Annotated in this window: 60 protein-coding genes (2 of these 60 cut by a window edge); 48 read left to right on the top strand and 12 right to left on the bottom strand. The window is 53.9% G+C overall.

All coding sequences use genetic code 11. The features are described 5' to 3' along the window. The 7 genes from dxs to spo0A form a co-directional block, all read left to right on the top strand. Window positions 1–1,671 carry the 3' portion of a 1-deoxy-D-xylulose-5-phosphate synthase gene (gene dxs / locus C162_RS23580; protein WP_036698377.1) on the top strand. Its footprint begins 234 nt before the window's first position, so the window shows 1,671 of its 1,905 coding nt (coding positions 235–1,905); its start codon lies beyond the left edge, outside the window; the stop codon is at window positions 1,669–1,671. Between the two features lie 42 nt (window positions 1,672–1,713). Further along, window positions 1,714–2,604, top strand: coding sequence for a TlyA family RNA methyltransferase (locus C162_RS23575; protein ID WP_036698375.1), 891 nt, complete (start codon window positions 1,714–1,716; stop codon window positions 2,602–2,604). A gap of 123 nt (window positions 2,605–2,727) precedes the next feature. After that, window positions 2,728–3,198, top strand: a complete 471-nt coding sequence (locus tag C162_RS23570; protein ID WP_235218507.1) for a hypothetical protein — start codon at window positions 2,728–2,730, stop codon at window positions 3,196–3,198. A gap of 26 nt (window positions 3,199–3,224) precedes the next feature. Next, entirely contained in the window at window positions 3,225–3,674 is a 450-nt protein-coding gene (gene ahrC / locus C162_RS23565; RefSeq protein WP_036698370.1) for a transcriptional regulator AhrC/ArgR, read from the top strand. A gap of 49 nt (window positions 3,675–3,723) precedes the next feature. Then, window positions 3,724–5,451: a DNA repair protein RecN gene (recN, locus tag C162_RS23560; protein ID WP_036698368.1), complete on the top strand. Its 1,728-nt coding sequence runs from the start codon at window positions 3,724–3,726 to the stop codon at window positions 5,449–5,451. A gap of 114 nt (window positions 5,452–5,565) precedes the next feature. After that, window positions 5,566–6,699 carry a SpoIVB peptidase gene (gene spoIVB / locus C162_RS23555; RefSeq protein WP_036698366.1) on the top strand — a complete coding sequence of 378 codons (1,134 nt, stop codon included), beginning with the start codon at window positions 5,566–5,568 and terminating at the stop codon, window positions 6,697–6,699. A gap of 197 nt (window positions 6,700–6,896) precedes the next feature. Continuing rightward, the gene (gene spo0A / locus C162_RS23550) at window positions 6,897–7,715 is read left to right on the top strand and encodes a sporulation transcription factor Spo0A (protein ID WP_036698363.1); all 819 of its coding nucleotides are present in this window, start codon (window positions 6,897–6,899) and stop codon (window positions 7,713–7,715) included. A gap of 738 nt (window positions 7,716–8,453) precedes the next feature. Here the strand turns inward: spo0A and C162_RS23540 are convergent. Next, window positions 8,454–9,281 carry a FlxA-like family protein gene (locus C162_RS23540; protein WP_036698359.1) on the bottom strand — a complete coding sequence of 276 codons (828 nt, stop codon included), beginning with the start codon at window positions 9,279–9,281 and terminating at the stop codon, window positions 8,454–8,456. A gap of 18 nt (window positions 9,282–9,299) precedes the next feature. Further along, window positions 9,300–9,671 carry a hypothetical protein gene (locus tag C162_RS23535; protein ID WP_036698357.1) on the bottom strand — a complete coding sequence of 124 codons (372 nt, stop codon included), beginning with the start codon at window positions 9,669–9,671 and terminating at the stop codon, window positions 9,300–9,302. Window positions 9,672–9,908: 237 nt separating this feature from the next. Between C162_RS23535 and C162_RS23530 the strand changes: the two genes are divergently transcribed. Together C162_RS23530 and C162_RS23525 are read left to right on the top strand one after the other, a co-directional pair. Next, on the top strand, window positions 9,909–10,568 hold the full coding sequence (locus C162_RS23530) for a helix-turn-helix domain-containing protein (RefSeq protein WP_036698355.1): 660 nt from the start codon (window positions 9,909–9,911) through the stop codon (window positions 10,566–10,568). Between the two features lie 119 nt (window positions 10,569–10,687). After that, a complete protein-coding gene (locus C162_RS23525) occupies window positions 10,688–10,996 on the top strand; it encodes a hypothetical protein (protein ID WP_036698353.1) in 309 nt (102 codons plus the stop codon). 102 nt (window positions 10,997–11,098) lie between these two features. Here the strand turns inward: C162_RS23525 and C162_RS35575 are convergent, their stop codons facing one another. The 4 genes from C162_RS35575 to C162_RS23515 all read right to left on the bottom strand — a co-directional run bounded on the left by C162_RS35575 (window position 11,099) and on the right by C162_RS23515 (window position 13,139). After that, window positions 11,099–11,272 carry a sporulation histidine kinase inhibitor Sda gene (locus C162_RS35575; RefSeq protein WP_083677725.1) on the bottom strand — a complete coding sequence of 58 codons (174 nt, stop codon included), beginning with the start codon at window positions 11,270–11,272 and terminating at the stop codon, window positions 11,099–11,101. 221 nt (window positions 11,273–11,493) lie between these two features. Continuing rightward, window positions 11,494–11,829 carry a LytTR family DNA-binding domain-containing protein gene (locus C162_RS23520; RefSeq protein ID WP_036698352.1) on the bottom strand — a complete coding sequence of 112 codons (336 nt, stop codon included), beginning with the start codon at window positions 11,827–11,829 and terminating at the stop codon, window positions 11,494–11,496. 142 nt (window positions 11,830–11,971) lie between these two features. Then, a complete protein-coding gene (locus C162_RS35570; protein WP_084649023.1) occupies window positions 11,972–12,493 on the bottom strand; it encodes an accessory gene regulator ArgB-like protein in 522 nt (173 codons plus the stop codon). Then, the gene (locus C162_RS23515) at window positions 12,474–13,139 is read right to left on the bottom strand and encodes a hypothetical protein (RefSeq protein ID WP_036698350.1); all 666 of its coding nucleotides are present in this window, start codon (window positions 13,137–13,139) and stop codon (window positions 12,474–12,476) included. The genes C162_RS35570 and C162_RS23515 overlap by 20 nt, the downstream gene beginning before the upstream one ends. Before the next feature lie 137 nt (window positions 13,140–13,276). Here C162_RS23515 and C162_RS23510 point away from each other — a divergent pair, with 137 nt between their 5' ends. Together C162_RS23510 and C162_RS23505 are read left to right on the top strand one after the other, a co-directional pair. Next, window positions 13,277–13,795 (top strand): DinB family protein, encoded by a 519-nt coding sequence (locus C162_RS23510; protein WP_036698347.1) that lies wholly within the window; start codon window positions 13,277–13,279, stop codon window positions 13,793–13,795. Window positions 13,796–13,810: 15 nt separating this feature from the next. Then, window positions 13,811–14,065, top strand: a complete 255-nt coding sequence (locus C162_RS23505; RefSeq protein WP_036698345.1) for a hypothetical protein — start codon at window positions 13,811–13,813, stop codon at window positions 14,063–14,065. Between the two features lie 72 nt (window positions 14,066–14,137). Here C162_RS23505 and C162_RS23500 read toward each other — a convergent pair whose 3' ends face one another. After that, entirely contained in the window at window positions 14,138–14,707 is a 570-nt protein-coding gene (locus tag C162_RS23500) for a thymidine kinase (RefSeq protein ID WP_036698342.1), read from the bottom strand. A 182-nt stretch (window positions 14,708–14,889) separates the two neighbouring features. On the opposite strand from C162_RS23500, the gene C162_RS23495 reads away from it, so the two are divergent. The 3 genes from C162_RS23495 to C162_RS23485 are packed head-to-tail and all read left to right on the top strand — an operon-like array spanning window position 14,890 to window position 18,688. Then, the gene (locus tag C162_RS23495) at window positions 14,890–15,099 is read left to right on the top strand and encodes a hypothetical protein (protein ID WP_076154406.1); all 210 of its coding nucleotides are present in this window, start codon (window positions 14,890–14,892) and stop codon (window positions 15,097–15,099) included. An 18-nt stretch (window positions 15,100–15,117) separates the two neighbouring features. Then, the gene (locus tag C162_RS23490; RefSeq protein ID WP_036698337.1) at window positions 15,118–16,860 is read left to right on the top strand and encodes an ABC transporter ATP-binding protein; all 1,743 of its coding nucleotides are present in this window, start codon (window positions 15,118–15,120) and stop codon (window positions 16,858–16,860) included. Continuing rightward, complete coding sequence (locus C162_RS23485; RefSeq protein WP_036698334.1) at window positions 16,841–18,688, top strand: ABC transporter ATP-binding protein; 1,848 nt, start codon at window positions 16,841–16,843, stop codon at window positions 18,686–18,688. Before C162_RS23490 ends, C162_RS23485 begins: the two co-directional genes overlap by 20 nt. A gap of 306 nt (window positions 18,689–18,994) precedes the next feature. Here the strand turns inward: C162_RS23485 and C162_RS23480 are convergent, their stop codons facing one another. Beyond that, window positions 18,995–19,300 (bottom strand): DUF2627 domain-containing protein, encoded by a 306-nt coding sequence (locus C162_RS23480; RefSeq protein ID WP_036698330.1) that lies wholly within the window; start codon window positions 19,298–19,300, stop codon window positions 18,995–18,997. Between the two features lie 167 nt (window positions 19,301–19,467). On the opposite strand from C162_RS23480, the gene lpdA reads away from it, so the two are divergent. The 5 genes from lpdA to lipB all read left to right on the top strand — a co-directional run bounded on the left by lpdA (window position 19,468) and on the right by lipB (window position 25,887). Then, entirely contained in the window at window positions 19,468–20,889 is a 1,422-nt protein-coding gene (gene lpdA, locus C162_RS23475) for a dihydrolipoyl dehydrogenase (protein WP_036698327.1), read from the top strand. A gap of 294 nt (window positions 20,890–21,183) precedes the next feature. Beyond that, window positions 21,184–22,215: a thiamine pyrophosphate-dependent dehydrogenase E1 component subunit alpha gene (locus C162_RS23470; RefSeq protein ID WP_036698323.1), complete on the top strand. Its 1,032-nt coding sequence runs from the start codon at window positions 21,184–21,186 to the stop codon at window positions 22,213–22,215. Window positions 22,216–22,218: 3 nt separating this feature from the next. After that, window positions 22,219–23,205, top strand: coding sequence for an alpha-ketoacid dehydrogenase subunit beta (locus tag C162_RS23465; RefSeq protein ID WP_036698320.1), 987 nt, complete (start codon window positions 22,219–22,221; stop codon window positions 23,203–23,205). Between the two features lie 438 nt (window positions 23,206–23,643). Beyond that, window positions 23,644–25,095 carry a dihydrolipoamide acetyltransferase family protein gene (locus C162_RS23460; RefSeq protein WP_036698317.1) on the top strand — a complete coding sequence of 484 codons (1,452 nt, stop codon included), beginning with the start codon at window positions 23,644–23,646 and terminating at the stop codon, window positions 25,093–25,095. A gap of 60 nt (window positions 25,096–25,155) precedes the next feature. Beyond that, window positions 25,156–25,887 carry a lipoyl(octanoyl) transferase LipB gene (gene lipB / locus C162_RS23455; protein WP_156949695.1) on the top strand — a complete coding sequence of 244 codons (732 nt, stop codon included), beginning with the start codon at window positions 25,156–25,158 and terminating at the stop codon, window positions 25,885–25,887. On the opposite strand, the gene prli42 is transcribed toward lipB, so the two are convergent. Further along, on the bottom strand, window positions 25,884–25,985 hold the full coding sequence (gene prli42 / locus C162_RS36130; RefSeq protein ID WP_143803916.1) for a stressosome-associated protein Prli42: 102 nt from the start codon (window positions 25,983–25,985) through the stop codon (window positions 25,884–25,886). The two genes, lipB and prli42, sit on opposite strands and share 4 nt — an antisense overlap. 99 nt (window positions 25,986–26,084) lie before the next feature. Here prli42 and C162_RS23450 point away from each other — a divergent pair, with 99 nt between their 5' ends. Continuing rightward, window positions 26,085–27,212: a M20/M25/M40 family metallo-hydrolase gene (locus tag C162_RS23450; protein ID WP_036698315.1), complete on the top strand. Its 1,128-nt coding sequence runs from the start codon at window positions 26,085–26,087 to the stop codon at window positions 27,210–27,212. A gap of 266 nt (window positions 27,213–27,478) precedes the next feature. On the opposite strand, the gene C162_RS36125 is transcribed toward C162_RS23450, so the two are convergent. Further along, the gene (locus C162_RS36125; protein WP_156949694.1) at window positions 27,479–27,652 is read right to left on the bottom strand and encodes a hypothetical protein; all 174 of its coding nucleotides are present in this window, start codon (window positions 27,650–27,652) and stop codon (window positions 27,479–27,481) included. Between the two features lie 77 nt (window positions 27,653–27,729). On the opposite strand from C162_RS36125, the gene C162_RS23445 reads away from it, so the two are divergent. From C162_RS23445 to C162_RS23395, 11 genes are all read left to right on the top strand, one after another. Continuing rightward, entirely contained in the window at window positions 27,730–28,302 is a 573-nt protein-coding gene (locus C162_RS23445; protein ID WP_051493868.1) for an NUDIX domain-containing protein, read from the top strand. After that, window positions 28,293–29,486 carry an endonuclease Q family protein gene (locus C162_RS23440; protein ID WP_036698312.1) on the top strand — a complete coding sequence of 398 codons (1,194 nt, stop codon included), beginning with the start codon at window positions 28,293–28,295 and terminating at the stop codon, window positions 29,484–29,486. Before C162_RS23445 ends, C162_RS23440 begins: the two co-directional genes overlap by 10 nt. Before the next feature lie 67 nt (window positions 29,487–29,553). Further along, entirely contained in the window at window positions 29,554–30,189 is a 636-nt protein-coding gene (spoIIM, locus tag C162_RS23435) for a stage II sporulation protein M (protein ID WP_036698310.1), read from the top strand. 204 nt (window positions 30,190–30,393) lie between these two features. Further along, on the top strand, window positions 30,394–30,861 hold the full coding sequence (gene fur, locus C162_RS23430) for a ferric iron uptake transcriptional regulator (protein ID WP_036698309.1): 468 nt from the start codon (window positions 30,394–30,396) through the stop codon (window positions 30,859–30,861). 118 nt (window positions 30,862–30,979) lie between these two features. Next, a complete protein-coding gene (locus tag C162_RS23425) occupies window positions 30,980–31,258 on the top strand; it encodes a hypothetical protein (RefSeq protein ID WP_036698306.1) in 279 nt (92 codons plus the stop codon). Window positions 31,259–31,675: 417 nt separating this feature from the next. Continuing rightward, window positions 31,676–31,909 carry a DUF4227 family protein gene (locus tag C162_RS23420; protein ID WP_036698304.1) on the top strand — a complete coding sequence of 78 codons (234 nt, stop codon included), beginning with the start codon at window positions 31,676–31,678 and terminating at the stop codon, window positions 31,907–31,909. A 139-nt stretch (window positions 31,910–32,048) separates the two neighbouring features. Then, window positions 32,049–32,942 carry a site-specific tyrosine recombinase XerD gene (gene xerD / locus C162_RS23415; protein WP_036698301.1) on the top strand — a complete coding sequence of 298 codons (894 nt, stop codon included), beginning with the start codon at window positions 32,049–32,051 and terminating at the stop codon, window positions 32,940–32,942. 200 nt (window positions 32,943–33,142) lie between these two features. Further along, window positions 33,143–34,321 (top strand): phosphopentomutase, encoded by a 1,179-nt coding sequence (gene deoB / locus C162_RS23410; protein WP_036698293.1) that lies wholly within the window; start codon window positions 33,143–33,145, stop codon window positions 34,319–34,321. A gap of 19 nt (window positions 34,322–34,340) precedes the next feature. Beyond that, a complete protein-coding gene (locus C162_RS23405; RefSeq protein WP_036698291.1) occupies window positions 34,341–35,165 on the top strand; it encodes a purine-nucleoside phosphorylase in 825 nt (274 codons plus the stop codon). A gap of 57 nt (window positions 35,166–35,222) precedes the next feature. Next, window positions 35,223–36,086 carry a purine-nucleoside phosphorylase gene (locus tag C162_RS23400; protein WP_051493867.1) on the top strand — a complete coding sequence of 288 codons (864 nt, stop codon included), beginning with the start codon at window positions 35,223–35,225 and terminating at the stop codon, window positions 36,084–36,086. Then, window positions 36,086–37,417, top strand: a complete 1,332-nt coding sequence (locus tag C162_RS23395) for a pyrimidine-nucleoside phosphorylase (RefSeq protein ID WP_036698289.1) — start codon at window positions 36,086–36,088, stop codon at window positions 37,415–37,417. Before C162_RS23400 ends, C162_RS23395 begins: the two co-directional genes overlap by 1 nt. Window positions 37,418–37,538: 121 nt before the next feature. Here C162_RS23395 and C162_RS23390 read toward each other — a convergent pair whose 3' ends face one another. Beyond that, window positions 37,539–38,588 carry a serine hydrolase domain-containing protein gene (locus C162_RS23390; RefSeq protein WP_036698288.1) on the bottom strand — a complete coding sequence of 350 codons (1,050 nt, stop codon included), beginning with the start codon at window positions 38,586–38,588 and terminating at the stop codon, window positions 37,539–37,541. 244 nt (window positions 38,589–38,832) lie between these two features. Between C162_RS23390 and C162_RS23385 the strand changes: the two genes are divergently transcribed. The 11 genes from C162_RS23385 to C162_RS23335 all read left to right on the top strand — a co-directional run bounded on the left by C162_RS23385 (window position 38,833) and on the right by C162_RS23335 (window position 51,797). After that, window positions 38,833–39,783 carry a DUF1177 domain-containing protein gene (locus C162_RS23385; protein WP_036698286.1) on the top strand — a complete coding sequence of 317 codons (951 nt, stop codon included), beginning with the start codon at window positions 38,833–38,835 and terminating at the stop codon, window positions 39,781–39,783. Window positions 39,784–39,895: 112 nt separating this feature from the next. Then, a complete protein-coding gene (locus tag C162_RS23380) occupies window positions 39,896–40,564 on the top strand; it encodes an AroM family protein (protein ID WP_036698285.1) in 669 nt (222 codons plus the stop codon). Between the two features lie 17 nt (window positions 40,565–40,581). Then, window positions 40,582–41,526 (top strand): aminopeptidase, encoded by a 945-nt coding sequence (locus C162_RS23375; protein ID WP_036698283.1) that lies wholly within the window; start codon window positions 40,582–40,584, stop codon window positions 41,524–41,526. 57 nt (window positions 41,527–41,583) lie between these two features. Next, window positions 41,584–42,255 carry an aspartate/glutamate racemase family protein gene (locus C162_RS23370; RefSeq protein ID WP_036698282.1) on the top strand — a complete coding sequence of 224 codons (672 nt, stop codon included), beginning with the start codon at window positions 41,584–41,586 and terminating at the stop codon, window positions 42,253–42,255. A 708-nt stretch (window positions 42,256–42,963) separates the two neighbouring features. Beyond that, entirely contained in the window at window positions 42,964–44,490 is a 1,527-nt protein-coding gene (locus C162_RS23365; protein ID WP_036698780.1) for a PucR family transcriptional regulator, read from the top strand. A gap of 253 nt (window positions 44,491–44,743) precedes the next feature. Continuing rightward, window positions 44,744–45,754, top strand: coding sequence for an ABC transporter permease (locus C162_RS23360; protein WP_200869233.1), 1,011 nt, complete (start codon window positions 44,744–44,746; stop codon window positions 45,752–45,754). A 30-nt stretch (window positions 45,755–45,784) separates the two neighbouring features. Continuing rightward, window positions 45,785–46,681 (top strand): ABC transporter permease, encoded by an 897-nt coding sequence (locus C162_RS23355; RefSeq protein ID WP_036698280.1) that lies wholly within the window; start codon window positions 45,785–45,787, stop codon window positions 46,679–46,681. Between the two features lie 147 nt (window positions 46,682–46,828). After that, on the top strand, window positions 46,829–48,433 hold the full coding sequence (locus tag C162_RS23350; RefSeq protein ID WP_036698278.1) for an ABC transporter substrate-binding protein: 1,605 nt from the start codon (window positions 46,829–46,831) through the stop codon (window positions 48,431–48,433). Window positions 48,434–48,540: 107 nt separating this feature from the next. Next, window positions 48,541–49,821, top strand: coding sequence for a M20 family metallopeptidase (locus tag C162_RS23345; RefSeq protein ID WP_036698276.1), 1,281 nt, complete (start codon window positions 48,541–48,543; stop codon window positions 49,819–49,821). A 39-nt stretch (window positions 49,822–49,860) separates the two neighbouring features. Then, window positions 49,861–50,838 (top strand): ABC transporter ATP-binding protein, encoded by a 978-nt coding sequence (locus C162_RS23340; protein ID WP_036698274.1) that lies wholly within the window; start codon window positions 49,861–49,863, stop codon window positions 50,836–50,838. Next, the gene (locus C162_RS23335; RefSeq protein WP_036698272.1) at window positions 50,835–51,797 is read left to right on the top strand and encodes an ABC transporter ATP-binding protein; all 963 of its coding nucleotides are present in this window, start codon (window positions 50,835–50,837) and stop codon (window positions 51,795–51,797) included. Before C162_RS23340 ends, C162_RS23335 begins: the two co-directional genes overlap by 4 nt. 219 nt (window positions 51,798–52,016) lie before the next feature. On the opposite strand, the gene C162_RS36120 is transcribed toward C162_RS23335, so the two are convergent. Beyond that, entirely contained in the window at window positions 52,017–52,316 is a 300-nt protein-coding gene (locus C162_RS36120) for a hypothetical protein (RefSeq protein WP_156949693.1), read from the bottom strand. Between the two features lie 273 nt (window positions 52,317–52,589). Here C162_RS36120 and C162_RS23330 point away from each other — a divergent pair, with 273 nt between their 5' ends. The 6 genes from C162_RS23330 to sigF all read left to right on the top strand — a co-directional run. Continuing rightward, window positions 52,590–53,600, top strand: a complete 1,011-nt coding sequence (locus tag C162_RS23330) for an acyltransferase family protein (RefSeq protein WP_036698270.1) — start codon at window positions 52,590–52,592, stop codon at window positions 53,598–53,600. 75 nt (window positions 53,601–53,675) lie between these two features. Further along, complete coding sequence (locus C162_RS23325) at window positions 53,676–54,101, top strand: hypothetical protein (protein ID WP_051493866.1); 426 nt, start codon at window positions 53,676–53,678, stop codon at window positions 54,099–54,101. 399 nt (window positions 54,102–54,500) lie between these two features. Continuing rightward, window positions 54,501–55,739: a D-alanyl-D-alanine carboxypeptidase family protein gene (locus C162_RS23320; protein ID WP_084649022.1), complete on the top strand. Its 1,239-nt coding sequence runs from the start codon at window positions 54,501–54,503 to the stop codon at window positions 55,737–55,739. A 235-nt stretch (window positions 55,740–55,974) separates the two neighbouring features. Next, window positions 55,975–56,328: an anti-sigma F factor antagonist gene (gene spoIIAA / locus C162_RS23315; protein ID WP_036698267.1), complete on the top strand. Its 354-nt coding sequence runs from the start codon at window positions 55,975–55,977 to the stop codon at window positions 56,326–56,328. Next, window positions 56,325–56,780, top strand: a complete 456-nt coding sequence (gene spoIIAB, locus C162_RS23310) for an anti-sigma F factor (protein WP_036698265.1) — start codon at window positions 56,325–56,327, stop codon at window positions 56,778–56,780. The genes spoIIAA and spoIIAB overlap by 4 nt, the downstream gene beginning before the upstream one ends. 11 nt (window positions 56,781–56,791) lie before the next feature. Continuing rightward, a protein-coding gene (gene sigF / locus C162_RS23305; protein WP_036698262.1) for an RNA polymerase sporulation sigma factor SigF crosses the window boundary here: on the top strand, window positions 56,792–57,496 show its 5' portion. The gene runs 51 nt beyond the window's last position; only the first 705 of its 756 coding nucleotides appear in the window; it begins with the start codon at window positions 56,792–56,794; its stop codon lies off the right edge, out of view.

The raw sequence follows: 57,496 nt of genomic DNA, 5'->3' as shown, positions 1-57,496 counted from the left end.
ATATTGACCGGCCGTCAGGACCGGTTCGATTCCCTGCGCAAGCAGGGCGGACTCTGCGGCTTCGTCAAACGTTCGGAGAGTGAGCATGATGTCTGGGAAGCCGGACACAGCAGCACTTCTCTGTCTGCGGCAATGGGCATGGCGATGGCCCGTGACCTCAAGGGTGAAGACAATAAGGTAATTGCCGTTATCGGCGATGGCGCCCTCACCGGCGGAATGGCCTTTGAAGCGCTGAACCATATCGGGCATGAGCGCCGCAAGCTCATGGTGATCCTGAACGACAATGAAATGTCCATTGCACCGAATGTAGGAGCGATGCATAACTATCTGAGCAAGATCCGTTCGGACCGTCATTATCTGCGGGCTAAGGACGAGGTCGAAGGCCTGCTGAAGAAAATTCCGGCCATTGGCGGCCGGCTGGCGAAGACTGCGCAGAATGTGAAGGACGGCCTGAAGAACATGCTGGTACCCGGTGTTCTGTTCGAAGAACTCGGATTTACCTATCTTGGACCCGTGGACGGTCATGATCTGGAGAAGATGATCGACACCTTCCATCAGGCGGATAATGTATCCGGGCCTGTCCTGGTGCATGTCCTTACCACCAAAGGCAAGGGCTACAAACCGGCGGAAGTCGATTCCTATAAATGGCACGGAATTTCCCCTTACAAAATCGAATCCGGTCAGGTTCTTAAAGCAGTCGGCAATCCGATGTACACGGAAGTCTTCGGACAGACGTTAATCGAGCTGGGGCATCAGGATAAGCGGCTGGTTGCCGTAACACCGGCGATGCCGGGCGGCTCTGGACTATTCCCGTTCGCCAAGGAATTTCCGGACCGGATGATTGATGTCGGGATTGCGGAGCAGCATGCCGCCACCTTATGTGCGGCCTTGGCTATGGAAGGCATGAAGCCGGTATTTGCCGTCTACTCCACCTTCATGCAGCGCGCTTATGATCAGATCGTTCACGACATTTGCCGCCATAATGCTAATGTTATGTTCGCCATTGACCGTGCGGGCTTTGTCGGCGCAGACGGGGAGACCCATCAGGGCGTGTACGATATCGCGTTTATGCGTCATATCCCGAACATGGTGCTTATGATGCCGAAGGATGAGAATGAGCTGCGCCACATGATGAAGACGGCGCTGGACTATAATGAAGGACCGATTGCTTACCGTTATCCGCGGATTAACGGCACGGGTGTGGCTCTGGATGCTGAGCTGCACAGTCTGCCTATCGGCACCTGGGAACGTCTGCGTCCCGGAGAAGATTATGCCGTGCTTGCCTGCGGCCCGATGGTTCAGGTGGCCGAAGAGGCGGCGGAAGTGCTGAAGCGTGAAGGTATTCAGATCGGTGTAGTCAATGCGCGCTTCCTGAAGCCGCTGGATAATACCATGCTGCTTGATCTGGCACATGCCGGAACGGGTATGGTGGTGCTGGAAGAAGCGAGCCAGGCCGGCGGCCTTGGCAGTGCGGTGCTGGAGTTCTTTGCAGAGCATGAAATATATGATGCACATGTTCACCTGATGGGAGTGCCGGATATTTTCGTCGAGCATGGGTCCATCAAGGAGCAGCGGCAGGAGACCGGGCTTACCGTTGAAGCCGTATGCGCACGTATTAAGTCAATGAAGGGGCTCAGCACTTATACCTATAAGTCAACCTCTACCTCGTAAGGGCAGGGGCGGAGGGCTGACCGAAGTGATCGGGAGATGAACATGGAACACCCTAAGGAACGAATTGATGTGCTGTTGGTGGAGCAAGGCTTCTACGACAGCCGTGAGAAGGCCAAGGCTGCCATCATGGCGGGCCTGGTGCTTGCGAACGAAGAACGGATTGAAAAGCCGGGGATGAAGGTGCTCCGCAGCTCTGTCCTCAGAGTCAAGGGAGCACTACACCCCTATGTCAGCCGCGGCGGCTTGAAGCTGGAGAAGGCCTTACGGCAGTTCGGCATCGGGCTGACCGGCCGCAACATGCTGGATATCGGCTCCTCAACAGGAGGCTTCACCGATTGTGCGCTTCAGAACGGCGTGGCCCATGTGTACGCGATCGATGTGGGACATAACCAGCTCGACTGGAGCCTGCGTAATGATGATCGGGTAACCGTAATGGAGCAGACCAACTTCCGTTACATGACCCCGCCAGATTTGAAGGGACCGGTACCTGACTTTGCAAGTATCGATGTCTCCTTCATTTCACTGAGAATCATCCTGCCGCCGCTTATGGCGCTGCTGAACCGTCCTGCTGATATCGCTGCGCTGATTAAGCCGCAGTTCGAAGCCGGCCGCGAGAAGGTGGGCAAGTCTGGAGTCGTGCGCGAACCGGCTGTTCACCGGGAGGTGCTGGTAAACGTACTGACCATGGCAGCCGAACTGGGCTACACGCTTGCAGGACTGACGTATTCCCCTATTACCGGGGGGGAAGGTAATATCGAATTTCTGGCACACTGGAAGCTGCTGCCTGCTGAGGCTGCGGAGCAGCCTTCAGCGCAGGAGACTTCTGCGGCTGAAGCACAGCCGAATAATTTCGCCGCGCTTGCCGACTCCGTCATTAAGGAAGCGAATGCAACCTTCAGCGCTGCGGGCCATGGAAACTCATCGAAGAGATGAGTTTCTTTTGCTGCAAAGATAACAATTTTATAGGTCTCCCCGAACCGGAATTAGCGGCAGATTGTCGGCCAGAAGCAGGATTTTACCCGCCGGCACGCGAATAGATTCACCGAGGTGATGGGAGTGGCGAGCTCGGACAAGGCTGTAGTGGCACTTATAGGACTGGCGGCGGCAATCTTTATCCTTTATAGAATCTATATCTGGCTGCAGGGGTCTCCGGGGTCCTTCATGAAGGACCGGGTGCCGATCAACAAGGTCATTCAGTCCCATCCATCCATCGCTCTGCTGGAGGATGCAGGGTATGAGGTCATCGGCGGGAAGCTGAAGATTCCGCTGTCTTTTCAGGTGAATGGGGCACCGATGTACAGCAGGCTGTTCATTGATTACGTAGCCACCAGGAATGAGGAGCATTACTATCTGGTCATCCTGTCCCGCCCCCGCAAGGAGCTTGAATTCACCGGCAGCGGACTCCGGGACTACATCCTCCCCTATCTGCTGATCTACCCGGATTGCAGCGGGGTACTCTATGTGGATACGGTGACTTCCAACATTCATGTAATTAATTTCGGCAAGGACGACGGAGAATCCAGTTAAGCACTATATAAATACGGGAGGCAACAATGAAGGGACACAGGCATATCAAGATTAGAGAAATTATCTCGCAAAAGGAAATCGAAACCCAGGATGATCTGGTGGAGGCGCTGCGGGAATCGGGTTTTCAAGTCACCCAGGCTACCGTATCCCGAGATATCAAAGAATTGCTGCTGATTAAGGTACCGATGGATGACGGACGTTACAAGTATTCCCTGCCCACCGACCAGCGTTACAACCCCACCCAGAAGCTGAAGCGGGTGCTGGTGGACAACTTTGTACAAATCGACTATTCCGCGAATCTTGTGGTCATGAAATGTCTGCCGGGAACGGCCAATTCTGTGGCTGCGCTGATTGACAATATCGACTGGCCGCAAATTATGGGTACGATCTCCGGAGACGACACCATCCTGATTATCTGCCGCCAGCCGGAGGACAGCAAGGACGTCATTTCACAAATTATGGGCTATATATCGTAGTTCTGCCTGCGGGCAGACAGGCAATCATCTTGTCGGAGGTGCTGTATTCGTGTTAGAGACATTGTCTATACGCAATCTGGCCGTGGTTGAGGCGGTGGATGTGCATTTTTATCCGGGGTTCCATGTCCTTACAGGGGAGACCGGTGCCGGGAAATCAATTATCATCGATGCGCTCGCACTTATTGCCGGGGGACGCGGTTCTGCTGACTCCATCCGGTACGGGTGTGAGAAGGCCGAAATGGAAGCGCTTTTCAGTCTGCCGGGAAGCCATCCGGTCTGGGATACGCTGGAGCGGCTGGGCATTGGGGCAGAACGTGAGGAGCATCTGGTGATCCGCCGGGAGATTACCTCCCAGGGCAAGAGTACTTCGCGCGTGAACGGTCAGATGGTCAATCTGAGCATGCTGCGCGAAATCGGGGAGCAACTGGTCAATATTCATGGACAGCATGAGCATCAGAACCTGTTGAAGGCTGAACGTCACCTGGGCCTGCTGGATACCTATGGGGAAGCGGTGATCGGACCGCTCAAGGCAGATTATCAGGAGAAATATACAGCCTTCGCCAAAGTGGAAAAAGAACTTCGGGAACTTCAGGAATCCAGCCAAAAGGCGTATCAGATGCTGGATTTGTACCGTTTTCAGCTGGAGGAAATTTCTGCTGCGGGACTAAAACCGGGAGAAGATGAATTACTTGCCGAAGAACGGGTAAAACTATCCCACAGCGAGAAAATGATGGATTCAGTATCCGGCGCATACGAGCTGCTGTATGACAGGCAAGGGCTGGAGTCCATTGGTAATGTAATCTCCAGGCTTGAAGATGCGGTGCGGTATGACGAAAAAGGTCTGCGGGCAGTCTTCGAGCAATTGCAGTCGGCGTATTACCAGCTGGAGGATGCGGCGTTTCAGCTGCGCGACTACCGTGAAGAGATCGAATTCAATCCGGCGCGGCTGGATGATATTGAGAACCGTCTGGACCAGATTACTGGCTTGCGTCGTAAATACGGGGATAGCGTAGAGCAGATTCTGGAGTATTATCAGCAGATTGAGCGGGAGACGGATCTTCTGGAGAATAAAGACGAATATATCCTGAAATTAACGGCCAAACGCGATGGTCTGCTTCATATCTTAATGGAGTCAGCCGAAGCTCTGAGCGGAGCGCGGCGGCAGTGTGCGACGGATCTTGCTTCACAGGTCGAGGGAGAGCTGAAGGATCTGCAGATGGAACGGACCTCACTCCAGGTGAAGATGGAGACGCTCGAAGATCCGCGCGGCATGGAGTATCAGGGACGGCGGTACCGTCTGACCCGGCAGGGGATCGACAGCGCTGAATTCATGATCTCCCCGAATCCCGGCGAGCCGCTGCGTCCGCTAGGCAAGATCGCCTCCGGTGGAGAGCTATCGCGGATTATGCTGGCAATGAAGAGTATTTTTGCGCGGCATGATGCGATTCCAGTCCTTATCTTCGATGAGGTGGATACCGGGGTCAGCGGACGTGCGGCCCAGTCCATCGCGGACAAGCTGTATAAGCTGTCCTCCACCTGCCAGGTGTTCTCCATTACCCACCTGCCGCAGGTGGCCTGTATGGCGGATCATCAATACCTGATTGCCAAAAAAGTCGAAGACGGACGCACGATGACTGAGGTGGACTCCCTCTCGGCCGAAGGCCGCGTAATGGAGCTGGCCCGGATGCTGGGCGGTGTGGAAATTACCGAAAAAACATTGCATCACGCACAGGAGATGCTGGGTCTGGCCGAGGCCAGCAAGGCAGCTGCAAGCTAAGCGGGACAATGATTGACAGTAATAAAAGCCTGGGGGCAAGGTTATCTTATAGGTACGCAATTGGCGACCACCTTTTTCGTCAAGCGAAAGAAGCAAAAGGGAGTGTGACAGCCATTGAAGCCTAACCTCAGGAAGTTAATGCCCGGCCTTTTATTTGCCTTCTTTCTCAGTTTATCAGGCATAACGGGACCCTCACAGATCCACGCAGCACCGCTTGAACATCAGCCGCTTACGGCGGTACAGGGAACCGAGAATGAACTTAAGGTCATCCCCGGAGGTCAGACGATTGGCGTGAAGGTGAAGTCGGCAGGCGTGCTGGTTGTAGGTCATCATCTGATTGAAGTATCGGAGCAGTCCAAGATTTCACCCGGCGAGAATAGCGGCATCCTGCCCGGCGATCTCATGATCTCCATCAACGGGGTGAAGCTGGACGAGGTATCGAAGGTAGCAAGGCTGGTCGAAGAGGCCGGCAAAAGCAATGATTCCTTAAGCATCATCTACAAACGCGGCGGTAAAGAGCACACAGCTCAGCTGAAGCCCGCGTATGACCGCACAGACAAGGTATGGCGGCTCGGGCTCTACATCCGTGATTCCGCAGCAGGTGTAGGGACACTCACTTTCTATGCCCCGAAGCAGGGTGTGTACGGGGCCCTTGGGCATGTCATCACTGACATGAACACAGGTACGCCGATTGTGGTCGGCAGCGGGCATATCGTGCAGTCCAGCGTCACTTCGATCTCCAAGAGCCAGGATGGCGATCCGGGGGAGAAACGGGCTCGTTTTCTGAAAGAAAGCCAGGTTCTCGGGAATGTGGAGAGTAACACGGATTTCGGAATATTCGGTAAAATGACCCGTAATCCTGAGCACAGCCTGTATCAGGAGCCGATTCCGGTGGCCATGAGCACTGAAGTGAAGGAAGGTCCCGCACAGATTCTTACTGTCGTCGATGGTCAACAGGTCGAACGCTTCAACGTAGAGATCATCCATGTCGCCCGTCAGCAGACCCCTGCTACGAAGGGCATGGTGCTGCGCATCACCGACCCCCGTCTGCTCGATAAGACCGGAGGGATTGTCCAGGGGATGAGCGGTAGCCCGATTGTCCAGAACGGCCGTCTGATCGGTGCAGTGACCCATGTATTCGTCAATGATCCCAAGTCAGGGTATGGCTGCTTCATTGAGTGGATGCTTAGGGACTCCGGTGTGGTTCAACAGGATCAGGAGCTTCAATACAATCTTAAGGCGGTTTAGCCTTAAGATTTTTTTGTCGAAGGGCAGCGATTATCCTCGAAACCTGAAATAAAATATTCAATTATAAATCAACACCGAAAAAAAATAAAGAAAAATAATTTTCGACAGAAGGATATTCAAATCTGATGTCGAAAGTTATAGGGAGAGAAGATGATCATTATTTTCTGAATAGCAGATATATAAGGAGGAAGCAGCCAGTGCAGAATATTGAAGTGTTGTTGGCCGATGATAACAGGGAGTTCACGAACTTGCTCGCAGAGTACATTACTGAACAAGAAGATATGACCGTGACAGGCATTGCCTATAATGGGGAAGAGGTACTACAGATGCTCAGCGGAGCACGCAAGATCCCTGATGTCCTTATTCTTGATATCATTATGCCGCATCTGGACGGCCTCGGCGTACTTGAACGCCTGCGTGATATGGATCTGAACCCGCAGCCCAAGATCATTATGCTGACCGCTTTCGGCCAGGAGAATATTACGCAGAGAGCCGTTCAGCTTGGAGCCTCTTATTATATTCTGAAACCGTTTGACATGGAGGTTCTGGCGAACCGTGTGCGCCAGCTGGTCGGTACGCAGGGCAGCATGAGCACTTCCGGTAACATGTCCGGCTATTCTTCTTCCAGATCTTCCAGTAATGTGGTTCCGCTGTCCAAGGGCAAGAACCTGGATGCGAATATTACGTCAATCATTCATGAAATCGGCGTCCCTGCACATATCAAAGGCTACCAGTACCTGCGTGAAGCCATCACCATGGTCTATAACAACATTGAGATCCTTGGTGCCATCACCAAGACGCTGTATCCGGCTATAGCCGAGAAGTTCAAGACCACGCCTTCCCGCGTAGAACGCGCCATCCGCCACGCGATTGAAGTCGCCTGGACCCGTGGCAATATCGACAGCATCTCCCACCTGTTCGGCTATACCATTAATATCTCCAAATCCAAGCCAACTAACTCGGAATTTATTGCCATGGTCGCCGACAAGCTGCGGATTGAGCATAAGGTGTCTTGAAAGGGTTAGGGGCAGGAATAGCATAATAATAAATACCACTTGCTAATGGGAAATTATATTCCCCAATAGCAAGTGGTATTTTGTTTCACTGAACCCAGGTCGGATGTATGTGAATAAATGGGAATGTAATCGAAAACAGACAATCTCTAATTGACGACAGATAGGCGGGAGCACCCGTCTTGAAATGAATAAAAACTTCAGAACGTATGCGAAAAACGGCTACAAATATGTGGCTAAAAAGCGGATGATGCTGAGACAGTCCTCATTGAGTAGAAGCATCATGATGATAAATAATATGCAACGTTCAAGCCACTCCTTCATTCGAGTGGCTTTTTTAGTTTATAATAAAGGGATAAGCAAAGGAGGTGGGAGAAATCATAGCGCAGATTTTTTTAGGGATCTGGATGCTCACACAAGCGGCTTGTCATTTTTTCGGACTAGATGTGTTCCTTCGGCAATATGTTAGGGATAGTTTGAGTAAGGAGGAGCGGGCGTCTTTCCAAAGAGGGATGGTCCTGCCTTATCTCATATTAGGGATGACTTTTATTGGAATGGGAATTGTTGAGCGTAAGGGATTCCTGTCCATGCCGGTTTTCCTGGGACTCTATATTATATTGTGTGCGGCATCCTTGGCCGGGGTATTAAGGAATAACAAAAAACACCTGGGTCATTATATGTGGTGAATTCGTAAACAAAGTAAAAACCGTTCCGGTAAGGAACGGTTTTGTACATGTGCAGTCACACCATAATATCCAGCGAAGGTGAAGCTGGGGTGGCGCTGGTTACCGGGTTGGCGGCTCCAGGAGCGTCCTTGTCTGCGGGGCTGTTGGATTGTTTACTTTTGGCAGAAGGGTTGGAGGAATTGATCTCATCGCTGTCATCTGTAATCCGGGAGAGTGAGCTTGGAACATTATTGTTCTGTGCAGCCGCACTGCTGTCTTCCCGCAATTCTGAAGCTAACTCCGAAATCTTGCTGTTGATCCTGTGGATGGTGGACTTCATATCCAGGATCTTCTCCCGCTTGGTCTGTAGCACTACACGTTCGGCATTCTCCAGCATGTAGGGCCGTCCGATATCATGTGTGGGATTGTTGGCCAGACGGTCTCTCTCCAGCTTGATCTCACTCTGTATAGGCTTGGTCTGGTTGTCCAGCTGCTTCCCAAGGTTAACCAGCTTCCCCATACGGTCATATGTGATACTGCTTGAGATAATCGCATGCATCGAATCCGAATTAGGGTTAGTTGAATATGAAGCCGTCTCGGTGGATTGGGTCTTGGTAGTTTTGGCTTTGCTGTTCTCCATCTTTTCCTGCATTTCCTCAGCTTTGATCTGTGTGATCTGCGAATCTACCTCCTGGATAGAGGCTTTCAGTGCTTGTACGCGCTCTTGTTTCAGTTTTTTGTCCAAGTTCTCATTGGAGTTAATGGCCGCAACCTGTTCGTTCAGATTGGCCTTTTGTTTGATCAGGCTTTGAATTTCTTTGTCGCGGGATCTGGCTTGGGACTGATTGCTGGTACCCGTAACGGAGATAGCGCCCGGTGAAGAAGTTGAAGAGATGGGTAACAAGAGAATTCCTCCTCCAAACTAATTAACGGACTGGTTGCCCAGGCTGCTAAGGTAAGCATCGGCTTCTTGATATGTAGGGTAATGCACGGCGAATTTGCCGAACAGTCTTTTCATTTGCATTTTCCAGACCGGGGAGTCTGCGACGTATACCCAGCCGCCTACCCCTGCTTCTATCGCTCGGTCACCGGTCGGGGCGAGCATTGCGGCTACTTCAGGCGCTAGCACAGTTGGGGAACCTGTCACATCGGTTACTCCGGTAAAGCCCGGCTTCAGCTGCTTCAGAGCATTTTCAAAATCTGCTATGTAGGCGGGTACATCACTCTCAGTCAGGCCGTAGGCTTTGACGATTACCTGGTTTTTTGCAATATTGACTTCCATTGTGTAAGACATGAACATTCCTCCAATTGTGGTATTAAGTTTACATTAGTTAATATCGGATAAGATCGGGGTGTATTTGAGAGAATAAGGAAAACGGATCGGAACGGCTCTCATTTATGGGAATTAACTCCAGAAATTAAGGGGATGTGGAGGTTTTTACGATTCTGATCCAAAGAATTTACACAAACAATTGTTATTATGAAACACAAATTGTTGTCTTGTGTTATGATATAGGTAGAGGTGGCTCTTATGAACGATTTCGATAATTACCCCGATGAGCTGGGGAATTTCATCCGGCACTTCAGGAAGGCCCGCGGGTTAACCCTCAGGGGGCTGGAAGAGAAGAGCGGCATCAGCTATTCACAGCTCAGCAAGATTGAACGGGGAGAGAGTATCCCGCTTAAGGATAACCTGGATAAGATCATTGAAGCACTCGGAGGGGATCTCAAGAACCGGATGTATCATTTGGCCGACTATATGCCTGATATTGAGTACATCAAGACCCTGAAACAGGGCTACAAGCTACCTAAGCATAATCAGTCCCAAGACTACATTTACGAGACGGCGTTCAACAAGCTGAAGGAATTCCGGGCGAAGGAAGACAAAGAAACGTCATATGTTTCCTTTGATTCTGAAGAGGTAATCGTTTATGAGACGGAATATGGGGCAGGAATGGTTATAGAGAAGATCGAGAAGTACAACCTGACCGATGTGCTGAACGATATATTCGAGGGAAGTCTGGATAGCCTCCGCAGGCAGCCGCGCCAGGGGCGTCAGGCTTACTTATTCGGAGAATGGCTGCGTGAAGGTATTTATGAGCTGAAGGAAGAGGAACAAGACCAGGTTATTCAGGCCTTGAAGGAATTCACCCAGTTCAAAGTACAACAGATCAAGGGCGTGTACAAGTAAAGAAGGGCCCGGCATAACGTGCTTCCAAAATGAATAATGTTGCCCTTTCTTGCAGCCATCTATTCATCTTGATCCATAAACAAACTACAAATGGTTAGACAGAAAAGGGGATAAGAAACATGAGAATCAATATGAAGTTTACCAGCAAAGGAAAAGCTGCGATCGAGAATTTCAACAACGAAGAGCTGTTGGAGATTTTTGCACGATACATCAAGACACTGACCAAAAAATACGATATCGAAGTAGATGTGCCGCTAGAAGTGAATCAGAATATCGTTGCCGATGGAACCGTCATTGCCATGGCTCAGAACGTTAAATGTGACGCAGAGACCTTCTTCAAAGAGCTGGGACGCGACATCAAGGTTCCCCTGAAAAAGCGCCTCGGCGGTAAGCTGGAGAACGTGTTCAAGACCGAAATTATCGAGTAGACAAAAGTTTGTTACACACCAAAAACCATCCCCGCACTGTCTGTGGAGGATGGTTTTTTGGCGTCTGTGCAAGTATATCTTATGGAAGGAGAGCTTCGCATGCTAATGATGTTGGGTTTTTGAAATATTCCGCGTAGTGAGGACGTTCCTGATTATCTGGATAAAATCTGGCGAAGCCTTGGCTTCCAGCGCCAATTCGTAGATGTTCATTAATTGTTCGTCAGACAATTGCTCAAGTGATGAGGGGCGCGGAGAAGGATGAAAGTAAGTTTCCATTGTATTCCTCCATCATGGTTGAGAGTGTTGGGAAAGATAATTAAGATATTAATGAAATGCTTCTATGTAAATGGTACCATCTGGAATATAATCCGTCTGCTGGTATTCGCCCTGTGAATTTTACTTTACATATGTTGGATAATATGTGATAATGATTGAATTTGTAGCCGTATATGATTATAAAAAAGCAGCGACCCTCTTTTTGGAGGATCGCTGCTAGTCTATGACGGTGATTCGTTTTTCCTTGAAGCTAGAAATCTGCGGATACGTGTTTCATTGGACTCTGATACAGTAGCAAATTGTTCCCCTTGATTGAACAGAACAATCTTCCGTTCCGGATCATAACCGTCAATATTGCCAATGTTGACTACATTGCTGCGGTCAAGACGTTCAAAGCCCATGCCTCCGTAAGCTGCATACAAATCGGAAAGAGTGGTAGGGAGAACAAATTCGCCTTCTTTCGTATGGACGAATATCGTATTCTTGTGGTTAGAGAAATACAATATCTCCTCCTCCCGGATACTGCGGGAAGAGCCGTCGTTTAGTAAGACACGCATGTACTCCCCATCCTTGTGTAATTACTTGCGTAATTCTTTTGGTGCTTCCGGGCTGTGAATCCAAGATTTTAGTACTGAAGCAAATACATGGGCTGATGATGTCAGGGCTTTGGATGCAATGCGTGCTAGTTTCTGTTTCAATTCAGACCCTCCTTTTAGGTAAAGATATTACTGTTAAGGATTGAGCAAAGAAAGCCAATCCGAGGACAGACGAACAAATGAAGAAATTTGATGTTACCATCATTAAGGAAATCACCTTCAAGAATGGATAAATGCGTAGAGGGATTCTTACATTGGCATCAGGATTAGGTGCAAAAATAAGCATAATAATAAATGAGGATAAATTAATTATCCACAATTGATTCTCGATTAAAAAAGAAAGGTGTGGTAGGGATGAACATAATGTGATAGATATGGCATTACAGGCTGTTGCAGTCTTAAGATGCTTACCGCCAGACATAAATCTTAGAAAGGCAAAGCCAAAAAGAACAATTGCGGTTTCTCCAACACTTCCTGTAAACCATCCAATGAGCAAGGATGATATGATAATGACCAAGCTGTTTAAAATTATATTAAGGGAATATTGCATAATTTCAATAGAGCTAGTCTCCTGAGGATTCGTTTGTTTAATAATTGAAGCAATTTTATTGCTTAATATATTCATGACCGCTTCTGTCCTTCGTATAAGATAAGTAAATATAACAAAACATAAGGGTGAAATATATAACTGGTAGAGCCAGAAAGTAACCAGAATCAAATAGATGCATAATAGAAATTACAACTGCTACAGTTGGTAAATTTAGAATGAAAAGTATTTTTTCGCGTTTGCTAATTATGACAATCCCATTGGGTTTATCTGGAACATAATCAAATCCTTTACGCTTATATCCAACATAATAACCTGTTATTATAGCAGTCAAAGCTGTGAGGAATTGCAAAAAATACGTAGTAATATCTAAGCCGTAGAATGTTTGACTTGATAATAAACCGAATTTATTAAATATTAGTGCGTAAATTAACTGAATAAATGTGTAAGCTTGGTAGGTCATGCCTGTAAGTATTGCTGAATAAAATATATGAATTCTAAAAAGTAGCCATAAGAAACAAAAAATTAAGAGATATTGTACAATTATGTCTAACTCTACCCAAGAATAGTTCACACGAATTACAAATGAAAGGAATGCCATTATAAAACTTGCAAATATCATTTCTATATGGAAAACATCAATTTTAAAAACTTTGAAAGCTAAATAAAACATTGCGTACGTTTCCAATATTGAAAATATCATAAATAGCACAAAATCCAGCATGCTTACACTCCCGGGAAATAGATTAACAAATCTGTAATCCTGGTGATATTATACATAATAGGCTAGGATACAACAACAGGTTTTGACACATTCCGGCAAATATTTCTTAAAAATTGGATTGGAGAGGGGTTTTTACCATGAATCAGCGTCCTGCGCAAGGAGAGTACACCGAATTTCAGTCCAGATATATTACATTGGTGCCGCCCGAAGGAGAGCTGAGCGTCATTCTAAGAGAGCAGACTCAGCAGGTGCTGACTTTGCTTGGCGGGCTGACAGAAGAGCAAGGAGCCTACCGCTATGCCCCCGGGAAGTGGAGTATCAAGGAAATGCTAGGGCATCTGACGGATAATGACCGCATCATGTCTTACCGGTTGCTTTGTTTTGCGAGGGGGGAACAGGCGCCGTTGCCTGGTTATGAGGAGAATGATTATGCGGCTGCCGGGGCGTTCGACCGCTTCACGCTGCAGGAGATGATTGCGCACTACCGGATCGTCCGGGAGTCCACCTTGGCGCTGGCAGATAGTCTTGCGGAGGACGTCTATGCCCGTACAGGGAATTTTGGCGGGATTGCCATGTCTGTGCGTGCGCAGCTCTGTCTGATCATCGGACATGAACAGCACCATCTGCGGATTCTACTTGAACGTTATCTGAACTAAAGGGAGGTGACGCATGTGGGCTTACTTAGAGGCATCTGGCATTTCTTCGTCCCGCGGGAGCGCACATTAGTGTACACTACTTTCGATCAGGGACAATATTTCCGGGTCAAAAGCCGCCTTGCGGCAGCAGGCATCCCTCACCGTTCCAGGATTAACGGCGGCATGAGAGAGACCACACGGCGTGCTAACTTCGGAGGGAAGAGTACGATGCAGCATGATTTGTTCGTCCGCAAGGAGGATGAGCACAAGGCGTTTCAAGTGGTTCAATAGACTGGAGAACAAAAAACGCATTCCAGCCGGATCAGGGCTGGAGTGCGTTTTAATGTTGTATATTAGGGTACTTTACAATGGGGGATTCTTGTGGCATTTACGGCAGACCGGGTAATAGGCTTCATTGCCGCCGATCTGGATCTGTTTGCCGCTGTATACCGGCTTGCCGTTCTCAACCCGCAGTGCCATGGTGGCTTTCCGTGCGCAGAACCAGCAGATGGTCTTCATTTCTTCAATCTTGTCGGCGTAGATCAGCATATATTTGCTGCCTTCGAACAGATTGTTCTGGAAATCGTTTTTGAGGCCGAAGGCCATCACCGGAATGTCCAGCTCATCCACAATGCGCACCAGCTGCAGGATGCAGTCCTTGCTCAGGAACTGGCACTCGTCGATCAGCACACAGTGGGGCTTCGGCAGACTATTTTTGACGATGCTGTACATATCTGTATGCTCATCAATCGGAATGGCCTGCTTGCGCAGTCCGATCCGGGAGGAGATGTATCCCACTTCATCCCGGTTATCAATGGAAGGTGTGAAGAGGAGCACCGACTTGCCCTGCTCTTCATAATTATGTGCAACCTTGAGAATCTCAATGGATTTGCCGCTGTTCATAGCTCCATACCTGAAAAATAATTGTGCCACGTCCATCTATCCTTTCACTGTTCAGCTAATCTGCTACACGACCAAAAAATCGACCTTACTAGAGTATCATACTCGGGGCCGGAGTAGCCAGTGCAAACATTGTTTCCGCCCGGGATGTGCTATAATGAACGCAATTGTGTCTTCAGCAGGAGAATATAGTGAACAGAAGGGAAGTTAGTCAGGTGACAGAGAAATTGGAGCAATACAAGGAACGGATCCATGCACTGCGGGAGAAGGGGGAGCTTATCCCGGGTACGGAGAATTTACTGGAAGACATGCTGGCCGAGCTCACTGAGCTGAACCGCAGCAACAAGGCACTGCGCCGGGTCATTTTGAAGTCGGGACAGGGCTCTGCCATGTCTACCCGCCTGCGGGATGCGCTCTACGAATAAGCAAATGGGGTATCTTCGATGAAGCTAATGTTGACTTTTCTTAAAAAATACCGGGTCGCCGCCATTGCCGCGCTGGTCATGATGCTGATTGAGCTGGCCGTGGAGCTGTCGCAGCCGCTGCTGATCTCCAAAATCATTGATGACGGTATCCGGCAACAGGACACGGCTGTCGTCTGGCTGTGGGGCGGTGTGCTGGTCGGGAGTGCCGCTGTGGCATTTGTGGCGGGAATACTCAGCTCCTTTTTTGCATCGCATACCAGTCAGGGGTTCGCGTTCGACCTGCGTGACAAACTGTATGAAAAGGTACAGTCGTTCTCTTACGATATTTTTAGCCGCTTCCCTACCTCATCCCTGATCACCCGCCTTACTGGGGATGTAACACAAATACAGGATACGATATTCATGGGGCTGCGGTTCATGACCCGTATTCCGCTGGTTGTGATCGGAAGCGTGATTATGGCGCTTGTTGTACATATCAAGCTGGGATTGCTGCTGACCGTGACCCTGCCGTTCTTGGTGATATTTATGATCTGGCTGATGCGCAGGGCGTCCGAGCTGTTCCGCAATGTGCAGACGAGGCTTGACGGCGTGAATGGGGTTATTCAGGAGAATCTGACCGGAATCCGGCTGATCCGTGTATTTGTGCGGATGGGCCATGAGATCGGGCGGTTCGCAACGTTCAGCGGAGAGCTGATGAGATCGACTGTTGCTGCGCTGAGGCTCACCGAGACCTCAACACCGTTCATTATGATCATCGTCAATGCCGGGATTCTGGCCGTGCTGTGGTTTGGGCGTATTGAGATCTCTACAGGGGATGCTACGCTGGGGCAGACGGTTGCCGTCATTAACTACTCGCTGCGTACGATGGGAGCGCTGTCAGCACTATCCTGGATCATGGTAAGCTTCTCCCGCGCACGGGCATCATCCGGACGGATCGCTGAAGTGATGGCGGCAAGCGAAGGTCCGGGCGAGCTGGGCATGACTTCAGGAGAAGGTCTAACGTCGGCTGCCCAAGGCAAGGTTGAATTCCAGCAGGTCAGCTTCAGCTATCCCGGCAGTGACATTAAGGTTCTGGAGGACATCTCCTTCTCGGTGCAGCCGGGTGAACGTGTGGCAATTATGGGCGCGACCGGCTCCGGCAAAACCTCTCTGGTAACGCTGATTCCCCGGCTGTATGAATGCGGCAGCGGCAGCATCCTGGTGGACGGACAGAAGCATACGGAGATGGATATGCAGACCTTACGGGGCTCTATTGGCTATGTACCGCAGGAGGTGCTCCTGTTCACCGGCTCAATCCGGGAGAATATAGCCTGGGGAAATGCAGCGGCGAGTCAGGCAGAGATTGAGCAGGCAGCGGCGGCAGCCCAGATTCATGACACGGTTGCAGCGCTGCCGCAAGGCTACGATACTGCCCTCGGGCAACGCGGAGTCAATCTGTCGGGCGGGCAGAAGCAGCGTCTGAGCATTGCGCGGGCGCTGGTGCGCAGACCGGCGATTCTGATTCTGGATGACAGTACCAGTGCGCTTGATGCGGTGACGGAGGGACTTTTGCTGGCAGAATTGAAGAAGTTGTCCTGCACGACCTTCCTGATCACACAGAAAATCAGCTCAACCGCCTCAGCGGATCTGATTCTGCTGCTGGACGAAGGCCGGCTGATTGCGCAAGGGACCCATTCCGAGCTAATGGATGAGTCCGCACTGTACCGCAAAATCTATCAATCGCAGACAGGGGAGGCGCAGCATGTTCAAAGCACTCATTGAGCCGTTCCGCTATCCGAAGCTGGAGGTAGGCCACGGCGAAGCCAAAATCTTCGGGGCGATGGGCAGCCGGAAGCCGAAGGCGAAGGCCAAGAACTGGTCGGGCACACTAGGCCGCATATGGACGTATCTCGCCGAACGCCGGACAAAGCTGATCTTAGTGCTGTTCATGGTTCTGCTAAGCTCAGCCTTGTCACTCCTTGGACCTTACCTGATCAGCCGGGCAGTGGACGATTATCTCGGCGGGGAGGGTGGCAGAACGTGGGCTGTCTTCCTGCTGGTTCTGGCGCTCGTCTACCTGCTGAATTCTTTGGTCTCCTGGCTGCAAAATGTCTGGATGATCGAGGTGGCCCAGGAGACGGTCTACCGGATGCGGACCGATCTGTTCTCGCACCTGCACCGTCTGCCGATCTCCTTCTTCAACCGCAGGCAGCAGGGGGAGATTATGAGCCGTCTGACCAATGATATTGAGAATATCAGCTCGACGCTGAACAGCTCGGCCATTCAGATCTTTTCCAGTATTCTGACGCTGGTGGGAACGGTAGGCGTGATGCTGTGGCTCAGCCCGTTGCTAACGCTGCTGACCTTCATTGTGGTACCGCTGATGATGCTGGGCATGCGCTGGATTACCCGGCGGACCGGACCGCTGTTCAAAGAGCGGCAGCGCAATATGGGTGAGCTGAACGGGTTCATCGAAGAGACCTTGTCCGGGCAACGGATTATCAAAGCCTTCTCGCAGGAGGAGCGGGTGATCACCGGCTTCAGAGAGCGTAATACACGGATTATGCTGTCGGGGTATTGGGCACAATCGATTTCGGGCTTTATTCCTAAGCTGATGAATGGTCTGAACAATCTGAGCTTTGCCATCGTGGCCGGAGTCGGGGGGCTGCTTGCCATCCGCGGGCTCGTGACGGTGGGGATTATTATTGCTTTTGCCGAATATGCGCGTCAGTTCACCCGGCCGCTGAATGATCTGGCGAACCAGTGGAACACTTTGCTGTCGGCTATCGCCGGGGCGGAGCGTGTTTTCGAGGTGCTGGATGAGGAGACGGAGGCCCGGGATGAAGGCGAGGCGGTGAAGCTGGAACATGTGGAGGGAGCCGTAAAGTTCACGGATGTGTCCTTCTCTTATGAAGGTGGAGCCGATACGCTCCAGGTAATTACGTTCGAGGCGAAGCCAGGGGAGATGATTGCGCTGGTCGGACCTACCGGTGCTGGCAAAACGACACTAATCGGCCTGCTGTCCCGCTTCTACGATCCGAGCCGGGGCAGCATTACGCTGGACGGGCGGGAGCTGTCAACGGTCACCCGTGAAAGTCTGCGCAGTCATATGGCCTTCGTCCTGCAGGACTCCTTCCTGTTCAAAGGTACGATCCGCGATAATATCCGCTACGGCAGGCTGGATGCAACCGATGAAGAGGTGGAGGAGGCCGCGAAGCTGGCCAATGCCCATGCCTTCATTATGCGACTCCAGGACGGCTACGACCGGATGCTGTCTGTAGATGGCAGCGGTATCAGCCAGGGGCAGAAGCAACTCTTGGCTATTGCCCGGGCAATTTTGGCGAATCCGTCCATGCTGGTACTGGATGAGGCGACGAGCAGCATCGATACGGTGACTGAGATCAAGATTCAGGAAGGGCTCCAGGCGCTGATGCGCGGCCGGACCAGCTTCGTGATCGCCCACCGGCTGGGCACGATCCGCGCTGCTGACCGCATTCTGGTGCTTGAGGGCGGACGTCTGCTTCAGCAGGGCTCGCATGAGGAGCTGCTGAAGCAGGGCGGTCTTTACAGCGAGCTGGTGCGGGGGAGCAAGGAAGCGGCTGGGGAGTGAGCGGAGCACGGGCTTTTGATAGGACGGGTGTGAGGGTGATTTTGAGGAATAGGATGAACGAAGGCTGTGCTGAGGCTAATGCGTACAGACTAATGAAGTAAAGGCTACTGCGGCTAATTAGCTAAGGTAACTGTATATTGTGCAATAGAAATCCGATTTTTGAGTGGTAAATGGCATTCTGCTGTATTTGGTACATTAGATTTTGCCAGTTTGGGGCTAATAGCGGGTGTGATCAATAACCAACAGGGGATGTCTCAGCAGCCGATTCGTTCATGGCTTGAGACATCCCCTGTTTCAGTTATAGGATTAGGAGCGGGCTTCGGAAGACGGGGGCTGCTGTGCTTGCTGCTTCTCCCGGAAGCGGGGGCCTACGTAGTTCTTTTTGCGGTCACGGGTCAGAATCCAGCCGCCCAGGAAGGTCATGCCCGCCAGGAACAAGAGCAGTCCGCCGCCGAAATGCAGCCACGCAAATTTGGGAATAGCAGTCTCATCGCCATGCATGGCAAAATAATTGAACAGATCATCTTTCATCATCAGGAAGCCCGTCATCGCCAGGAGGCCGGGAATCACCAGAATAAGGATGGCAATGAAGCGTGAAATCAGCAGTTTCATCACAGTCGCTCCTCTTCGCAGCCGTTTGAATTCACCCATATGATAACGCTTTAACCTGCAAAAGTCCATGAATACATGACGTTTGTAAGTTTTGTATTACTCTCGAAAGAGAGTACAATATAAGAGATTGAATTGAATTCAAGAGGAATGACTGGAGGATACATATCATGACAATGACCTGTGATGTAGCGATACTTGGCGGAGGCACCGGCGGTTATGTGGCAGCGATTCGCGCTGCGCAGCTGGGCAAATCTGTTGTCGTTATTGAAATGGACAAGCTGGGCGGAACCTGCCTGCACCGCGGCTGTATTCCCAGCAAATCACTGCTGCGCAGTGCAGAGGTATTGGCTGAAATCAACGAGAGCGAAAGCTACGGTATAGAGACTACGGGCACCAAGCTGGTGTTCCCCAAAGTGCAGCAGCGCAAGGAAGCGGTAGTGGAGCAGCTTCATCAGGGGGTACAGTATCTGATGCGCAAGCACAAGATTCAGGTGCTGAAGGGCAAAGGCCGGATCATCGGCCCTTCGATCTTCTCTCCGCGAAGCGGCGCAGTGGCTGTAGAGCTGGAGAATGGCGAGATGGAGACCGTGGTCTCTACTAATCTAATTATCGCTACCGGCTCGCGTCCGCGCATTCTGCCGGGCCTGGTGCCTGACGGCAAGGTGATTCTGAGCAGTGAAGAAGCGCTGACGCTTGAGGAGCTGCCGGCCTCAATAATAATTGTGGGCGGCGGGGTAATCGGAGTGGAGTGGGCGTCCATGCTGGCTGATTTCGGAGTGCAGGTGACTGTTGTAGAGACAGCCGGACAGCTTTTGCCGCAGGAGGATGAAGAGGTGGCACGGGAGCTGCTGCGCCTGCTGAAGAAACGAGGAGTCCGGGTACTCACTGGAACAACGGTAGATGCAGAGACCTGCACGGTGTCAGAGACAGGGATTACGATTGAAGCCCGCAAGGGAGAGCAGAGCCAGAGTCTGTCGGCTGACAAACTGCTCGTATCTGTGGGGCGCGTCGCGAATATTGAGAATCTCGGACTTGAAAATACAGATATCCGCTTCGATACAGGTGTCATTGCGGTAAATGCCAATATGCAGACGGGTGAACCGCATATCTATGCGATTGGCGATTGTATCGGCGGACTGCAGCTGGCTCATGCTGCCAGCCATGAGGGCATCCGTGCCGTCAATCATCTGGCCGGTGAAGCGCTCCATCCGTATGAAGCCCATCTAGTTCCGCGCTGTGTCTATACACGGCCGGAAGTGGCTAGTGTCGGCTACACGGAGAAGGAAGCGAAGCAGCTCGGCCGCGAGACGGTGACCGGGAAGTTCCCGTTCTCGGCCATCGGCAAAGCCATTGTCTACGGAATGAAGGATGGCTTCGTGAAGGTAGTGGCTGACGCGAAGAACGGGGATATCCTCGGCGTGCAGATGATCGGCCCGCATGTGACCGACCTGATCGGCGAAGCGGCGCTGGCACAGATCTTGGATGCCACACCTTGGGAGGTCGGGGAGGCAGTACATGCCCATCCGACACTATCGGAGGTACTGGGCGAGGCCATGCTGGCGGTGGATGGAAGAGCAATCGGATTCTAGCGTGCGATAGAGAGCTTAACAAGAAGGCCGGAGGGAGCGGAAGGCGCGTACTGCGCTAATATCGCTCCATACCGGCTATATTTGTTCGTTTCCAGAGCTTCTGCATGGCGGAGGGATTTTGGCTTTTCTTTTTGCCGGGAAAACGGATATAATGAATTTAGTACCTGGTGATAGGATCAGGGCACATATAACAATATTAAGGTCAATCTGCCTGGCGGACGCATCCTGAACCGCTTAGAGATAGCGGGGGCTGGAAGCTGGCGCCGGCAATACTTTCAAGGAGGTACCTCTTATATGGAATCCCAAGGTACTGTAGACACGGTTAACAGACATAAGCAGCTTGGACTCACAGACGGCCAGGTTATCGATATGTACAGATTCATGCAGCTCGGACGGAAATATGATGAGCGCAGTCTGCTGTTGCAGCGCGCGGGCAAGATCAATTTCCATGTATCCGGCATCGGGCAGGAGGCGGCACAGGTCGCGGCGGCATTTGCACTGGACCGGGAGAATGACTATTTCCTGCCCTACTACCGGGATTATGCGTTTGTCCTCTCTGTTGGAATGACCACGCGCGAGCTGATGCTGTCCGTCTTCGCCAAGGCGGAAGATCCGAACAGCGGCGGCCGGCAGATGCCGGGCCACTTCGGCAGCAAGCGCCTGCGGATTGTAACGGGCTCTAGCCCGGTCACGACCCAGGTTCCGCATGCAGCAGGCTTCGCGCTGGCGGCGAAGATGCAGAAGAAGAAGTTCGTCTCCTTCGTCACCTTCGGGGAAGGCTCCAGCAATCAGGGGGATTTCCATGAAGCGTGTAACTTTGCCGGTGTAAATAAGCTGCCGATGATTATTTTTTGTCAGAACAATCAGTATGCGATCTCGATTCCGGCCCATAAGCAGCTTGGCGGCAAGGTCAGCGACCGTGCGCTTGGCTACGGCTTCCCAGGCATCCGGGTGGACGGCAATGATCCGCTGGAGGTCTACCGCGTGGTCAAGGAGGCCCGGGACCGTGCGCTTGCCGGTGAAGGCCCGACCTTGATTGAAGCGATGATGTACCGCCTGTCGCCGCATTCCACCTCGGATAACGATCTGGCCTACCGGACCCAGGAGGAAGTCGATGAGAACTGGAAAAAAGACGGCATCGCCGCGTTCCGCACCTATCTGACCGGACTCGGTCTATGGAGTGACGAGCAGGAGCATGATCTGGCTGCCGAATATAATCTTGAACTGAAAGAAGCTATAACCTACGCGGAGAATGCGCCGTTCCCGAAACCGGAAGATACGCTGCTGCATGTCTACGATGAATCCGGCCTGAAGGGGGGCGCTTAAGCCATGGCGATGATGGAATATATCGATGCAATCCGGCTGGCGATGAAGGAAGAGATGGAACGTGACGAGTCGGTGTTCGTGCTGGGTGAGGATGTCGGCGTGAAGGGCGGCGTCTTCACAACAACCAAAGGCTTGCAGGAGCAGTTCGGCGCAGAACGGGTGCTGGACACGCCGCTTGCGGAATCTGCCATTGCAGGGGTGGCTATCGGTGCTGCGATGTACGGCATGAAGCCGATTGCCGAGATGCAGTACTCTGATTTCATGCTGCCCGCAACGAACCAGATTATCAGCGAAGCAGCCAAAATCCGCTACCGTTCCAACAACGACTGGAACTGTCCGGTCGTCATCCGTGCGCCGATCGGCGGCGGCATCTTCGGCGGGTTGTACCACTCGCAGTGTCCGGAGTCGATCTTCTTCGGTACGCCGGGGCTTAAGATTGTGGCGCCTTATTCGGCAGCAGATGCCAAGGGCCTGCTCAAGGCCGCTGTCCGTGATCCTGATCCGGTGCTGTTCTTCGAGAACAAGAAATGCTACAAGCTGATCAAGGGCGATGTGCCGGAAGGCGACTACACGGTGCCGATTGGTGAAGCGAATCTGCTGCGTGAAGGCAGTGATATTACGGTGATCGGGTATAGCTTGCCGCTGCATTTTGCGATGCAGGCAGCGGAGGAGCTGGAGAAGGAGCATGGCGTCACCGCACATATCCTGGATCTGCGTACCCTCCAGCCGCTGGACCGCGAGGCGATTATTGCCGCTGTCCGGCAGACCGGCAAGGTGCTGATTGTCCATGAGGATAACAAGACCGGAGGCATCGGCGCTGAAGTCGCGGCGATCATCGCCGAGCATTGTCTGTTTGACCTCGATGCGCCAATCTTCCGCCTGTGCGGACCCGATGTACCGGCGATGCCGATCTCGCCGCCGATGGAGAAATTCTTCCTGCTTAGCAAGGACAAGGTTAAGGCTGAAATGCTGCGTCTGGCGCAGTATTAATATATAAGAGAAACCGGCGGGATAAGTAAGTGAAGCTGCCTGTGCCGACTTAGGGCGATAATGTTGCAGAAAGTGCAGCTTGTGGGTACTAGGTAAACAGAGGTTAAGGACAGGTTGTTGCAGGAAATGCAGCATTATGTCCGCTCAGCCGCCTGAATGAAGAGAATTGCTGCATTTTGAGCAACATTTTTGATTTTGGGCAGATTTGTCTGGGCGAATATTTTATTAAGTGCAGGATTTCGTGGCTGAATCGCCACCTGAGCGAAGAAAATGGTAAATTTCGTTTAGAACACTTTGAGTCTATGCTTCCGAAGACAGTTGTGTACGAAGCAAATTCAAGAAGTCGACGCTTTCAAAACTAAGCGCATGCTTCCGAAGACAATTGTGTACCAAGTTCTTCAGGATGCCTGTGCTTACCAAACATTAAGGAGTGACATTATGTCTGACAATACAACGCTGACGGATGTAATTATGCCGCAGCTGGCTGAATCGCTGGTATCGGCGACCATCGGGAAATGGCTGAAGCAGCCGGGCGATTCAATAGAGCAATATGAGCCGATCTGCGAGCTGATCACGGATAAAGTGAACGCGGAGCTGCCTGCAACGGTAGACGGCACGCTGGTCGAGCTGCTGGCCGAAGAGGGCCAGACGGTCAGCGTCGGCGAGATCATCGCCCGCATCGCTGTGGCTGGCTCCGCCGCGCCAGCTGCTGCGGCCCCGTCACCGGCAGCTTCCGGTGACGCCCCAGCCCCTGCCGCTGCCCCGGCTGCGGCATCCGGCACCGCCCCGCAGGCGGCTCACGCCGCCGCGCGGCCGCCTGTGCCCGCTGCGGCTTATGACGCCGCAGCGCCAATGCGCTCCCGTTACTCTCCGGCTGTGCAGTCGCTGGCCGCCGAGCACGGCATCAACCTGGCGGCCGTGCCTGGCACCGGCCTGGGCGGACGTATCACACGCAAGGATGTGCTCACTTTCCTTACGAGCGGCGCCGCAGCCGTTCAGCCGCCGGCACCCGCTGTAGCCCCTGCCGCAGCGCCGGTGCCTGACACGGCCCCTGCTGCCGCTGTACCCGCAGCGCAGCAGCCTGTGCTCCAGCCTGTGCCGGACGCACTTCAGCCGGTCCGTAACTCCGGCCTGCACCTTAGCGAATCGCCGAAGATTCCGACGATTGAGATCGAAGGCGGACGGGGCAGCAGCTCGGAATATCTGATCGACGTTACACCGATCCGTAATACGATCGCTACCAGAATGCGCCAGAGTGTCTCGGAGATCCCGCACGCCTGGACAATGATCGAGGTCGATGTGACCAATCTGGTGGTGCTGCGCAACAAGCTGAAGGATGAGTTCAAGCGCAAAGAGGGCATTAACCTGACCTATCTCGCTTTTCTGATGAAGGCTGTGGTCAGTGCGATCAAGGATTACCCGATCATGAACTCCGTCTGGGCCGTTGACAAAATCATCGTCAAACGCGACATCAACATCTCGCTGGCCGTAGGCACAGAGGATTCCGTCATGACGCCGGTCATCAAAAAAGCCGATCAGAAGAATGTCGCCGGGCTGGCCCGCGAGATCGACGAATTGGCTTTGAAGACACGGGAACGCAAACTGCGCTTGGACGATACGCAGGGCGGCACGTTCACGGTGAACAACACCGGCTCGTTTGGCTCGATTCTGTCTTATCCGATTATCAACTATCCGCAGGCGGCGATCCTGACTTTTGAATCCATTGTCAAAAGACCTGTCGTCATCAATGATATGATTGCCGTGCGTTCGATGGCGAATATCTGTCTGTCGCTGGATCACCGGATTCTGGACGGAGTCATCAGCGGACGGTTCCTGCAGCGCGTGAAGGATAATGTGGAAGGCTACACCCCGGAAACGAAGCTCTACTAAGTAAGACGGCTGCGGACCCCTGGGACAGGGAGAATGAGAAGCAAAGGGGAACTTACGATCATGGAGAACCTGAACCTAAGGAAACTTACAGTTACCATTCTTCCAGTGATGGAGTACGGGGCGGCCTGGGAGCTGCAAAAGGAAGCGGTGCATGCGATTGATGCGGGCACTGCTTCCGAGCAGCTGATTCTGCTGCAGCATCCGCCCACGTACACCATCGGTTCGCAGAATCATCCGGAGCATCTGCTCCTCAGCGGGGAACAGCTCAGGCAGCAGGGCATTGCGCTGTTTGAGATTGACCGCGGGGGAGATATTACATATCACGGGCCCGGCCAGCTGGTCGGTTACCCGCTTTTGAAGCTGGGCGAGAACGGCAAGGTTGATCTGCACGGCTATCTGCGCAGGCTGGAGTCGGTGATTATTGCGTACCTGGAGGCCTATGGAATTACGGGGACCCGCAAGCAGGGGTATACCGGGGTGTGGGTCGGTGATGAGAAAATCTGTGCTATCGGCGTCAAGTTTAACAAGTGTAAATTCCGCCGGGGTTTTGTCACCAGTCATGGCTTCGCCTTCAACGTATCGGCCGGGATCGGGCAAAGCGGCTTCACGGGCATTATCCCTTGCGGTATTGCGGAATACGGAGTGACCTCGCTTGAGGAATGTACGGGGCGCGCTTTTGACATCGGGACGGTTGCTGAAGAGCTGGTGCCTTATTTCCTGGAGCAGTTTCCGTATAACCAAACAGCGCCCGGGGAACCCGGACGCAGTTACTTAAGTGCTAAGCGTGATTAACCGGCCAAAAACGGCTCGATGACGAACAGCACCGTAGAGGCGATCATAGCGAACAGCATGATGTAGATAATTATGCGAAACCATTTTTGTCGTTGCATGAGTGACTCCTTTGAGATTAGTTTAAGTTATGAGCATGAGCCCACAATTGAACGCAGTACCACCATTGTAACGTATCTGAGAAAGAGAGGGAAGTCCATATGATATCAGAAGACCGATTGATCCATGAGTTCATGGAGCTTGTCCAGATTGACAGTGAGACCCGGAATGAACGGCAGATTGCCGATGTGCTTAAGGAGAAGTTCAGCAGCCTGGGGCTGAGCGCAGTGGAAGACGATTCGCAGGAGAGAACGGGACATGGAGCCGGCAATCTGTTCGTGACCTGGCCTGCGGACAGCGGAGTGAGCGCGCCGAAGCTGCTGTTCACCTGTCATATGGATACTGTAGTGCCCGGCCAGAAGATCAAGCCAACCCTTGGGGAAGACGGCTGGATTCGAAGCGATGGCAGCACGATTCTTGGGGCGGATGACAAAGCAGGACTGGCTGCCCTGTTCGAAGCGATCCGGGTGATTCAGGAGCAGAAGCTGCCGCACGGCCAGATTCAGTTCGTCATTACGGCAGGCGAAGAGTCGGGGCTGATGGGCGCACGTGCCATGGACCCGGCATCTCTGGATGCTGACATGGGCTTCGCGCTGGATTCCAACGGAGAAGTGGGAGCTATTGCTACCGCCGCACCAGGCGTGGCCCGGATCTCGATGCAGATCTTCGGCAAATCCGCCCATGCAGGCGTGAACCCGGAGGACGGCATCAGCGCCATCCAGGTAGCGAGCAAAGCTATTTCGGCCATGAAGCTGGGACGGATCGACAACGAAACGACAGCGAATATCGGCAAGTTCGCCGGCGGCGGGCCGACGAATGTGGTCTGCGACCATGTACAGCTGGATGCGGAGGCCCGCAGTATTGTGCAGGAGAAGGTTGACCTTCAGGTGGCCTCCATGCGGGAGGCACTGGAGACAACAGCCCGCGAACACGGGGCGCAGAGTGAATTCCGCAGCGAGACTATCTATCCGGCGTTCAGCTTTGGTGCGGGTGATCCGGTCGTTCAACTGGCGGCCCGTGCGGTCACTGCGCAGGGCCTGACACCCCGCCTGTTCGCTTCCGGCGGCGGCAGTGATGCCAATGTGTTCAACGGCCTGAACGTTCCGGTTGTGAACCTGGCAGTTGGCTACGAGGATATCCATACCACGAAGGAGCGGATCAAGGCCGCAGACATCGTCAAGGTGGCCAGTCTGGTTGTAGCCATTGTGGCCGAGAGCCAGAAGGGCTAAGCCGATAAGAGGCTGTGCAGGGACCCGGCCAGGGCAAGGATTTTGCTAAAAATATAAGAAGTTATATGTTGCACACGATAACTTATCCTTCTATTTCTCGCTGAAACGGTAGCGTCCTTTAAAAGGACGGCAAAGCCGTTTCCACTTAGGCGGTCTGCTGCCGCTTATGAATAACAATAAAGGAGCTGCTTCCGGGATGATCCGGGAGACAGCTCCTTCTTATACCCTGGAATATCATAGACGCTGACCGGAAGAACGAAGCGGCATTATCCAGCCTTGGAAGCTTTGATCCGCGAATCTGCCTGGAGCAGCAGGATGTAAGAGAGGGGCATATCGCGCCCGTATTGCTTCATCCACCCGGCCATTACGGCCATAATCTGTTCCGGTTTACCTACCATTGTTACTGCGGATGAGCTTGCTTGGACAAGGATGTCATTCATGCCTGCATTCCTTCTTTCTTCATAAGTTTGCTATAATACACCCTATGCATAACGATGCCAAAGGAGACCACAAATCTATGAAAAAAGATGAAATAAACCGCAACCCCGCATTGGATGAAGAAACATTGTCGACGAAGCCGATTTTTGCAGGCCACATTATTTCGCTTCAGGTGGATACTGTGAGACTGCCTGACGGCAACACCGCAACCCGTGAGGTTGTGAAGCACCCTGGAGCTGTAGCTGTGCTCGCTTTGAATCAAGGTAAAATGCTGGTCGTGGAGCAGTACCGTCAGCCGATGCACCGTACCGAGGTGGAGATTCCGGCAGGGAAGCTGGACCCGGGCGAAGATCCGCTGGCGGCTGCGGGCCGTGAGCTTCAGGAGGAGACCGGCTTTCATAGCGGGGGGCTGAAGCTGCTGAAGTCGTTCTATACCTCTCCCGGCTTCGCCGACGAGATCATTCACCTCTATGTGACCGAGGATGCCCAGCCGGGCGAGATGGCGCTGGATGAGGATGAGTTCCTGGAGGTCTCCGAGCTGACGCTGGAGGAAGCCTACCAGTACATTGCGGACGGACGTATTGCCGATGCCAAGACGATGATGGCGGTCTATGCCTGGCATCTGTATACGCTGACAGGCCAATGGCACTAGCGGCGGAGCTCAGCAGTGTCTACTGTGATCTGCATGTGCATATCGGACGGACTTCGGAGGGCCAGGCGGTCAAAATCAGCGGCAGCCGTGATCTGACCTTTGCCGGGATTGCCAGGGAGGCAGCGGAGCGCAAGGGGATTGGCCTGATTGGCATTATCGACAGCCACTCTCCGGGTGTGCTGCGGGATATTCATACTTCGCTGGATTCCGGTGAGATGACGATAGCCGCAGGCGGCGGAATTGCTTACCGGGGGACGACGATCCTGCTGGGAACCGAGATTGAGATACGCGAGCCCGGGCGGCGGGAGTGCCATGTCCTGGCTTTCATGCCGGACCTCGGGACGATGGAGGATTTCAGCACCTGGATGAGCGCCCATATGCGTAATGTGAATCTCAGCTCCCAGCGTCTGTACGCCCCTTCCAGGGTGCTGCAGGACGAGATTACCGGGCGGGGCGGGCTGCTGATCCCGGCCCATATTTTCACGCCCCACAAGGGGCTCTATGGCTGTGCGGCCGAGCGGATGGCTGAGTTATTCGATCTGGACCGCATCGCAGCGGTGGAGCTTGGCCTTAGTGCGGATTCAGAGATGGCAGGGTATATCTCCGAGCTTGACCGTTACAGCTTCCTGACCAATTCCGATGCCCATTCCCTCGGCAAAATCGGCCGCGAGTATAATGTCATCGAGATGCGGGAGCCCTCCTTCCGAGAGCTGAAGCTGGCGCTCCAGCGCTCGGAAGGACGCGGGGTCAACGCCAACTTCGGGCTGAATCCCCGGCTGGGCAAATATCACAGGACCTACTGCGGCGGCTGCGGCAGCATCATCGATGAAGCCTACAGCACCTCGGAGCGCTGCCCGTATTGCGGTAGTCCGAAGCTGGTCCAGGGTGTGCTGGACCGTATTCTGCACATTGCCGACCGTTCGCTGCCGCAGGTTCCGGATTACCGGCCTCCGTACCATTACCAGGTACCGCTGGAGTTCATTCCCGGCCTGGGCAAGCGTAAGCTGAACCTGCTGCTGGAGGCTTTTGGCACAGAGATGAACATTCTGCACCGGGCTGCGGAAGCCGAGCTTGCCGCTGTAGCGGGAGCTGAGCTGGCGGGGCTGATCGTGCTGGCCCGCAGCGGGCAGCTCGTCCTCTCCTCGGGAGGCGGCGGGACCTACGGCAAGGTGATCAAGAGCTAAGGACAAGTCATAGATTAGGACATTCCCTCATATGGTGTAACATGTGACCGGAAAGGGGAATGTCAGGGTGCGCAGTTTAAAGCTGATGGTGAAGGAACAGACGCCTCTTTATATTTTTGTCGCGGTATTATTTCTGGTCGGAGTGGTATTCGGAGCGCTTATCGTCACTGCGCTTACGCTGGATCAGCAGCAGGAGCTGGGCGATTACTTAAGCAATTTCTTCGTGACAGTCGATCAGCAGGGATTGCCTGACGCGCAGGATTCATACTGGAGCATCGCCGCTTTTCATCTGAAGTGGGTCGGCCTGATCTGGGTGCTTGGCTTGTCCGTGATCGGCCTCCCGGGCATTCTGATTCTGGATTTCCTCAAAGGCGTGCTGATCGGCTTCACCGTCGGCACGCTGGTCAGCCAATATTCCTGGCACGGCATGCTGTTCGCCCTGGTCTCCGTCGCTCCGCATAATCTGGTGCTGATTCCAGTGCTGCTGGTGTGCAGTGCGGCCGCGCTCGGATTCTCCCTGCTGATGATCCGCAGCCGTGTACTGGGACAGCAGCGCCGCACGCAGATTACCCATCCGTTCATGATGTATACGCTGCTCTCCCTTGGGATGGCGCTGCTGGTGATGGGAATCTCGGGCTTCGAGGCTTACGTGACTCCGGTGATGATGCGCTGGGTGACGCCGCTGCTGGTGTCAGCCGGGTGAAAGTGAGAAGCAGACAGGGGCAGGGAATCGGCGCCGGTGCTGCGGAGAGAGAATGGAAGATTTCACTAATATGGAGTATTTGTGAACGTGCGGGTCAGCTCCCTCCAGATGCTAAAACCGTTTGACTTCTCAAAGGAAATCCCCCTATAATGGAAGAAGTGGCTTGAAGCCCGGTGTGGTAATTTTCCAAGGGGGAGGCAGACAATGGAAGCCCGAATAGACAAGATTAAGCAACAACTACAATCCCAAGGATACAAGCTTACACCTCAACGGGAAGCGACCTTAAGAGTTCTCCTGGAGAACGAGGATGATCATTTAAGTGCGGAAGATGTATTCATGCTTGTGAAAGAAAAGGCGCCTGAGATCGGTCTTGCCACCGTGTATCGTACCCTGGAACTGCTTAGCGAGCTTCATGTCGTGGAGAAGATCAATTTCGGAGACGGTGTGGCCCGCTATGATCTGCGTACGGATACGGCGAAGCATCATCACCATCATTTGATTTGTGTGCAGTGCGGAACGATGGATGAGATTCGTGAGGATTGGCTGGGACCGCTGGAAGAGCGGCTGGAGCAGGAATACAACTTCACGGTGGTTGATCATAGACTTGATTTTCACGGAATATGCCACCGCTGCAAGGATAAGAATCCTGCAGAGGACAATACTCCCGAATAAGCGTATATAGAATGTGGACTTAAGAATGCTTCATAGCGAATTTCCTAAGTTCATCTTCAGATGAAGAAGGACCGCGCAAGCTCTCCCCCGGCTGAATGGCTGGAGGGGAGCTTTTTGATTGCGTGGAGAGCCGCTGAAGGCGGGCTACGGCGGGGGGATGAAAGGGATAAATCCCTTTGAATCGGCTGAAAGTGGGCTGGGTGAGGAAATGAAGGGGATAAATCCCTTTGAATTGGCTGAAAGTGTGCTGGATGAGGAGATGAAAGGGATAAATCCCTTTGAATTGGCTGAAAGTGGGCAGGACGAAAAAAAGAAAGGGATAAATCCCACTAAATTCATCAAAAGTGTGCTGGACGGGCAGTTGAAGGTGAGTAATGAAGAGCACAAGTGCCCCTGAATCCTGCCAAAGTCGGCTAAACGGGCAAATGAAGAGCACAAGTGCCCCTGAATCCTGCCAAAGTCGGCTAAACGGGCAAATGAAGAGCACAAGTGCACCTGATTCCAGCCAAAGACGGCTAAATGAGCAAATGAAGAGCATAAGTGCTCCTGATTCCAGCCAAAGTAGGCTGAACGGGCAAATGAAGAGCACAAGTACACCTGATTTCGGCAGAGCCGTCTCAGTGAGAGCGGCCAGGGAGCCCAATATTACTTAACATACATAACATGATCCTCCGGCGCATAAAGTGAAGGACGAGTTCTGCTCACGCTCCTTTTGTCCGCTCTCCTTCTGCTGCACTTACCCAAGCGCAGCAGAAGGAGAGCATGTGCAGGATGCTGATGCAGACGCTGATATCATTTTGAGGAGGCTGCCTGGATGATTATTTCTCTGCCCCGCACGGTGCGCCGGCTGTATTTCATGACGATGCTTGTGGCGGTAAGCTGTGTGCTGTATTATGTTTTGAGCTGGGTCAGTACATGGATCAGTCCGGCCCGTAATGTTGAGATTCCTGAAGGCACCGCCGTCCGGGCGTTTCAAGATGTAGAGTACGGTGAACAGGGGCTAAGTGCGGGAGATCGACTGCGCCTTTTTTACTGGTACGGGGAGTAACGGGACGGATTGCAGGATTAAGGGAGAAGTATGTCGAATCAATCTATAGCATGTCATGGAACAACGCTGTTCCGGCTGCTGGACCCCATCCGCTGCGAAGCCGCATGAAGCAGCCTGAGTCTGACAGGAGCGTGAATTGATGAAGTCATACTTACAGCCGTTTATGCAGTATTTGTCCGGGGACAAAGGATTGTCTCCTAGTACGCTGGAATCCTATGGACGGGATATATCGCAGTTTCTGGAGTTTGCGGAAGAGCGCGGTCTGGACGCGGCAGAAGAGATTAGAAGAACACATATTATGCTTTATCTGGGTGCCCTGCGCGGGGCAGGGAAGGCAGCAGCCACGGTGAACCGGAATACGGTATCGCTGCGTGCCTATTTTCATTTTTTGCTGAAGGAACGGCTGATTGTCCAAGATCCTACGCTGGATATGGAAGCCATCAAGCCGATTCACAAACCGCCGATCATTCTTAGTATTGAGGAGATAGAGCGCCTGCTGGCGGCTCCGGATGAAGCTGCTCCCCAGGGGATGCGCGATAAGGCTATGCTGGAGCTGCTCTATGCGACGGGTATCCGTGTGACGGAGCTGATCTCGCTGAATGTGGAGGATGTGAACACCGGCCTGCGGTTTGCGCGCTGCAGCGGCGCCTCCGGCAAGGAGCGTGTGGTCCCGATCGGCGTGATTGCTGCGGACTGCGTTGCCCGTTATGCCTCTGGGATGCGGGACAAGCTGCTGCGTGCAAGCCGGGAGGAGCCTGCGCTGTTCTTGAACAGTCTGGGGGGACGGCTGACCCGTCAGGGCTTTTGGAAAATCGTCAAAAAATACGCGCGTGAAGCTCAGATTGACCAGGACATCACGCCGCATACCCTGCGCCACTCCTTCGCTGCCCATCTGCTGGAGGGCGGAGCGGACCTGCGCTCTGTGCAGCAGATGCTGGGCCATTCCGATAGTTCGACCACTCAGATTTACAGCGGAATTGCCCGCAAGAATATGAAGGAGGTCTACGAGAATCATCATCCCCGGGCGAAATAGCCGGCTGTACATGGATGAGGGACCTTAGGAATAACGGGCAGGCGGACTTGGATTGGGCCGAAAAGATGCTTTTTGTGAGTAAGAAAGTTATGATGGAATCATACTGAAGAAATCGCTCCCGGGAGAGGTTCTCCCGGAGTTTCTTCATGCTTAGAGCACAGGGCAGAATTATGCAAACTATAAAAGGAGTGAAGACGGCAATGTCCTCATTTAAACGCATCGGATTTATTGTTCTGGACAGTGTAGGTATCGGTGAAGCGCCGGATGCTGCTAATTTCGGAGATACAGGCTCCCATACGCTCGGACATATTCTGGAACGGGTTCCGGGTCTTAAGCTTCCGAATCTGCAGCAGCTTGGGTTGGCGAATATTGCGCCGCTGCCACCACTTGAACCGGTAACGGCCCCTACAGGCTACTACGGTAAAATGCAGGAGGTATCTGTAGGCAAGGACACGATGACCGGCCACTGGGAGCTGATGGGGCTGAAGATCGAGGTTCCTTTTAACACCTACTTCGACGGCTTCCCGGCGGAGCTGATTGAGAAGTTCGAAGCGGCTACCGGACGCAAGGTCATCGGCAACAAGCCGGCTTCCGGCACCGAGATTCTCGTGGAATACGGCGAGGAACAGATGAAGACGGGGGCATGGATTGTCTATACCTCGGCGGACAGCGTGTTCCAGCTTGCGGCGCATGAAGATATTATCCCTCTGGAGGAGCTATACAGCGCCTGCCGGATCGCCCGTGAGCTGACGATGGCTCCCGAGTTCTCCGTAGGCCGCGTGATTGCCCGCCCTTATGTCGGCGAGCCGGGAAATTTCGTGCGTACACCTAACCGTCATGATTATGCGGTGAAGCCGCCGGAGCCAACGGTGATGAACGCGCTGGAGGATATCGGCAAGGATGTGATTGCTGTCGGCAAGATCAATGATATTTTTACCGGCGAAGGGGTAACCGCAACCTATCCGACCAAAAGCAATGAACATGGCATCCAGATTACCATCGACGAGCTGCGCAAGCCGTTTAACGGCTTCCTGTTCACCAATCTGGTGGACTTCGATTCCCTCTACGGCCACCGCCGTGATCCGGAAGGCTACGGCCGTGCGCTGGAGGTATTCGATCAGGCGCTGCCTGAGCTGCTCAGTACTCTTGGTGAGGATGATCTGCTGATCATCTCCGCAGACCATGGTAATGACCCGGTTCACGCCGGAACGGACCACACGCGCGAGTATGTGCCGCTCTTGGTCTACAGCCCGAGATTCAAGACTCCCGGCAGCCTCGGCATCCGCCAGACCTTCTCGGATGTAGCCGCCACAATCGCCGATAACTTCGGAGCGAAGGCTCCGCAGTATGGGACAAGCTTCCTAGCTCAACTAATCTAATTCTGGAGGAAACCAAACCATGACCACCATAACCTCAAGCAAAATTCAAGAAGCAGCTGTATACATCAAAGATAAATGCACCGTCGCCCCCGAAATCGGGCTGATCCTGGGCTCCGGCCTCGGCGTTCTGGCGGATCTGATCACAGATGAAGTGGTTATTCCTTATCATGAGATTCCTCATTTCCCGGTGTCTACAGTAGAAGGACATGAAGGCGAGCTGCTGATCGGCATGATCGAAGGCCGCCGCGTGGTCATGATGAAGGGCCGCTTCCACATGTATGAAGGCTACGGCCCTGAGGTTACAGCCTTCCCGGTACGGGTGATGAAGGAGCTGGGCGTAACCAGCCTGCTGGTCACCAACGCGGCCGGTGGCGTCAACACCGAATACACACCGGGCGATCTCATGCTGATCACGGACCACCTGAACCTGACCGGACGCAATCCGCTGAGCGGACCGAATGACAATGCGCTGGGCGTACGGTTCCCGGATATGTCTTCGGCATACAGCCCGCGTCTGATTGCAGCTGCCAAGGAAGCTGCCGCAGCCCTGAACTTCGAGTTCAAGGAAGGCGTATACGCGGGTCTGCTCGGACCGAACTATGAGACCCCTGCTGAGATCGTCATGCTGCGCCGCCAAGGAGCAGATGCTGTAGGCATGTCGACTGTATCTGAGACCATCGTTGCCCGTCATGCCGGAATTGAAGTACTGGGCATTTCCTGTATCACCAACATGGCGGCCGGTATTCTGCCGCAGCCGCTGAATCATGCAGAGGTGATGGAGACCGCTGAGCGTGTGCGTGAGCAGTTCCTGAAGCTTGTGCTCGCTTTTATTCCCAAAATGTAGGTACTGCTTCACATACGCGTTATTCTATACACAATTCATATCCGGGAGGATCAACCTATGACAACACCAACAACAGTCCCATACGGCACTCAAGTGAAGGAAGCCGCTGCTTATATTCAGTCCAAATTCGGCGGTTATACACCGGCTATCGGCCTTATTCTGGGTTCAGGTCTTGGCGATCTGGGCGATCAGATCGAAGATGCAGTCTACCTGCCTTATGAAGAAATTCCGCATTTCCCCCATTCAACAGTAGAAGGCCATGCCGGACGGTTCGTGATCGGGAAGCTGGAAGGCAAGGATGTAATGATCATGCAGGGCCGTTTTCACTACTATGAAGGTTATGAGATGCGCAAGGTAGTTCTTCCGGTCTATGTAATGGCTAAGCTGGGCATCGGCACTCTTGTCATTACCAACGCTGGCGGCGGGATGAACAGAGCGTTCAAGGCAGGCGACCTGATGCTGATTACCGACCACCTCAATATGACTGGCGACAACCCGCTGATCGGACCGAATGATCCGGAGCTTGGCGTAAGATTCCCTGATATGTCCAGTGCGTATGACCCTGAATATATCGAACTTGCGAAAAAGCTTGCAGGCGGAGTTACAGGTGTGGATGGTGAAGCGCTTGTCCTGCAGGAAGGCGTATATGCCGGCATCAGCGGCCCGACTTATGAGACACCGGCTGAGCTGAAAATGCTGGCCTATCTCGGCGGCGATGCCGTGGGAATGTCCACCGTGCCGGAGGTTATCGTTGCCAGCCACAGCAAGCTGCGCGTGCTCGGCATTACCTGTATCACCGACATGGCGATCGGCGATGAGCTAGAGCCGCTCACCCATGAGCAGGTGGTAAAAGTGGCGAACCTGACCAAGCCTAAATTCATCGGATTGGTGCGTGCCTTCGTCCGTGAGGTGCAGGTCTAATGCGTGCCGTTGATCTCATTCAGAAGAAAAGAGACGGCGGTGAGCTGAGCCGTGAAGAAATCGCTTTTCTGATTCAAGGCTACAGCAAGGGGGAGATCCCGGATTACCAGATTTCCGCCTGGGCGATGGCTGTGTATTTCCGCGGTATGAATGCGCGGGAGACCGGCGACCTGACCCTGGAGATGGCGATGTCCGGCGACCAGGTGGATCTTAGCCCGATTGCGGGCATCAAGGTGGACAAGCATTCTACCGGAGGCGTGGGCGATAAGACGACGGTTGTGCTTGCACCATTGGTTGCAGCGGCCGGAGTTCCGGTAGCCAAAATGTCCGGGCGCGGCCTAGGCCATACCGGAGGCACGCTGGATAAGCTGGAGTCGATTACTGGCTTCTCGGTGGAGATGGACCGGGAACGGTTCTTCGCCCAGGTGGGCGAGATCGGCGCGGCTGTGATCGGCCAATCCGGCAACATCACGCCGGCAGACAAGAAGCTGTATGCTCTGCGTGATGTGACAGCCACGGTGGAATCCATTCCGCTCATTGCCAGCTCCGTCATGAGTAAAAAGATTGCCGCAGGTGCGGACGCCATCGTGCTGGATGTGAAGACCGGCAGCGGTGCGTTCATGAAGACGCTTGACGATTCCATTGCGCTCGCCCAGGCGATGGTAGATATCGGCACTCACCTTGGCCGCAACACGGTAGCGGTCATCAGCGACATGGACCAGCCGCTGGGCTTCGGCATCGGTAATGCCCTGGAGATCAAGGAGGGCATCGAGACCTTGAACGGCCACGGGCCGAAGGATCTGCAGGAGGTCTGCCTGATCCTGGGCAGCCAGATGCTCGTACTTGGCGGCAAGGCAAAGGACGAAGAAGAAGCACGTTCCATACTGCTGTCCCATATCGAGGACGGCAGTGCGCTGGATAAGTTCAAGCAGATGGTATCGGCCCAAGGCGGCGATGCCTCACAGATTGATTCTCCTGACACCTTGCCCGCTGCCCGCCGATTCATCGAGGTCAAGGCGGAGGCCGCAGGTTATGTGGAGAGCATCCAGGCTGAAGAGATCGGTGTGGCCGCGATGCTGCTCGGTGCGGGACGCGAGACGAAGGAGTCTGTGATCGATCTGGCGGTCGGCATTCAGCTCTCGCTGAAGGTGGGCGACGCCGTGGCCGCAGGCGATACGCTGGCAGTCCTGCATGTGAACGATGCCAGCGAGAGCAAGGTACAGGAAGCCGAAGCCAAAGTGCTGGAGGCTTACCGCATCTCTGCCCAGCCGGTTCCGCCGCAGCCGCTGGTTTTTGCGCTGGTGACCAAGGATGGGGTAACGCGTTACTAGCCGGAAACAGAGTAAATACGCTGGAATCCTGTTAATACAAACAAGCCGTACGAATCAGCATATTGCTGGCGTACGGCTTGTTTTATTTGAAGCGATCCGGCTGACCTTGGGGCCCCTCTGTCTACCCCACCGGCAGATAGTCCTCCATAGCAGACATCATCACATAAGCCCCGTTACTTTTGTTACAGAGAGCAGTAACGGTTGTGCCACGTTCGGGATAGAAGGCGGAATGGAAGCTGATCCCGGGATCGTAGCCCATGATATGGTACTTCAGGACCTTTTCGCTGCGGCCGGCCTGTATCCACACGCCATAACCGTAATAGCTATCCTTCTGCTCATGAATATGCGGTGTCAGCAGCAGAGCCGTGTTCTCTGCCCGTAACAGCTTGTGTTCAAGCAAGCCGCTCCACAGCTTATGCATATCCGCCGCCGTAACAAATGCCCCTCCGTCCCCGCCTCCGACTACCGGAATGGAGTAAATGTTGCTGGTCTTGCGCCCGTTGGTGCTGTCAATGTACCCTTGCGCAGTGTGGGCCGGAAGCGCATCAAGCGTGAAATAGCCGGAATCTTTCATCCCGCAAGTCAGAAAAATATGCTGTTCTACATATTCCGTGAACGGCTGTCCGCTGACGGCTTCTACAAGCATTGCAAGCATAATATATCCTGCATTGTTATAGTGAAAACGCCCGCCTGGGGCGAATTTCATAGGAAGCCTAGCGAACAGCGGGAGGAAATCAGCAGGCCGCCTAAGCGTGTACATCGGGGTCTCCTTCCACAGTGCCGCGAAATCCTCCATCTCCTCTTCATCGAAGTAATCCGGTATGCCCGAGCTGTGAGTCAATAGCTGATGCACTGTGACCGCTGGGTCGAACAATGGAAATTCCTGCTTCGGCAGGATGTCCAGTATTTTGGCGTCAAAAGAAAACAAACCCTGCTCTGCGAGCTGGCAGACGGCAATGGCGGTAAATAGCTTGCTGCCGGAAGCGATAGCGAAGCGGGTGTGGACCTGATTGAGCCGTAGATCCCCGATATTAGCCAGTCCAAAAGCTGCCGCTGCAAGGACATGCTCCCGTTCCGCCACTTGTACGACCCCTGAGAATCCCGTCCGCCGGGCCTCTTCACTGATGATTTGGGCCAGTTTGCCCGTATTAATCTGATGTGCAGGCTTCATTGGATGAAGCACCTCCTGTCTGAAATAAGCATCAGTCTCCTGTTACATTTCGCTACTTGGGAGAATTAACCTTTATTTATTGATGGTGAACCGCAAGAGTGTACGCTACACGTAAGGTTTATCTGCAAAGCACAAGAAATGCTGTTCCAGTTTGGCAGGGCGGTACATTGTGGACATTTTGCCGGATGAGATAGTATAAATGCAAACATGACAAACATGAGCATGCATCCGGGGAGGAATTAGAATGGCACTTCATCAAACGATTACAGTCTTGAACGCACTGGACAGCGCTTATGTTAACGGTAAGCAGGTCAAGCAGTTATTCGCAGAATATCCTGCGGTTAAGGTTGAGATTCAGAAGGTGGAAGGGGAAAAGGGCAGCACGGAATTCGTCAAAATCACGATTCCGGGCAGCGAAGGCAAGCTTGGCGGCGGCTCTGCCCCAACGTTCGGCATTGTCGGCAGACTGGGTGGTATCGGGGCACGCCCGAGCCGGATTGGCCTGGTCTCTGATGCAGACGGTGCGGTAGCGGCGATTGCTTCTGCGCTGAAGCTGGCAGACATGCAGACCAAAGGGGATGTGCTGCTGGGGGATGTGCTGGTGACCACTCATATTTGCCCGGGTGCTCCGACCCTGCCGCACGAGCCGGTGGATTTCATGGATTCCCCTGTGGATATTCTGCAGATGAATGAACATGAAGTGCTGCCGGAGATGGAAGCGGTTCTATCGATTGATACGACCAAAGGCAACCGTGTGATTAACCACAAAGGAATCGCTATCTCGCCGACTGTCAAAGAAGGGTACATTCTGCGGGTCAGTGAAGATTTGCTGCGGATCAAGGAAATGACGACAGGGCAGTATCCGGTTACCTTTCCAGTAACGACTCAGGATATTACCCCTTACGGCAACGGGCTGTATCATATCAATTCCATTCTTCAGCCTGCGGTAGCTACCTCTGCTCCGGTGGTGGGCCTTGCGATTACTGCCCAGTCTATGGTTCCGGGCTGCGGTACTGGTGCCAGCCATGAGGTGGATATTGCTCAAGCGGTGCGTTTTGCTATCGAGACGGCCAAGGAAGTAACGCAGGGCACATGCGCTTTCTACAACGAAGCAGAGTTTGCCAAAATTACTGAGCTGTACGGCTCCATGAGTGTGCTGCAAACGCTTGGTAAACCGGCAGTCATTTCTCACTAACAAGATAACAGATGTACATGTACAGTCAGGCGCTGAGCTTTCTTCAGCGCCTGCTCTGTTAGCACAGGTTAACACAGCTTGGCTGTAACCCATAGCGTCTGGAGGGATAAGGATGAAGAATATCGGGCTGATTACAATTGGGCAAGCGCCCAGGCAGGATGTCGCGCCTATCATTGAGAAATACCTGGAAGGCAAGGCAGGACTGGTACAATCCGGGGTGCTGGACGGGTTCACGGCTGAACAGGTTAAGGAGTACTACAATCCGGCCCCGGGGGAGTATGTGCTGACCACCCGTATGACAGACGGGTCTGCTGCGGTGATCTCCCGGGAGCGGATACAGTCTGTTCTGCAAGGGAAGATTGATGCTATGGAAGCCGCTGGGATTCGGACGATCCTGCTGGCTTGCACAGGAGTTTTTCCGGGGCTGCATACATCTGTTGCCCATCTGATTGAGCCGGATCGGATCATCCCGCCGGTCGTGCAGGCAATGCTGGACGGGCGCCGTCTGGGATTGATTGGCCCTTTGCCCGAGCAGGAGGACGCAATGATTGAGAAATTCGCAGGAGCCGGAGTGCGGCTTCCGTTCGCAGCGGCTTCACCTTATACGGGTACGGAAGCGGATTTTCGCGCCGCAGCAGAGCGTCTGCAGGATCATGCGGACGTGATCGTACTTGACTGTATGGGATATGTGGAGCAGCATAGACAGTGGGCGGCCTCCGCAGGAGTGCCCGCCGTGCTGTCCAATGCCCTGATGGGCAAGCTGGTAGCAGAAATGGTGTAATTCGGGAGGAAATGAAGATGAGTGAAGCAAGAATCGGAATTAGCATGAATGTTCTTAAGGATTGTCTCGGGCTTGCCAGCGGAGAACTGCTGGCTGTAGTAGCCGACGATGATAAGCGTGATCTGGCCGAGTCGGTCTATGAGGCAGGCAAGCGGCTGGGAGCGGAATCGATGCTGCTGGTCATGCAGCCGCGGAGCAGATCGGGGGAGGAGCCACCGGCTCCGGTTGCCGAAGCTATGGCTAAGGCAGATGTGGCCGTATGTATTACGACCCACTCGATGACACATACGGCGGCGCGCAAGCAGGCAGCCGCAGCAGGAACCCGGGTAGCGACCATGCCGGGAGTCACCGATGATATGTTCAGCAACGGGGCGATTACTGCGGATTATGGGCAGGTGAAGGCACTAACCGAGCAGGTTGCATCGCTGTTGTCTGCGGGCAGTAGGGTGCGTGTGGAGAAGGAAGGGCTAGTTCTTAGTTTCTCTATTGACGGCCGGGATGGTATTCTTAGTACCGGATTATATCTAAATCCGGGAGAGTCAGGCAACCTACCCTCCGGTGAAGCTTATATTGCGCCGCTGGAAGGCACAGCTACCGGCCAGATTAAGGTGGACGGATCGGTTGCAGGGATCGGTGCCTTGGACGGCCCGATGGTGCTGACCGTGGAAGATGGACGGCTGATCCATGCCGGCGGGGAGCATGGCGGCAAGCTGCTGGACATGCTTGGCGATGGCGATGGCAGGCTGCTTGGCGAGTTCGGCATCGGGACCAACAACAAGGCCCGGATCACAGGTGTGGTGCTGGAGGATGAGAAGGTGTACGGGACGATCCATGTGGCTTTTGGCAGCAATAATACGTTCGGCGGAGTTGTGGCGGCTGGCGTACATATTGATGCTGTGGTCATGAAGCCGGATGTGTACATCGACGACAAGCTGATTATGCAGGCTGGGGAATTGCTGTAATTGCTGTTATTGCTACAAGAGGCATTCACGCACTTTACTGGAGTAGGGGGAGACAGGATGCTTGGAATCATACGTGTTATTACATTGCAGGAGAGCTCTGCAATTCAGTTACATGGGGATTTAATTGAGCGGCGGTACGGTCTGCCGGTGATAAGCCGCTGCATCCCGGATCAGCCTCAGGGTGTGTATGATGCGCAGACAGAGGCGGAATCCATTCCGAAGATTATCTCACTTGCGCGGGAACTGGAGCAGCAGGGCTGCACGGCAATCGGCATCAGCTGTGCTGCTGATCCGGCCTTGGCAGAAGCCAGAGAGGCGGTGAATGTTCCTGTGCTGGGAGCAGGCTCCTGCGCGGCCCATATGGCTATGGCGTACAGCAACCGGGTGGGCGTGCTGACGATTCTGGAAGAGGTGCCGCCGCTCATCCGCGGCATTCTCGGCGGGGCTTATATTGGCATGGACCGCCCCGACGGCGTGACGACCACGCTGGATCTGGGCACGCCCGCCGGACGGGCAGACGCGCTGGCCGGTGCCGCCCGGCTCGTGGAGCGCGGCGCCGAAGTTCTGGTGCTGGCGTGCACCGGCTTCGCCACCATCGGGCTGGCGGCGGAGCTGGAAGAACGGCTGGGCATTCGCGCGTTCGATCCGATTCTTTGCCTCGGTGCGGCTGCCTCAGCGTCAGCCTCAGCTTCAGGAACTTCTGCTGCGGGAGATGTGCGCCGCTCGTAGTTAGCCTTGTGTTGGACGGTTTGTAGAAACTCGCTTTTCCTGTAAGTGTGGGCAGACTACGTATGTAGGCGATGTGTGGCAAATAATGCGTGAAAATCAATGTGTGGCAAACTAATAGCTGATCTCTTCAAAGCGTTCCTCCTGGCTCAGGGCAGGGGACGCTTCTTTGTGGTTAGGGGATTAGAGGAGCACAAGTGCCCCTGAATTCGGCGGGATGGACTATGAGGATGATAGCGGCGGGGGGGCAGGTTTGGGGAAGCAGGAGTAGCACGGCGTAGATGAATATCTTTGGAGTAACTAAATGGGTTAGAGCACTTTGCCATAGGTAACATATCTGCATACATCTGCCGTCCGTAACCAAAGGGATAAATCCCTCCGAATCCGGCGAAACGTGCTCCACGCTCGTAATTGGTGGGGGAGGGGGCAGAGACGTAGGGACTATAGGAGCGGCCATTTGGGAGTTGGTGAGAGATAGATCCTTTTGATCCACTCCGCCTCTTGCAATCGCTTCTCATTCTTCCGCCCTCATCCAATTTATTCCTAATGCGTTTTCACACCGAAAATATCGCCAACTGGATATGATTTTCCTGTGGCTCGGCGGGAATCTCTGATAAACTAGCGGGAACGCAAAAAGTGGCTGGCGGCAGAGATGTGGCATATTTCAGGAAAAATCATGAAATACTGAAGACAGCAGAGGGAGGCGGAAGGGTGAATACACGAGGAATTACGCTGCGGGAACTAATGGAGCTCTCGGTGCTAGGGAAAGCGAAGGTCATCAGCGGGGAGCAGGGGCTGGACCGGGTGGTGCGGTTCGTCGATATTATGGAGGTTCCGGATCTGAAGGGCTGGATCAGCGAAGGGGTGATGCTGCTGACGACAGCCTATTCGATCCGGCATGATCCTTCACTGCTGACCGAGGTGATCTACACGCTCGATAATCTGGGCGCAGCGGCGCTGGCGATCAAGCCGGCCCGCTTCCTGAAGGAGATCCCGCAGGGAGCCATCGAGGCCAGCAATGCCTGCGGTCTGCCTATTGTGGAAATTCCGCCCGAGATTCCCTACACGGATATCACCCAGCCGGTGATGGAGCTGCTGCTGGGGCGGCAGGCGATGCTGCTGCGCCGGGCGGAGGAGGTCTACCGCACGCTGACCACCATGGTGCTGGAGAACAGCGGCATTCAGGCGGTCAGCGATAGTGTGGCGGAGTTCCTTAAGGCCCCGGTGGCACTCGTGGATACGGAGCGGAAGATTATTGTATCCTCACCGGCAGATTATGACTGGACTCAGAGCGCCGCACCGCTGAGCTGGAACATCCATGTGGACCGCCGGACGGTTGCCCGGCTGCTCGTCCACAAGGAGCGGCTCGATGATATGGAAGAGGTGGGCATCGAGCAGGCCCGGCTTGTCTTTGCCCTTGAACTGATGCGGCGTAAGGTAGCCGAGGATACGGAATTCCGGCTGCGCGGCAACTTCATAGATGAGCTGCTGACTCCACCGCTGCCGTCGAGACATGAGGTCCAGCGGCGGGCCCGCCAGCTCGGGATGAACCCGGAGCACAAGTGGGAGGTGGCCGTCATTGAAGGGGAGACGGCGCCGAGCGAGGAGACGGTGAACCGGCTGCTGGAGCGGGAGGCGAAGAAGCGCGGGGTCACACCGCACGCAGAGTACCGTTCGAGCCGGGCGGTGCTGTTCCTGCCTACGCAGGAGGGGCGCAGGTTCACGCCGGGCGGTGACGCAGAGGAGCCGTGGGAGAATACGCTGCGCGGCTGGCTGGAGGACAAGACAGAAGGCTTAAGCACCTACCGCTGCGGCATCGGCACCTCGGAATATCTGTGGGACATCCACACCAGCTACAACGAGGCGCGCAAAGCGCTGTCCATCTCCAGAAGGCTGGGGCAAGGTCCCGGCGGGATCACCCGCTATGAAGAGATGGAGGTCTATCATCTGCTGGAGGGGCTTGGCGGTCCCGGATTCGAGCGGCTGTTCGAGCGTAAGCTGGGCAAGCTGCTGCAATACGACCAGGAGCATGACAGCAATATGCTGCTGACCTTCTATCATTATCTGGAATGCCGGGGCAGTCTGATTGAGACAGCGAACAGCCTCTATATCCACCGCAACTCCGTTAAATACCGGCTGGAGCGGATTCGGGATATCACCGGCTTCGATCTGAATGATCCGCGCGAGCAGTTCGTCTGTCATTTGTGCCTGATTTACTACTACCTCCAGGAAAAATAGGCGTCGTTGGAAGAATTCTGGAATGTCATGTGAGTAAATGTAACATTCGTAGTCCTTGATAGTGCACAACCGACAAACGGTTGTGCATTTTTTTAGCTGAACGGGACGTAGAGGGGCTGTGAAATTCTATGTAGAATTAGCTCAACACTTTAATAAGGCAAAGGAAACACGCAGTACCTGACATGAGAGCGGAAGTTGTTCGAAAGCTAAGGCGCAGCATCATTGGCACAGAAGTCGTAAGGGGGTTGATTCATTGTTTGCTTATACATTAAAAAGATTGGTGCAGATGATTCCAGCCTTGCTCGGCATTATCGTCATTACCTTCATCCTGTCGAGAGTCCTGCCGGGCGATCCTGCGATTATGCTGGCCGGAGAGCAGGCTCCAGAGGAGATTGTGAACAAGATCCGCCAGGATATGGGGCTGGACAAGCCGCTGTATATCCAGTTCTTCGCTTACATCGGGCAGCTGCTGCAAGGCGATATCGGCTATGCCTATCACACCGGACATTCGGTCGCAAGTGACCTGGCCTCGCGCTTCCCGGCTACGATTGAGCTGACTCTGGCCAGCATCCTGATTGCGGTTCTAATCGCCATTCCGGTAGGCATTGTGGCTGCTACCCGTAAGGAATCCCTGCTGGATCATATCTCGCGTGTGTTCTCCCTGATAGGTGCTTGTGTGCCGATCTTCTGGCTCGGACTGATGTTCATCTATATCTTCTACTCCATTCTGGGCTGGGCACCGGCGCCGATGGGACGGATCAGCGGGGATCTTAACCCGCCGGTGCATATCACCGGGCTGTATGTACTGGACAGTTTGCTCTCCGCAGATACCGCCGCACTCAAAAGCAGTCTCGCGCATCTGCTGCTTCCGGCGATCTGCCTCAGTACCGGAACGATGGCGATCATCGCCCGGATGACCCGCTCCAGTATGCTGGAGGTGGTCGATCAGGATTTCGTCCGCACCGCCCGGGCCAAGGGGCTGCGGGAATCGGCCGTCATCTACAAGCACGCACTGGTCAATGCGCTGATTCCCACGCTAACAGTGCTCGGACTCCAGTTCGGCTTCCTGATGGGCGGCGCGGTCATCACGGAGACGATCTTCTCCTGGCCGGGAATCGGCGGCTATGTCACCGACTCCATCCTGGCGGCGGATTATGCGCCGATCCAGGCGTTCACCCTGGTCAGTGCCGTGCTCTACTGCGGAATTAACCTGGCGGTCGACCTGATCTACGGGTTCATTGACCCGAGAATCCGTTATGAATAGAACAGCTTGTGTGAGAGGAGGAGATTGCTTGTGAGCACTGCAGCACATTCAGCACAGGGCAGTCCGGCGAAGCCGGCACCGGCCAAGCCCCGGACCCTATTATCCCTGCTGTTGCACAACCGCCTGGCGGCCATCGGGCTGACCTTCATCCTAATCTGGACCGTGGTAGCCATCTTCGCCCCCTGGCTGGCTCCGCATGATCCGTTTGTCACGGATATGGCGAGCAAGCTGCAGCCGCCCTCCGGCAGCCATTGGTTCGGAACCGACAACTTCGGCCGGGATATTCTCAGCCGGGTGCTGTACGGCGCACGGATCAGTATCTGGACCGGCCTGATCGCGGTCTCGATCTCCTTCCTGATCGGGATGCCGCTGGGCGGGATTGCCGCTTACTACGGCGGCCGGACCGGAACCATCATCATGCGGGTCATGGATGTATTGTTGTCCTTCCCGTCACTGGTCTTGTCGATGGCGATTGCGGCCTCGATAGGCGCCGGACTCAGCAGCGCAATGATCGCCGTCGGCATTGTCGGCATTCCCGAATTCGCCCGGCTGATGTTCGGCCAGACGGTCTCGCTGCGGGAGAAGGAGTATATCGAAGCCAGCCGGGCCATTGGAGTGAAGGATAGAGTCATTCTGTACCGCCACATTCTGCCGAATGCCCTGGCTCCGCTAATGGTGCAGGCTACGCTCGGGATGGGCTTCGCCATCCTGACCGCATCCAGTCTTAGCTTCCTAGGGCTGGGGGTCAGACCCCCGATTGCCGAATGGGGCGCGATGATCTCTGAAGGCCGGGAATATATCATTTCCGGGCAATGGTGGCTGGTTACTTTTCCAGGCCTCGGCATTGCTACCTCTATCTTAGGCTTCAACTTACTCGGAGACGGCTTCCGGGATGTGCTTGACCCGCGGTTGCGTTCGGGGAAATGAGGCGGAGCAGGGGAATCCCCCAAGGCTGCCCCATCCCCGATAGAGATAGATAGATTAACGTCAGCTGGAACGTAAGGCGGCAGATAATCATCAGCAGCACAAGTAGTTGTTATGCAAGCAGGATATAGAAAAGGGAGGAATTACCCGATGAAAAAAGTTAAACTGTTGTCCACACTCGTCGCTTTTTCAATCATGCTTGCCGGATGCGCCAGCAGCGCCAATCCGCAGACCCCTGCTGCCACTTCGGCGGGAACAGATACCGCAGCAGCAACAGCTGCCCCGGTCAAAAAGAACCTGACGGTGGCCTATTCCGAGGGCGGCACCACGCTCGACCCGGCGGAAGCCAATGATCTGACCTCCGATACACTTGTGCTGGCCGCTTATGATCAGCTGGTCACCTACGGCATCAAGACCGAGAATGGCGCCAGCATCGCCAATACCGAAGACATCAAGCCCATGCTCGCTGAGAGCTGGGAAGTGAATGCTGACAACACGGTGTACACTTTCAAGCTGAAATCCGGCGTGAGCTTCCAGAGCGGCAATCCGGTGGATGCCGAGGCGGTGGCGTACTCTTTTGAACGTGTGGCGAAGTCCAGCTCCGGCAGCTTCCTCTACGGTATGGCATCCATTAAATCGGTTGCGGTAAAAGACCCTTCGACGGTTGAAGTGACTCTGACCAATGCCAATCATAATTTCCTGCAGATTCTGGCAATGTACACTTTCTCCATCGTGGACCAGAAGACGGTAGAAGCGCAGGGGGCAGACTACCTGAAGACGAATGCGGCCGGCTCCGGCCCGTTCAAGCTTACGAAGTGGGACCCGGCTACCGAAGCTGTTTTCACCGCTAATGATAGCTACTGGCAGGGTGCGCCAAGCCTCGGCAAGGTAACTCTGAAGTTCACCAAGGAAGCCTCGAACCGCGTGCTGCTGCTGGGTAAGGGCGATGTAGACATGGCGATTGAGATTCCTCCGAAGGATGTATCCACGCTCGAGAGCAATTCGGCGCTGACGGTCGCTTCCAATGCGAGTAACCGGATTCTGTTCTTCGCCATGAACAACAAGGTTAAGCCATTCGATAATGTAAAAGTCCGTCAGGCGATCAACTATGCGATTCCTTACGATCAGCTGCTGAGCGGGGTCATGTACGGCCAGGCCAAGCAGATGAAGAGTGCGGTAGCGAGCAACACACCAGGCTTCACTGATGCAGGCTATGTGTATGAGTACAATCTCGACAAGGCCAAGGCGCTGCTGAAGGAAGCAGGCTATGAGAAGGGCTTTGACTTCGACTTCACGCTGGGCTCCGGCTTCGATGACTGGGAAGATGATGCGGTCCTGATCCAGGCCGAGCTGGCCAAAATCGGAGTCAACATGAAGATCAACAAGCTGGCCCGTGCCCAGTTCCTGGAGCAGCAGAAGACCAATAATCTGACCTCTTATATCTCTAAATGGACTTCATTCGTCAATGATCCCGGCTATCACCTCGGCTTCCTGCTGTACGGCAAGGGCTCTTCCAACTATATCAACTACCAGAACGCTGAAGTAGACAAGCTGTGGGAGCAGGCGAACCTGGAGACAGATACGGCGAAGCGCACAGAGCTCTACAAGCAGGCTCAGGAGATCATCACGACAGAAGCACCTTGGGCGTATCTCTACGAATATAACCGCATTGTCGGTATGAGCAACAAGATCAGCGGCTACGCCTTCTACCCGGATGAAGTGATCCGTTTCTATCCGCTGTCGATTACAGAATAAGCAGGTTTGGCTAAAAGAGAGCGGACAAGCCCTGGGCTTCGTCCCTCTTCTTGTCACAAATTCAAGCGGTCCCCTGCGAGGGGAACATAAAGGAGAATTCGTAACCCATGACGGACTGGAAAAGCAAGGTGCTGGAGGCCATAGATGCCGGGCAGGAGGAATTGCTTGCGCTGTGCTCTCAGCTGATCCGCTACCCTTCGGAGAATCCGCCGGGCGATTCGCGGGAGATCAGCGCTTATATTATTGGTTATCTGAAGGAAGCCGGGATCGACACTTCGATCTATCCGGCCACCGAAACCATGTTCAATCTGGTGTCCACCTTGGGCGCAGGAGCGGAGGAGCGCACCGGCAAAAAGCTGATCTACTGCGGACATACGGATGTCGTTCCGTCGGGAGACCGCTCGCGCTGGGATTTCGATCCGTTCTGCGGCGATATCGTGGACGGCTATCTGCTGGGCAGAGGCGCTTCGGATATGAAGGCGGGGCTGGCCGGGTTAATCTACGTCACTGCACTGCTGTCAAAGCTGGGCGTTCCGCTGCAAGGGGATCTCTCCCTGCTGATCGTGCCCGATGAAGAGACCGGCGGTCATCTCGGGGTTCCCTGGGTGCTGGAGCGCGGCCTGATTACCGGAACCGCCGCTGTGATTGCCGAGCCTTCCGGCCCCCTGAACCCGACCATCGGGCAAAAGGGCAGCTGCTGGTTCGAATTCACCGTCGAAGGCACACCGGGTCACGGCAGCCTGTCACCAGTGGTTGGAGACAGCGCGATTGTGAAGGCAGCCAAGGGCATTGAAGCCTTACAGCGGCTATGGGATATCAAAGTGGACATTCCCGAAGAAGTCCGGGAGATTATCCGCATCTCGCAGGAGTATGTGAAAGGCAGCGAAGAAAGAGATTCCCTCGCCTATCAGGTATTCGACCATGTGACGGTTAACATCGGAACGATTCAGGGCGGAACCAAGGTGAACGTAGTAGCAGACCGCTGCAGCATTCAGGTCGATTCCCGTGTACCGTTCGGGGTAGACTACCGGGATGTGCTGGACCGTGCCCGCTCCCTGCTGCTTGAAGCCGGCATTGAATCCGAGGTGAAGGGCTTCGGCTTCCAGGGCAATGCCAACTGGACCCCGAGTGAGGAGCCGGTGGTCAAGGATCTGGTTGAGAGTATCTGTGAGGTGAGCGGGGAAGAAGCCTACGGGGTGCTGCAATGGGCCTCCAGCGATGCGCGCCATTTCCGCACGCATAACATTCCTGTGCTGCAATATGGCCCGGCCGAGCTGTCTACGATTCATAATTTTAACGAGAAGGCTCCCGTCTGGCAGATTATCCAGTGTGCGAAGGTGTATGCTTTGACGGCGCTTAAATATCTGGGTGTGGAAGAAGAGGAATAAGAAGAGGAATAATAAATTGGGGTAGGAGGAGGGGCAATCATGACAGAACTGCTGGAGGTATCAGGGCTATGCACCGAGTTCCAGACAGCGGCGGGTACGATCCGTGCGGTGGACGGCATCAGTCTGTCAGTGCGCAAGGGAGAGACGCTGGGCATTGTCGGTGAATCCGGCTGCGGCAAAAGCATCACCTCACTCTCGATCATGCAGCTGCTGCCTAAGCGGATCAGCCGGATTGCTTCCGGCCACATCCGCTTTGAGGGCAAGGATATGCTGGAGATGTCGGTAAAAGAGGTACGGAGCATCCGTGGGAACCGGATTGCGATGATTTTTCAGGAGCCGATGACCTCGCTGAATCCGGTGTTCAAAATCGGGCGCCAGATCTCCGAATCCGCCCGTTATCATCTGAAGCTGAGCAAGAAGGAAGCCGACGCTCGGGCGGTGGAGATGCTGCGCAAGGTGGGAATTCCCCGCCCGGAGAAGATTGCCCAGCAGTATGCCCATCAGCTCTCCGGCGGGATGCGGCAGCGGGTAATGATTGCGATGGCGATGGTCTGTAGTCCCCAATTGCTCATTGCCGATGAGCCGACGACAGCGCTGGATGTGACCATTCAGGCCCAGATCCTTGATCTGATGCGGGATCTGCAAAAGAATGAGGGCATGTCGATCCTGATGATCACACATGATCTGGGAGTCGTTGCCGAGATGTGCGACCGGGTCGTTATCATGTACGCGGGTCAGATTGTCGAGGAGACAGATGTGGCTACTCTGTACAGCCAGCCGCTGCACCCATATACGCAAGGGCTGCTCGCTTCCCTGCCCCAGCTGGCGGGGGATGAGGACCGACTTAGCTCGATTCCTGGGCAGGTGCCGAATCCGGCCAGCCTGCCGCCCGGCTGCCGGTTCGCGCCGCGTTGTCCTGTAGCGGTGGACCGCTGCCGGGAGCAGCTCCCGGAGCTGCTTGAAGTGCAGCCGGGCCATACATGCCGCTGTATCCTGCAGCAGGAGGGGGTTCTATGACCACATTACTGGAAGTCCGCAATCTGAAAAAGCATTATCCGATCCGCAAAGGCTTCTTCTCTAAGCAGGTCGGAGCAGTCAAAGCCGTTGACGGCATTACCCTATCCGTTGAGCAGGGAGAGACCCTGGCTGTGGTTGGAGAATCCGGCTGCGGGAAATCGACCACCGGACGGGCTATTCTGCGGCTGATTGAGCCGACAGAAGGCGAGATTATGTTCGCCGGCACCGATGTGCGCAGCCTGAATACCGAGCAGCTCCGCAAGTTCCGTACCGATATGCAAATGGTGTTCCAGGACCCTTATGCTTCGCTCGACCCCCGCTGGACTGTCCAGCGCATTCTGGAGGAACCGCTCCGTACCCACGGATCGGCTCCCGCCGGAGAGCTGAAGAGCAGGGTCGAGCAGCTGATGGAGGTGGTGGGCCTGTCCCCCTATCAGGCTCACCGTTTTCCCCATGAATTCTCCGGCGGCCAACGGCAGCGGATCGGGATTGCCCGTGCGCTTGCGCTGAATCCGAAGTTCATTGTCTGCGATGAGCCGGTATCGGCACTGGATGTCTCCATCCAGGCACAGGTATTGAATCTGATGCAGGATCTGCAGGAGCAATACGGCCTTACTTATATGTTCATTTCGCATGACCTGTCGGTTGTCAAGTTCATCAGCGACCGGGTGGCGGTAATGTACCTGGGGCGGATTGTCGAGCTTGCGCCGACGAAGGCGCTCTTCGCAAAGCCGCTGCATCCGTATACGCAGGCGCTGATGTCTGCCGTTCCGGTACCGAATCCGGGACTGAAAAAGCAGCGCATCGTCTTGACCGGGGATGTTCCGAACCCGGAGACACCGCCCACGGGCTGTGCCTTCCACCCCCGTTGTCCGCATGCGATGGACCGCTGCAAGTCGGAAGCGCCGCTGCTGCGGGAGCTGGATTCAGGCCATCAGGTGGCTTGTCATTTGTATTAAGTAATGTGTGAGGAGGGGCCATCCGGCAGCGGGTGGCCCTTGCGCTGTCTGCCAGGCTACTGATGCCATGTACTGCACGCTACTGATGCCACGCCATTCTAACGCACGAACCACGCAATTCAATTCCGGACTAACCACACTCCACCAGCCTAACGCTTCCTCCGGGACTAAGTGCTCAGCGCGCCCCACCTTCCAATCAACACTCCTGGTACTCATTAATCAGCATCTCCAGTACCAAATCGAAAAACCGATTACATTCGGCGCTTCGGAGGCGCGTGGTCCAAATGTAATCGGGAAACCGACCACATTCGGCCCTGTGGAGGTGCGTGGTCCAAATGTAATCGAAAAACCGATTACATTCGGCGCTACGGAGGCGCGTGGTCCAAATGTAATCGAAAAACCGATTACATTCGGCACTTCGGAGGCGCGTGGTCCAAATGTAATCGGGAAACCGACCACATTCGGCCCTGCGGAGTTGCGTGGGTCCAATGTAATCGAAAAACCGATTACATTCGGCATCCCGCCTCCTACTTCTTGCACCCTACCAGCCGTTTTTCCTGCCCGCTAAGTCACCGGCAACACCGCCGGACTTTAGCCCTATTTGTGGGCCCGGAGGGGACATCGTCCCCCGCCTAGGCAGAAGGACTTATTTTTACAGAGTCTGCTCCGTTGTTAAGGGAATATCCTTTCAGAAATAACGCTGAAATATTTCACTGAAGTTTGAAAATAAAAACAAACCCTCTTATAATTACTTTAAATTGCAACTTATTTGGGAGGAGATGGGAGAAGACAGTGAACAAACCACGCGAATTATGGATTGATGCCGCCAAGGGATTCAGTATTATATTTGTTGTTATGGGCCACTCGGGCGATGCGGCAGCGAACCATTATTTGTCCTGGTTCCGGATGCCTTTGTTCTTCATGCTTAGCGGGCTGCTGTTTAAGCCGGTCGAACCCGGACGTTATCTGCGCTGGGCAGTGAAGCGGACACGGGGGCTGATGACTCCTTATTTTGCCTACGGACTCCTGATTGCGGCAGTGCTGCTGCTGTTCAACCTGAATCTTAAGGGGTTCGCAGAGAATGTAGCGAGGCTGCTCTACGGGGGATTGTCGCTCACGGGGCCTTACGGGGTGTTCTGGTTCATCACCTGCCTGCTGTTCACCCAGTTGCTGTTCGGATATATCGTCCGTTTTTCCCGCAGTATCCAATTTCTAATAATTGCCTCTGCTTACCTCCTCTCTCATGTGATCTCCCTGACCTCGCTCAAGAACTTCAACCTTCCCTGGAACATTGATGTGTCGCTGCTCGCCATCACTTATTATGCCATTGGCTTCTACGGCAAAAAGTTGATCCCTGCGCTGATCCGCCGCTATTCGGCGCTCCTGGTGCTGCTCCCGTTGTGCGGCCTTGTGCTGCTGCTGGAACGGAGGGGAATTATTCAGTACAGCTTGAATATGAAATACAAGGAATATACGTCACTCGTGCTGGATCTCGCAGTACCGCTGCTGGTCTCGTTGACCATTTGCGCCGGGGTGTACCGGCTGGTGCAGCTTGTTCCGCTGGATTGGATGGGCAGCCTGGGGCGCAACTCTATTGCGATCATGTACCTGCATCTGCCACTGAATTACAGCCTGAAATATCTGCTCGGCGCGGATTACGGGTTGATCCCCTTTACGCTGATCGGTGTGGGCGTGCCGCTGCTAGTGGCCATGTGGGCTGTACGCTCTCCGGTACTCTCCAGACTCTATCTCGGGCATAAGGGCGGGAGGCGTCCGGCAGTAAACTCTAGCAACGCACGTTAACGCGCGGACAGGTGCACAAGCTCTTTTTCATATTTTACATATACTTTAGTAGAATATGAAAAGGAGTGATACACTTTGGCCAAAATACTGTTAGATTATAACGCCTCTGTAGTTACACCTATTACTAACGGGGTTTCCATACCCGTCCCTATTTCTCCGGCAGGTATACAGATTGCAGGAACGTCGGTTCATATCGATCCGGCAGTTCCAGGACATTTTCCCAATAAGGTTGAACTGAAAGCCACCATCGGCGTGGATGTTACTCTGGATACTCCTAATGTGCTGGTCCGCATCTGGCGGGCAGGCACCGAAATATTCTATGCTCGGGTAGAGCTTGAAGAGAACTTCAATGACGACGGTATTATTTCGCTGCATATGGTAGATATCAACGTCCCGTCCGGTGTGCAGAACTATCAGCTGATTGTAGAGAACCAGGATGCGGACTCCATTGCTACAGTGGTGGGACCTGTTATATTCAGCGCTCTGGCTATCGGCGGATAGGCCATTCTTAGCACCACTTAAAGAGGCTTTCTCAAGTATCTGTGAAGATACCTGGGAAAGCCTTTTTTTGAAATCTATATATTGAACTAATGTTTTTTATGTTTTGGAATAAAACTTGACTCCAGAGAAGTCTTGGGCTTCCGGCCGCTGTTGTTTACAGATTTCATGATTTTATACCGTTTTGAACGGTTGAAATCCGTAGACAAAGGCGGTCGCTAGCGCTCCTCCAGTTCCAAAATTCCCCTCCGCCACTTTTCCTTAGCTAAAATTATTAGTTCGATCTATATAGTTTGAATTACAGTATGTATCTGTTTCACTAGATAGCTAATCCTTCTATTTCTCGCTGAACTGGAATAATTTCCTGCCATTCTGACGAAACTGGAACACAGTACCTGTGAAATGAAGGTTAAGTTCAGGAGGGGAACCATTGTGAGGAAAATTCGTTATGTAACGCTTGTGCTGTGCATTGCTGTGTCGGTTCTGGGAGGCGCTACAGGTGCCTGGGCCGAGGAAAAAGCCAAAGGCACCGCAAATTCCGGCAATGCCGGAGGGGCGGCTGCGGAGCTGGCGCCGGGGGCGCGTTCTGCTATTCTTATGGATGCCAGCACGGGCACGGTCATCTATGAGAAGAACAGCCATGATAAACTTCCGCCGGCCAGTATTACCAAGATTATGACCATGCTGCTGACCGTGGAGGCGCTGGACGAGGGCAAACTGCAGCTGACCGACAAGGTGCGGACCAGCGAGTATGCGGCATCGATGGGCGGTTCGCAGATTTTCTTAGAGCCGGGTGAGGAAATGACGGTGGACGATATGCTGAAGGGCATCGCGATGGCCTCCGGCAATGATGCTTCCGTAGCTATGGCGGAGAAAATCGCCGGCTCGGAGAGCGCCTTCGTCGATCTCATGAACCAGAGGGCGCAGAACCTGGGCCTGAAGGATACTCATTTCGCCAACTGCAACGGCCTGCCGGCTGCGAATCATTATTCCTCCGCGCATGATATTGCCGTCATTAGCCGGGAGCTGCTGAAGCATGAGCAGATTATCAAATACACCGGCTCTTATCAGGATTACCTGCGCAAAGATTCCACCAAGCCGTTCTGGCTGGTCAACACCAACAAGCTGGTGCGGTTCTACACAGGGGCTGACGGACTGAAGACGGGATATACGTCCGAAGCGAAGTTCTGTCTGTCGGCGACGGCGGCCAGAGACGGCCTGCGTGCTGTAGCGGTAGTGCTGGGCGAGCCGAACACCAAGACCCGTAACAGCGAGGTCTCAGCGATGTTCGACTACCTCTTTTCCCAATATAAATTGCATACGATTCACAAGGCAGGCGACACCATCGGCACGGTAAGGATTGAGAAGGGCGTGAAGTCGCAGCTGCCGCTGGTGGCGAAGGAAGACTATAGTGTGCTGCTCCGTAAAGGAGTGACTCAGGAGGGCATCCGCCACGAGCTGGTGCTGAATGAGCAGGTGAAGGCTCCGGTGGCTGAAGGCCAGACGGTCGGCAAGCTGGTGGTCTATCAGGGGAACGATGTGTTGAAGGAATATGAGCTGAAGGCAGGCGAAACGATCCCGAAGGCGGGCTGGTGGAAGCTGTTCAAGCGGGCCACGGGCGCTATGTTCACGAAGGATTAGAGGCTGCCGATCCATTTGATCTGCCAACCGCCGCACATGCTCCAGTATTTCACCTGTTCGCGATTTGTTCCTTTTTGTAGATTGAACTAGGGGCTTTGTGTAAGTTCTTAGGAGTTTTCTTCTAGTTTTGTCGTGAGGCAGGAATCCTCAATTGCGGTGTAGAAACCTTGTCCTTGTAGGGGAAAGAAATGGTTACAGGGCGGTTGTCCAAGCAACGAAGAGGAGAGTGGCAAGCATGAATTCTCATGTGGAGATGGAGCATCACCGGGGTGTGCTGATTGTCCGGTTGTCCGGGGAACTGGATCATCACGCAGCCGATTATGTACGTATGGATATGGATGAAGCAATTATGCGGGGCCAGGTGGAGCATCTGATCCTGAGTCTGAAGGAGCTGCAGTTCATGGACAGCTCGGGTCTCGGAGTGATTCTGGGACGGTACAAGCTGATCCGCAGTAAGGGCGGCAAAATGGCAGTCTGCGATGCCACAGCGCCTGTGAAGCGCCTGCTGGAAATGTCGGGCCTGTTCAAAATCATGCCCCTATATGACGACGAGAGCTCTGCACTCTCGGATTTGGAGGTCGCGTTATGACTAGTAGCGAAGCCCGTAACTTCATGAGTGTCCAATTTGCTGCGCTGTCTGAGAATGAATCGTTCGCGCGTGTCGTAGTGGCGGCCTTTGTCTCCCGGCTCGATCCGACGATGGAGGAGCTGAATGACCTGAAGACGGTAGTCTCGGAGGCTGTCACCAATTGTATTATTCACGGTTATGACAGTGATCCCGCTGGCGTTGTCAGTATATCCGCTTCGCTCGACAATGAGACCGTGCACCTGACGATTGAGGATAAGGGCCGGGGCATTGAGGATCTGGAGCTGGCCCAGCAGCCGCTGTATACCTCGAAGCCGGAGCTGGAGCGGTCAGGTATGGGCTTCACCATTATGGAGAATTTCATGGATGAATTCGAGGTTATCAGCGAACCGGGACGCGGAACCTCAATCTCCATGAAGAAAACCATCGTCTCGAAAAAAGCTTTATACAATTAGGGGTTGGAGCCATGGAAGCAGAATCAAAAAAAGCTCCGCCGACCTATTTGGACGATGCGGAGGTCAAACGTCTAATCGCGCTCAGTCAAGCAGGGGACCATACGGCCCGCGACACGCTGGTCAACTGCAATATCCGCCTCGTCTGGTCGGTGGTGCAGCGGTTTATGAACCGTGGATACGAACCGGATGATTTGTTCCAGATCGGCTGTATCGGACTGCTGAAGTCCGTTGATAAATTCGACCTCAGCTATGAGGTCAAGTTCTCCACCTATGCGGTGCCGATGATTATCGGCGAGATCCAGCGGTTCCTCCGCGATGACGGCACGCTTAAGGTCAGCCGCTCGCTGAAGGAGATGGCCAACAAGGTGCGCAAGATGAAGGATGAGATGTCCAAAACGCTCGACCGCCTCCCGACCATCGGTGAAGTGGCCGAAGCGCTGGGCGTCACGCCCGAAGAAATCGTCTTCGCCCAGGAAGCCAACAAGCCGCCGACTTCGATCCACGAGACCGTCTTCGAGAACGACGGCGATCCGATCACGCTGATCGACCAGATCGCCGACGAGTCGCAGGAGCGCTGGTTCGACAAGCTGGCCTTGAACGAGGCCATCGGCGCTCTAAGCGAGCGCGAGCGTCTGATCGTGTATCTGCGCTATTACCGCGATCAGACCCAGTCCGAAGTCGCCAGCCGCCTCGGTATCTCGCAGGTGCAGGTGTCG

The sequence above is a fragment of the Paenibacillus sp. FSL R7-269 genome (genome assembly GCF_000517865.1).
Taxonomy (GTDB): Bacteria; Bacillota; Bacilli; order Paenibacillales; family Paenibacillaceae; genus Paenibacillus_AQ.
Note: the sequence above shows the minus strand (reverse complement) of the source record. Positions and strands in the feature narration are given on the sequence as shown.

Coding starts and splice junctions, on each gene's coding strand:
- C162_RS23420 (WP_036698304.1), top strand. CDS start 31,676: ATGATTATTTCTCTGCCCCGCACGGTGCGCCGGCTGTATTTCATGACG.
- C162_RS23350 (WP_036698278.1), top strand. CDS start 46,829: ATGAAAAAAGTTAAACTGTTGTCCACACTCGTCGCTTTTTCAATCATG.
- C162_RS23380 (WP_036698285.1), top strand. CDS start 39,896: ATGAAGAATATCGGGCTGATTACAATTGGGCAAGCGCCCAGGCAGGAT.
- C162_RS23460 (WP_036698317.1), top strand. CDS start 23,644: ATGTCTGACAATACAACGCTGACGGATGTAATTATGCCGCAGCTGGCT.
- C162_RS23385 (WP_036698286.1), top strand. CDS start 38,833: ATGGCACTTCATCAAACGATTACAGTCTTGAACGCACTGGACAGCGCT.
- C162_RS23515 (WP_036698350.1), bottom strand. CDS start 13,139: ATGCTGGATTTTGTGCTATTTATGATATTTTCAATATTGGAAACGTAC.
- C162_RS23520 (WP_036698352.1), bottom strand. CDS start 11,829: ATGCGTGTCTTACTAAACGACGGCTCTTCCCGCAGTATCCGGGAGGAG.
- C162_RS36120 (WP_156949693.1), bottom strand. CDS start 52,316: ATGCCGAATGTAATCGGTTTTTCGATTACATTGGACCCACGCAACTCC.
- spoIIAB (WP_036698265.1), top strand. CDS start 56,325: ATGACTAGTAGCGAAGCCCGTAACTTCATGAGTGTCCAATTTGCTGCG.
- C162_RS23370 (WP_036698282.1), top strand. CDS start 41,584: ATGCTTGGAATCATACGTGTTATTACATTGCAGGAGAGCTCTGCAATT.
- C162_RS23375 (WP_036698283.1), top strand. CDS start 40,582: ATGAGTGAAGCAAGAATCGGAATTAGCATGAATGTTCTTAAGGATTGT.
- deoB (WP_036698293.1), top strand. CDS start 33,143: ATGTCCTCATTTAAACGCATCGGATTTATTGTTCTGGACAGTGTAGGT.
- fur (WP_036698309.1), top strand. CDS start 30,394: ATGGAAGCCCGAATAGACAAGATTAAGCAACAACTACAATCCCAAGGA.
- lpdA (WP_036698327.1), top strand. CDS start 19,468: ATGACAATGACCTGTGATGTAGCGATACTTGGCGGAGGCACCGGCGGT.
- C162_RS23465 (WP_036698320.1), top strand. CDS start 22,219: ATGGCGATGATGGAATATATCGATGCAATCCGGCTGGCGATGAAGGAA.
- C162_RS35575 (WP_083677725.1), bottom strand. CDS start 11,272: ATGGAAACTTACTTTCATCCTTCTCCGCGCCCCTCATCACTTGAGCAA.
- prli42 (WP_143803916.1), bottom strand. CDS start 25,985: ATGCAACGACAAAAATGGTTTCGCATAATTATCTACATCATGCTGTTC.
- C162_RS23445 (WP_051493868.1), top strand. CDS start 27,730: ATGAAAAAAGATGAAATAAACCGCAACCCCGCATTGGATGAAGAAACA.
- ahrC (WP_036698370.1), top strand. CDS start 3,225: ATGAAGGGACACAGGCATATCAAGATTAGAGAAATTATCTCGCAAAAG.
- C162_RS35570 (WP_084649023.1), bottom strand. CDS start 12,493: ATGAATATATTAAGCAATAAAATTGCTTCAATTATTAAACAAACGAAT.
- C162_RS23405 (WP_036698291.1), top strand. CDS start 34,341: ATGACCACCATAACCTCAAGCAAAATTCAAGAAGCAGCTGTATACATC.
- C162_RS23530 (WP_036698355.1), top strand. CDS start 9,909: ATGAACGATTTCGATAATTACCCCGATGAGCTGGGGAATTTCATCCGG.
- spoIIAA (WP_036698267.1), top strand. CDS start 55,975: ATGAATTCTCATGTGGAGATGGAGCATCACCGGGGTGTGCTGATTGTC.
- C162_RS23535 (WP_036698357.1), bottom strand. CDS start 9,671: ATGTCTTACACAATGGAAGTCAATATTGCAAAAAACCAGGTAATCGTC.
- C162_RS23470 (WP_036698323.1), top strand. CDS start 21,184: ATGGAATCCCAAGGTACTGTAGACACGGTTAACAGACATAAGCAGCTT.
- C162_RS23340 (WP_036698274.1), top strand. CDS start 49,861: ATGACAGAACTGCTGGAGGTATCAGGGCTATGCACCGAGTTCCAGACA.
- C162_RS23395 (WP_036698289.1), top strand. CDS start 36,086: ATGCGTGCCGTTGATCTCATTCAGAAGAAAAGAGACGGCGGTGAGCTG.
- C162_RS23575 (WP_036698375.1), top strand. CDS start 1,714: ATGGAACACCCTAAGGAACGAATTGATGTGCTGTTGGTGGAGCAAGGC.
- lipB (WP_156949695.1), top strand. CDS start 25,156: ATGGAGAACCTGAACCTAAGGAAACTTACAGTTACCATTCTTCCAGTG.
- C162_RS23390 (WP_036698288.1), bottom strand. CDS start 38,588: ATGAAGCCTGCACATCAGATTAATACGGGCAAACTGGCCCAAATCATC.
- C162_RS23480 (WP_036698330.1), bottom strand. CDS start 19,300: ATGAAACTGCTGATTTCACGCTTCATTGCCATCCTTATTCTGGTGATT.
- C162_RS23510 (WP_036698347.1), top strand. CDS start 13,277: ATGAATCAGCGTCCTGCGCAAGGAGAGTACACCGAATTTCAGTCCAGA.
- C162_RS23450 (WP_036698315.1), top strand. CDS start 26,085: ATGATATCAGAAGACCGATTGATCCATGAGTTCATGGAGCTTGTCCAG.
- C162_RS23320 (WP_084649022.1), top strand. CDS start 54,501: ATGAAGGTTAAGTTCAGGAGGGGAACCATTGTGAGGAAAATTCGTTAT.
- C162_RS23345 (WP_036698276.1), top strand. CDS start 48,541: ATGACGGACTGGAAAAGCAAGGTGCTGGAGGCCATAGATGCCGGGCAG.
- C162_RS36125 (WP_156949694.1), bottom strand. CDS start 27,652: ATGAATGACATCCTTGTCCAAGCAAGCTCATCCGCAGTAACAATGGTA.
- C162_RS23440 (WP_036698312.1), top strand. CDS start 28,293: ATGGCACTAGCGGCGGAGCTCAGCAGTGTCTACTGTGATCTGCATGTG.
- C162_RS23490 (WP_036698337.1), top strand. CDS start 15,118: ATGAAGCTAATGTTGACTTTTCTTAAAAAATACCGGGTCGCCGCCATT.
- C162_RS23335 (WP_036698272.1), top strand. CDS start 50,835: ATGACCACATTACTGGAAGTCCGCAATCTGAAAAAGCATTATCCGATC.
- C162_RS23485 (WP_036698334.1), top strand. CDS start 16,841: ATGTTCAAAGCACTCATTGAGCCGTTCCGCTATCCGAAGCTGGAGGTA.
- C162_RS23525 (WP_036698353.1), top strand. CDS start 10,688: ATGAGAATCAATATGAAGTTTACCAGCAAAGGAAAAGCTGCGATCGAG.
- xerD (WP_036698301.1), top strand. CDS start 32,049: ATGAAGTCATACTTACAGCCGTTTATGCAGTATTTGTCCGGGGACAAA.
- C162_RS23400 (WP_051493867.1), top strand. CDS start 35,223: ATGACAACACCAACAACAGTCCCATACGGCACTCAAGTGAAGGAAGCC.